We start from the raw sequence: 57,058 nt of genomic DNA, 5'->3' as shown, positions 1-57,058 counted from the left end.
CGCAATGGTCTTCGGAAAGGAACTGGCCGATGCCTGACAGCACCGCCACCGACCGCAACGTTCCCTACGCGATCCGCGCCTATTCGCCCGATCAGCTGATCGAGGCATTGCGAAAAATGTATCTGATCCGCCGTTTCGAGGAAGGCGCCGAGGACAGCTACACGCGCGGCCTGATCCACGGCACCATGCATTTGAGCATCGGACAGGAAGCGTCCGCCGTCGGCGCCTGCATGTCGCTGACCGACGACGACAAGATCACCTCGACCCACAGAGGCCACGGCCACTGCGTCGCCAAGGGCGCCGATCTGGGCAAGATGTTCGCTGAGTTCTTCGGCAAGGAGACCGGCTATTGCCGCGGACGCGGCGGCTCGATGCATATCGCCGATGTCGAAAAGGGCAATCTGGGAGCCAACGGCATCGTCGCCGGCGGCATCCCGATCGCCGTCGGTGCGGCCCTGTCGGCCAAGCGGCTTGGCACCGGCGCGGTCACGGTCTGCTTTTTCGGCGATGGCGCCAACAATGAGGGCGCTTTCCACGAGGCGCTCAACATGGCCTCGATCTGGAAGCTGCCCGTCGTTTTCGTGTGCGAGAACAACCGCTATGGCATGTCCACATCGACCGAACGCTCGACGGCGGTGAAGTCCATCGCCGATCGCGCGGCCGCCTACTCCATGCCGGGCGAACGGGTCGATGGCAACGACTTTTCCGCCGTCACCGAAGCCGTCGATGCGGCCGTGGCGCGCGCACGCAACGGCGATGGCCCGAGCCTGATCGAGAACGTGACCTACCGCTGGCGCGGCCACTCCAAATCCGACCGCAACCGCTACCGGACCAAGGAGGAAATCGCCGAATGGCAGGAGCGCGATCCGATCGCCCGGATGGCGGCCATGCTCAAGGAACACGGCATCACCGACGATGCGGCGGTCGCCTCCATCGAAAAGGATGTCGAGCAGGCCGTCGAGGCGGCCATCGCGTTCGCCAAGGACAGCCCCGCCCCCCGGATCGAAGACGCAACCCGCGATGTATATTCGCCCAAGGTGGCGGCATGAACGCGCAGGCGGGCATCGAAGTGCGCGAGATTTCCTACGCGCAGGCGATTCGCGAAGCGATGGACATCGCGCTGTCGGAAGACGAGCGCGTCATCCTGATGGGCGAGGATATCGGCGTCTATGGCGGCGCCTTTCAGGTGACCGGCGATCTGGTCGACAAGTACGGCACCGACCGGGTGATGGACACGCCGATCTCCGAATTGGGCGGCGCGGGCGTCGCCGTCGGCGCCGCGATGACCGGTCTGCGCCCGATCTTCGAGTTCCAGTTCTCCGATTTCGCCACGCTTGCCATGGAGCAGATCGTCAACCAGGCCGCCAAGGTGCGCTACATGCTCGGCGGCGCCGTCTCCGTGCCCCTCGTCATGCGCTTTCCGGCGGGCTCGGGCACCGGCGCGGCGGCCCAGCATTCGCAGAGCCTTGAAGCGTGGCTCGGCCATGTGCCGGGCCTCAAGGTCGTCCAGCCGGCAACGCCGGAAGACGCCAAGGGACTGCTGCTCGCCGCATTGGACGACCCCGATCCCGTGATGATCTTCGAGCACAAGCTGCTCTACAAGATGAAAGGCCAGGTCCCGTCTGGCCGCTACACCACGCCGATCGGCAAAGCGGCAGTCCGCCGCGAGGGCGGCCACGTCACCATCGTCGCAACGGCGATCATGGTGCACAAGGCGCTCGATGCGGCCAAGGCCCTTGAGGACGAAGGCATCGAGGCCGAAGTGATCGATTTGCGCACCATCCGTCCGCTGGACGGGGACACCGTGCTCGCATCGGTGCGCAAGACCGGCAAACTTCTGTGCGTATACGAAGCGGTGAAGACGCTCGGCATCGGCGCCGAGGTCAGTGCGATGGTCGCCGAAAGCGATGCATTCGACTTTCTCGATGCGCCGATTGTCCGGCTTGGCGGTGCCGAAAGCCCGATCCCCTACAATCCCGAACTGGAAAAGGCCGTCGTGCCGCAAGTGCCCGATATCATCGAAGCGGCGCGCGGATTGGCCGAAGGCCGCACCTGATGCCCACCGAGATCATCATGCCCAAAGTCGACATGGACATGGAGACCGGCAAGATCGCCGCCTGGCATGTCGAAGAGGGCGCGAGGGTCGCCGAGGGCGAGCCGATCTTCGACATCGAAACCGACAAGGCGGCGATGGAAGTTGAGGCACCGGCCAACGGAACGCTGCATCACCTTGTTCCCGAAGGCGCCGAGGTGCCGATCGGCGCGCCGGTGGGCTGGCTCTATGCCGAGGGCGAGGAGGTTGGTGAGCCACCTGTCCGGAAGACGCAGGGTCCCGAACGCGCAAAAGAACCATCGAAGAGCGAGCCCAAGACCGAAACGCCAACGCCGGCACCGGTCACCTCCACAGCCGAGGTTGCCGAAGAAAAGCCCCGCGCGACTCCCAAGGCGCGAAAGCTGGCGCGCGACAACGGCATCGATCTGGCGACGCTTAACGGGTCGGGCCCTCGCGGCCGCATCCAGGCCGCCGATGTGGCCGTGCTCGACGATCGGCAGCACGCGGCTCCGGTGCCGCCCGCATTTAACAACGAGGCCGGACCGCTCTCGGTCATCCGCTCCAGGGGCGGCACGGGCACGCCAATCGTCCTGATCCACGGCTTTGCCAATGAGGCCGCCGCATGGTCGCCCATCGAGTCGCATTTGAGCCGACGCCCACTCATCCGCATCGAACTGCCCTGCCACGGCAAGTCGCCGAAGCGTCGCCTGTCGGGCTTTCCAGAACTCGTGTCCGATGTCCGGCGGGCTTTCGACGATCTCGGCCTCGAAGCCGCGCATCTTGTCGGCCACAGCCTTGGCGGCGCCGTCGCGCTCGCCATCGCCGACACGCGCGGAAACCGCGTCGATGGTCTGACGCTGATTGCGCCGGCCGGCCTTGGCCCCGATATCAACGGCGCGGTGATCGACGGGATCGGCCGTGCGACACGCGCCGAAGGCCTTGGACCGTGGCTCCGGCAACTGGTCGCCGACGACACAATCATCACCGACCGCTATGTCCGCGCGGCGATGATGTCGCGGAAGGACCCGGACCTGCGCGCCGCGCAAATGGCCATGGCCGACGTGCTGTTTCCGGACGGCACGCAGGCCTTCGATCTGCGCCCTGCCATTGGCCGCCTCGCCATGCCCGCGCGGATCGTCTGGGGCAAGCGCGATGCGATCATTGACTGGCGCCACGCGCTCGGCGCGCCGGGCCACATTGCCCTTCACCTGTTCGACGGTCTCGGCCACCTGCCGCACTTGGAGTCCCCCGACGCGATTGGACAACTCATCGCCGCGACCTTATGAGCAAGGAGGACCGGGCAAGGGATCAGGCTGATGCCGGAACACGCAATGGACGAACCGCGCGGCGCCGGTTCACGGCACGCGCGAGACATGCACCGCGACATTCGCATCCGCGCGGCCTGGCTCTATTATGTCGAGGGCCTCAAGCAATCCGATGTGGCCAAGAAGCTCGGCGTGAACCGGGTGATGATCACACGGCTCCTGTCTGAGGCCCGCGCGCGCGGCGAGGTCAACATCCGCATCAAGTCGGACATCGCTCCGGTCGTCGCGCTGCAGCGCGATCTCGAGGAGACGTTCGGGCTGAGCCGGGCGATCGTCGCCCCGTTCCCCGACGCGGGCGGCGACCCGACCCGCGCGATCGCCTCGGCGGCCGGCGCCTATGTCTCGCAACTGATCGAAAACAACATGACCGTCGGCGTCGGCTGGGGCCGCACGCTGCACACCATGCTGCCGTTCATCGAAGGCCGGGCGACCGAGGGCACGCGTGTCGTTTCGCTTCTGGGCGGGATCGCCCAGGCGCGGCGCTTCAACCCGGCCGAATTCGCCTGGCAGTTCGCCGAACTGTTCAACGCCGAGGGCTATCTCATTCCCGCGCCGGCCGTCGTCGATTCGGCGCAGACCAAGCATGCGCTTCTCGAGCATTGCGGCCTCGAACAGATCTTCCAGATGGCCGAAACCTGCGATGTCGCGCTCCTGTCGTGCGGCGGCATCACCTCTCTGACCACCTCCTATCGCGTCGGCCATGTCTCCGAAGCCGACCGCCAGTCGATGATCGAGGCGGGCATCATCGGCGATCTACTCTACAACTTCGTCGACGCGAGCGGTCATCCGGCGGACCATCCGGTTAACAGCCGCGCCATCTCCATGCCGATCGACCGGCTCGCCCGCATCGAAAACAAGCTTCTGATCAGCGGCGGGCCCGAAAAGACCGAGATCATGCTCGCCCTTCTGAAGTCGATGGCGCCAAGCGTCCTGGTCACTGACGAGATCACGGCCGGACGGCTGCTCGACGCGCACTCGCCCAACGCGCCGGCGTCCCGAAACGCCGAAAGACGGGGCCTGCCCGCCTGACGGATCGGGGCGCCGCCGCCACGGCGCAACGCTGCGATGCTGCTGCGCCGCCCTCATTGTCTGTGCTAGCGGGATGCTGATGGCCAACACACCCGATCGAAAGCCCGCTCCACGGCCGACCAAGCCCGGCACGCGCCGCAGCGGAACAAAGACGTGCGAAGCCTGATCCGCCAACGCTACGGACAGGCGGCCACGATCTTCCGCGGTCTCGGCCTGGCCCTGACGATTGCCGCCGCCGCGGCCTTCCTGGGCGCCCATTACGGCGCACCGGCCATGCTGTTCGCGCTTCTGATCGGCATGGCGTTCAACTTTCTGGCACATGAGAGCCACATCAAGCCCGGCGTCGATTTTGCCGCCTCCGCCTGCCTGCGCCTCGGCGTCGCGCTGCTCGGCGTGCGGCTCAGCTGGGCCGATTTCCAGTCACTCGGCCTCTACCCCGTCATCGCCGTCATCGCGCTGGTCGCGCTGACGATCCTCGCCGGCATCGCCCTGTCGCGCCTTCTGGGCCGCGGCGCGCGGCTCGGCATCCTGACAGGCGGATCGGTGGCCATTTGCGGTGCGTCGGCGGCGCTGGCGCTCGCATCCGTCCTGCCCCGCGACGCACGCCTGGAACGCGACACGCTGTTCACGGTCGTTGCTGTCACCACGCTGTCCACGATCGCCATGGTCGCCTATCCGCTTTTGTTTGCCGCGCTCGATGCCACGGACGCGCAGACCGGCATGCTGATCGGCGCGACGATCCACGATGTGGCGCAGGTGGTCGGTGCCGGATATTCGGTCAGCCGGGAAGCGGGCGATACCGCCGTCATGGTCAAGCTGATGCGCGTGGCGCTCTTGCCGGTCGTGCTTCTCGCGGTGATCGTCGCGCTCGCCAACGGCAAGGCCGATGGCGGCAAGATCACCCTGCCCTGGTTTCTGGTCGCCTTCATCGCGCTGGCCGCAATCAACAGCCTGGGTCTGATCCCCGCACCGGTTGCGTCGGCCGCCGAATCCGCCTCGCGCATCCTGCTGATCACCGCCATCGCCGCGCTGGGCGTGAAGACCGCGCTCAAGCAGATGGCCGATCTCGGCGGCGGCTACATCATGCTGGTCGTCGCCGAGACGGCGCTCCTGCTCGCCATGGCCATCGTTTTCGTCAAGCTGTTCGTCGCCTGAACAATTGGCCGTGCGAAGCGCCGTATCGGCTCCCGTGGAACAGAGCGGTCAGTCGGCGACGAAAACGTCCGTGCCCCACTCGCGGCAGCGCGCCTGCAGTCCGTGCGGCAGCGGCTTGTCGATGAAGATGGCGTCCAGTTCGGCGAACGAGGCGATACGCACGGGCGCGGTCCGCTCGAACTTCGAGGCGTCCGTCACCAGATAGACCTTGCGCGCATGGCGAATTATCGATTTCGACACTCGCACCTCGCGCAGGTCGAAATCCAGAAGATCGCCCTCCTCGTCCAGCGCCGACGCGCCGATGATGGCGATATCGACCTTGAACTGCTCGATCATTTGCGTCGCCAGATCGCCGACGAGCCCGCCATCGGAGCGGCGCAGCGTGCCGCCCGACACGATGATCTCGCAGCTTTCGTTGGCCGACAGGATGTTTGCGACATTGATGTCATTGGTCACGACCGTGATGTTCTCATGGTCGAGCAGCGCGTGCGCCACCGCTTCGGTGGTCGTGCCGATGTTGATGAAAAGCGATACGTTCGTGGGCACATGGTCGCTTACCATCTGTGCGATGCGCTCCTTTGCCTCGGCATTGAGCTTGCGGCGTTCTTCATAGACGATGTTGGTGACGCCCTGGCGGATCGTCGCGCCGCCATGCACCCGGTCTATCTTGCCCTCATTGGCAAGTTCGCCCAGATCGCGCCTTATCGTCTGCACCGTAACGTCGAAACGCTCCGCCAGCGCCTCGACGGACGCCTTCCCCTCCGCCCGCATTAACGCGAGAATCTCGTTGCGCCTCAGCCCCGATCCCACCGGCTCTCCTCCGTTTTTGCGAACCGTGCCGCAGACCCGCACAGAAAACAATCACCGGTCTGAACTGGTCCGAACCGGCCCTGACCCACCCGTCCGGCCCGCATATTCGCTGTTTCCGGCGGCCCAAAGCGATTTGGATGCTTGTTTTCCCACATTTTCTATCGAAATGCAAAACGAACATGAAAATGTGAAATTTCGAAAAAAACGCAAAAAAACGAAAATTTCGATTGCGTGCCGCCCTACCTTGTGGTGTGCTTGAACGCGGAGGAACATCATTCATGCCCACGGATCAACGCCGCGACGCCGCGGTGGACATCTTCGTCATTGGCGGCGGCATCAATGGCTGCGGAATCGCGCGCGACGCCGCTGGCCGCGGCCTGTCGGTGACGCTGGCCGAGATGAACGACCTGGCATCGGCAACCTCCTCGGCTTCGACCAAGCTGTTCCATGGCGGCCTGCGCTACCTCGAATATTTCGAGGTCCGCCTGGTCCGCGAGGCGCTGATCGAACGCGAGACGCTGCTCGCGGCGATGCCCCACATTTCATGGCCGATGCGCTTCGTCCTGCCGTTCCACCGCGACATGCGGTTCGAGAGCGAGACACCGACATCCAAGCTTCTGTCGGCGATCATGCCCTGGATGAAGGGCCGCCGCCCGGCATGGCTGATCCGGCTTGGCCTGTTCATCTACGACAATCTGGGCGGGCGGAAGGTGCTGCCTGCCACCCGGACGCTCGATCTGACCAGCGATCCGGCCGGCGCACCGCTTCAGGACCGATTCGCCAAGGCGTTCGAATATTCCGACTGCTGGGTCGAGGATTCGCGGCTTGTCGTCCTCAACGCCCGAGACGCCGAGGACAAGGGCGCCCGGATCATGACGCGCAGCCGCGTCATCTCGGCCGAACGCGACGGCGAGTTGTGGGCGGTCACCACGCGGAACGAACAGGGTGCGACCGAAGTCCATTATGCAAGGGCGCTGGTCAATGCGGGTGGGCCGTGGGTCGAGGACGTGGTCCGCAACACGGTGCGCCTGAACACGTCCGAAGGCGTGCGGCTGGTACGCGGCAGCCACATCGTCACCAAACGGCTCTACGATCACGACAAGTGCTATTTCTTCCAGGGCGAGGATGGCCGGATCATCTTCGCCATCCCCTACGAGACCGACTTCACGCTGATCGGCACCACCGATCAGGAGCATGACGGCGCGCCGCACGATGCGGTCTGCACGCCCGAGGAACAGGATTATCTGACCGCCTTCGCATCGCGCTATTTCAAGAGGCCGGTGACGCGCGACGACATCGTCTGGACCTATTCGGGCGTTCGTCCGCTCTATGATGACGGCGCCAAGTCGGCGACCGCCGCGACCCGCGACTATGTCCTGTCGCTGGACGATTCCGCCGGCGCCCCGCTGCTGAACGTGTTTGGCGGCAAGATCACCACTTACAGGCGCCTGGCCGAAGGTGCGCTAGCCAAGCTCAAGCCGCACCTTTCGCAGATGGGCGAGCCGTGGACGGCACGTGCACCGCTGCCCGGCGGCGACTTTCCCGTCGACGGGTTCGACGACCTGGTCGCGCAGGTGTCGGGTGACTATCCGTTCCTGGACGATAGCTGGGCGCGGCGCCTCGTGCGCGCTTATGGCACCGATGCGCGGAAGCTTCTTGGCGATGCCAGGAGCGACGAGGATCTCGGCTCCGATTTCGGCGCGACGCTGACCGAAGCGGAAATATGCTGGCTGATCGACCGGGAATATGCGCGCACGGCCGACGATGTGGTCTGGCGCAGGTCCAAGCTCGGCCTGCGGCTCGATGCGCAGCAGCAGGCCGCCATCGACGCATTCATGCGGGCCCAGCACGTCATGGGCAACAACAACGCGGCGGCCGAATGATGCCGGCGCGCGGGAGGATCGGACGATGACGCTGCAACTCGATGGCGTCACCAAGCTGGTGAACGGTCAGGTTCACATCCACGAAACGGACCTGACGCTGGAAAAAGGCACGATGAACGTGCTGCTCGGGCCGACGCTTTCGGGCAAGACCTCGCTGATGCGGCTGATGGCCGGCCTCGACCGCCCCGCCGCCGGGCGTGTCCTCTGGCAGGGCGACGATGTTACAGGCGTGCCCGTCCAGCGGCGCGGCGTCGCCATGGTCTACCAGCAGTTCATCAACTATCCGGCGATGACGGTCTACGACAACATCGCTTCGCCCATGCGGCTATTGGGCAAGACCAAAGCGGAAATCGACGCCGCAGTGCACAAGGCGGCAGACCTGATGAAGCTGACGCCGATGCTTCAGCGCAAGCCGCTCGAACTGTCGGGCGGCCAGCAGCAGCGCTGCGCGCTCGCCCGCGCGTTGGTGAAGGATGCGGGCCTTGTGCTTCTCGACGAGCCGCTCGCCAATCTGGACTACAAGCTGCGCGAGGAACTGCGCGTTGAGATCCCGAAGATATTCGAGGAGTCCGGCGCGATCTTCGTCTATGCGACGACCGAACCGGAAGAAGCGCTGCTGCTGGGCGGCAGCACGGCGACACTGTGGGAGGGCCGCATCACCCAGTTCGGCCCGACGCCCGAGGTCTACCGCAATCCGCAGGACGCGACCACCGCGCGCGTTTTCTCCGATCCGCCGATGAACTTCCTGCGCATTTCCAAGGCCGGGCCGAAGCTTCTGTTCGGCGACGGCCAGTCCTGCCCGGCAACGGGCCGGCTCGGCGAACTCGACGATGGCCGCTACCTGGCCGGCTTCCGCCCGAACCATCTCGAACTCGACCAGCACGTGCCCGACGCGCTCGAATTCAACTGCAATCTGGCCGTCACCGAGATCACCGGCTCGGAGACCTTTGTGCATCTCGACCATCATGGAGAGCGCTGGGTCGGTGTCATTCACGGCGTGCGCGACCTGACGATCGGCGATCCGCTGACGGTCCATCTCGACCCGGCCCATGTCTACATCTTCGCCGACGACGGCGCGCTTGTCGCTCCGGCGGCCTATGCGCAGGCGGCGTGAGGAAATCCCATGGCAAAGATCACACTGTCGCATCTCGCCCATTCCTACCTGCCCCATCCGGCATCGGAGGACGATTTCGCGCTCAAGGAAATGAACCATGTCTGGGAGGACGGCGCGGCCTACGCGCTGCTCGGCCCGTCCGGCTGCGGCAAGACCACGCTTTTGAACATCATTTCGGGGCTCTTGCACCCGTCCCAGGGCAGCATCCTTTTCGGCGACACCGACGTGACCGAGGCGCCGACGACAGCGCGCAACATCGCCCAGGTGTTCCAGTTCCCCGTCGTCTACGACACGATGACCGTGCGCGACAATCTCGCCTTCCCGCTCAAGAACCGTGGCGCCGAACCCGCCTACATTGCCAGCCGCGTCGCCCAGATCGCCGAGATGATCGGCATGGAAGACCAGCTTGGCCGGCGCGCGCGCGGGCTGACGGCCGACGCCAAGCAGAAGATTTCGCTTGGCCGCGGCATGGTGCGCGAGGATGTCAACGCGATCCTGTTCGACGAACCGCTGACCGTCATCGATCCGCACATGAAATGGGCCCTGCGCACGCAGCTCAAATCGCTGCACCGCGAGTTCGGCCACACCATGATCTACGTCACCCACGACCAGACCGAGGCGCTGACCTTCGCCGACAAGGTCGTCGTGATGTATGACGGTCGCGTGGTGCAGATCGGCACGCCCGAGGAGCTGTTCGAGGCGCCGGGCCACACCTTCGTCGGCTATTTCATCGGCTCGCCCGGCATGAACGTGCTGGACGCCAACATCGAGGGCGACCGGGCCTACATCAACGGCGCTGAAATCCCGCTGTCGCGCGGCTATGGCGAATTGGGCGGACGCGTGCAGATCGGCGTGCGACCCGAATTCGTGTCGCTGACCGCTGACCGGGACGGCCTACCGGTCAATGTCCGCCGCATCGAGGATGTCGGCCGGCACAGGATCGTGCGCGCCGACTTCTTCGGCACCGACATCTCGATCATCGCCGGCGAGGAAACGCCCGTCAGCGCGGATATGAACCGGGTCACCTTCCGGCCCGACAAGATCGGCGTCTATGTCGATGACTGGCGCGTCACCGGGGGGGCTGCGTGATGGAAAAGACTGTCAACCACAAGGCGTGGTTCCTCGTCCTGCCGGTTCTTGTGCTGGTCGCTTTTTCGGCGGTGATCCCGTTGATGACGGTGGTCAACTATTCGGTGCAGGACTCGTTCGGCAACAACCAGTTCTTCTGGGTGGGTATCGAATGGTTCCAGGAAATTCTGACCTCCGAGCGCATCCACAACGCGCTGGGCCGGCAGCTCATGTTCTCGGCGATCATTCTCGCGATCGAAATCCCGCTCGGCGTCTTCATCGCGCTCAACATGCCCAAGCGCGGCATCTGGGCATCGGTGTGTCTGGTCCTGATGGCGCTGCCGCTGCTCATTCCCTGGAACGTCGTCGGCACCATCTGGCAGGTCTTCGGCCGCGTCGATATCGGGCTTCTGGGCCACACGCTCGCCGCCATGGGCATCGACTACAACTACACCCAGGATGCATTCGACGCCTGGGTCACCGTCATCGTCATGGATGTCTGGCACTGGACATCGCTCGTCGCGCTTCTGGCCTATGCCGGGCTGCAGTCGATCCCGGAAGCCTACTACCAGGCCGCCAAGATCGACCAGGCGAGCCGCTGGGCCGTCTTCCGCTACATCGAACTGCCCAAGATGCAGGGCGTGCTGCTGATCGCCATTCTGCTGCGCTTCATGGACAGCTTCATGATCTACACCGAGCCGTTCGTCGTCACCGGCGGCGGGCCGGGCAACGCGACGACCTTCCTGTCGATCGATCTGGTGAAAATGGCGCTCGGCCAGTTCGATCTCGGCCCCGCCGCCGCGTTCTCGATCATGTACTTCCTGGTCATACTGCTGATTTCGTGGGTGTTCTACACGGTCATGACCAATCTCGACAAAAGGGAGGGCGCGTGATGGCCCATACCGCCGCCACAACCGGCTCCGCCGCGCGAGCCAGAACCATCGCGCTGCCGCGCATCAATGGCCGCGCCCTGGTGATGATCGCCTATCTGACGTTTCTTCTGCTGCCGATCTACTGGCTCCTGAACATGAGCCTGAAGACCAACACCGAAATTCTCAACACCTTCACGCTCTGGCCGAACGACATCACGTTCGACAATTACCGCACGATCCTGACCGACCCGGCGTGGTATATGGGTTACGTCAACTCGCTGATCTATGTGGTCATGAACACGGTGATTTCGCTCGCTGTGGCGCTGCCCGCCGCCTATGCGTTCAGCCGCTACCACTTCATGGGCGACAAGCACCTGTTCTTCTGGCTTCTGACCAACCGGATGGCGCCGCCGGCCGTCTTCGCCCTGCCCTTCTTCCAGCTCTATTCGTCGGTCGGCCTGTTCGACACGCACATCGCGGTCGCGCTCGCGCACTGCCTGTTCAACGTGCCGCTGGCGGTCTGGATCCTCGAAGGCTTCATGCGTGGCGTGCCCAAGGAGATCGACGAAACCGCCTATATCGACGGCTACTCGTTCCCGCGCTTCTTCGTGAAGATCTTCATGCCGCTGATCGCGTCGGGCATCGGCGTCGCCGCCTTCTTCTGCTTCATGTTCTCATGGGTGGAACTTTTGCTGTCGCGCACACTGACCACGGTCGATGCCAAGCCGATCGCGGCGATCATGACCCGCACGCAGGGCGCCGCCGGCATCGACTGGGGCGTGCTGGCGGCCGCCGGCATCCTGACGATCATTCCGGGCGCGCTCGTCATCTATTTCGTCCGCAACTACATCGCCAAGGGCTTTGCCCTGGGCCGGGTTTGAGGGAGCGTCATCATGGACTGGATGGCATGGACGTGGCCGACCGCCCTGTTCTTCGCAACGATCGCGCTGCTGCTCATCGTCTTCACGGTGCTCGCGATCCGCTTTCCCGAAACGCCGCGCGTGGGCGTGCTGCGCATCGAGACGACGCGCGGCGACCGGCTCTTCATCACCCTTCTGGGTTCGGCCTTCATCAACCTGGCCTGGCTCGGATTGGTCAGCGGCCCCCAATGGGGTGCGCTGATCGTCTGCCTTGTCTTTGCCGCAGCGGTCTTCCGCTGGGTCTGACAGGCTTCACCGGACGTTGCAAACGCACCGTCCCCCTGCAGTTTTCTGGGAGGAAAACATGAGAAAATACCTCACGACCACAACGGCCATGGCGCTTGCACTCGGCATGATGTCGACGGCGGCCCATGCCGACATGGAGGCAGCCCGCGCCTTCCTCGACACGGAGATCAATGGCCTGTCGGTCTTGTCCCGTGAAGAGCAGGAAGCGGAGATGCAGTGGTTCATCGACGCCGCCCAGCCGTTTGCCGGCATGGAGATCAAGGTGGTCTCGGAAACCATCACCACCCATGAATATGAAAGCCAGGTGCTGGCGCCGGCCTTCACCGCGATCACCGGCATCCAGGTCACGCACGATCTGATCGGTGAAGGCGACGTCGTCGAAAAGCTGCAGACGCAGATGCAGTCCGGCGAGAACATCTATGACGCCTACATCAACGATTCCGACCTGATCGGCACCCACTGGCGCTATCAGCAGGTGCGCAACCTGACCGACTGGATGGCCGGCGAAGGCGCAGACGTGACGCTGCCGACGCTCGACATCGACGACTTCATCGGCACCTCGTTCACAACAGGTCCCGACGGCAAACTCTACCAGCTTCCCGACCAGCAGTTCGCCAACCTCTACTGGTTCCGCTACGACTGGTTCAACGATGAGAAGAACAAGGCCGATTTCATGGCCGAATATGGCTATGAGCTCGGCGTGCCGGTCAACTGGTCGGCCTATGAGGACATCGCCGAATTCTTCACCGGCCGCGACCTGAGCCATCTGGGCGTCGAAGGCGAAGTCTATGGCAACATGGACTACGGCAAGAAGGATCCGAGCCTCGGCTGGCGCTACACCGATGCCTGGATGTCGATGGCCGGCATGGGCGATGTCGGCGAGCCGAACGGCCTGCCGGTCGACGAATGGGGCATTCGCGTCAACGAGAATTCGCAGCCTGTCGGCTCGTGCGTCGCGCGCGGCGGCGCCACCAATTCGCCGGCGGCCGTCTATGCCGTCACCAAGGCGATCGAATGGCTGCAGAAATACTCGCCGCCCGCAGCCGCCGGCATGACCTTCTCGGAAGCCGGCCCGATCCCGGCCCAGGGCAATGTCGCCCAGCAGATGTTCTGGTACACGGCCTTCACCGCCGCCACGGTCGAGCCCGGCCTGCCGGTGATGAACGAGGACGGCACGCCGAAATGGCGCATGGCGCCCTCCCCGCACGGCGTCTACTGGAAGGAAGGCCAGAAGATCGGCTATCAGGACGCCGGGTCCTGGACGCTGATGCAGTCGACGCCGGTCGACCGCGCCAAGGCGGCTTGGCTTTATGCGCAGTTCGTCGTCTCCAAGACGGTCGATCTGAGAAAGGCCGATGTGGGTCTGACCTTCATCCGCGAGTCGACGATCGACTCCGATCACTTCACCGAGCGCGCGCCGCGTCTTGGCGGCCTGATCGAGTTCTACCGTTCGCCGGCCCGCATCGCCTGGTCGCCGACCGGCACCAACGTGCCCGACTATCCGCGTCTGGCGCAGTTGTGGTGGCAGAACATCGGCGACGCCATGTCCGGTGCGAAGACGCCGCAGGAAGCGCTCGACGCACTGTGCGCCGATCAGGAGAGCGTGCTTGAGCGCCTCGAACGGGCCGGCGTCCAGGGCGATCTCGGCCCGGTGATGAACGAGCCGCGCGATCCGGCCGAGTGGCTGGCCGAGCCCGGTGCACCGTTCCCCAAGCTCGAGAACGAGGATGAGGAGCCGATCACCATCAGCTATGACGAGTTGGTCGCCTCCTGGGGCAACTGAACCGACGACGCGGAGCCGCAAGGCTCCGCTTCACCCATCAGACCGCGCCCGGCATCGCTCGGCGCGGTCTCTTTTTTTGCCGTTCAGGTCCGCGTCTCCAGCACTTGGCCGATCGCGCGCGAGAAAAGACGCACCAAAACCGGGCTCTGCTCGTCGGCCCGCACCATGATGCCGACGGGGCCGGATGTCATCTGCGTGTCGACTTCCAGGCCGATCAGCCGGCCGGCTTCAAGGTCCTGCGCCACGACGCCGGCGGAGATGATCCAGACCGCGTCGGACGACAGAACGAGGCTGCGGCCGAACGATCCGGACACCGACTCGATCGCACGCGGCGGATCGCTGACCCCGCCGGCGATCATCAGCCGGTCGACCAGCGGACGGATTGCCGAATTGGGCGCCGGATAGATGACCGGATAGTCGGCGACGGCGGCCAGGTCGGACGAGCCGGCCAGCGGATGGCCGGGCCGCGCCGCCAACACCACATGTTCGAGATAGAGCTGGGTGAACGACAGGCCGGCCATCGTCTCCGGCGGCCCCAGCCGGCCGGCAACCAGATCCAGTTCGCCGGCCTTGAGGCGATTGACGAGAAACTCGTGCGGCCCCTCCTCCACCATCACCGCCGTGCCTGGCGAAAGAACGGCGAACGCCTGGATCGCATCGGGCAGCAGCCGCGCCGCAACGCTGGGCAGCGCGCCGATCCGCACCCGCCCGGCGTCGCCCGACCGCAACCGGCTCAGGCGATTGACCCCCTGCTGAATCGCGTCGAGCCCCATCTGCGCGAACTGCAGGAAGATCGCACCTTCAGGCGTCAGTGCCACACCGCCGCGATCGCGGACCAACAGCGTCGCCTCGACCATTTGTTCGAGTTCGGCCAGTGTGCGCGAGATGGCCGGCTGGGTGACGTGCAAGGCGGACGCCGCCTTCTTGAAACTGCCAAGCCTGGCGATCTCGCAAAACGTCTTGAGATGCCGAAGCTTGATGCGTTTCTCCAAATTCATACCGTTTCCGTTATTCAAAAAGCTCCAAATATGATTTTACATACCGATTTTGTGCAAACAAGATGGTGGTTCACCAAACGAGGCACCCATGCGCACACAGGTTTGCATCATTGGCGGTGGCCCTTCGGGCCTGTTGCTGTCGCAGCTTCTTCGCACGCGCGGCATCGATTCCATCGTGCTGGAGCGCCAGACGCGCGACTATGTCCTTGGGCGCATACGCGCTGGCGTTCTGGAGGAAGGGCTGCTGCGGCTGCTCGAGGAGGCCGGTGTCGGCCGCCGGATGCGCAAGGAAGGCTTCGAGCATGCCGGCACGCTGATCTCCTACGGCGAGGAGATGTTCCGTATCGATTTTGTCGAGCACACCGGAACGCCCGTCATGGTCTACGGGCAGACAGAGGTCACGCGCGATCTCTATGATGCCCGCGAGGCAAGCGGCGGCGCAGTCGAGTTCAATGTCGGCAATGTCGCCATCCACGATGCCGACCTCGACAACCCCCATGTCACCTACACGGTCGAGGGCATGGAGCGGCGCATCGATTGCGATTTCATCGCCGGATGTGACGGTTTTCACGGCGTCAGCCGCAGATCGATCCCCGAAGAAGCCCGGCGTGAATATGAAAAGGTCTACCCGTTCGGCTGGCTCGGCATCCTGTCGGAGACCCCGCCGGTCAACCACGAGCTGATCTACGCCAACTCCGAACGCGGCTTTGCGCTGTGCTCGATGCGCAACGAGAACCTGTCGCGCTATTATGTGCAGTGTTCGGCGCACGACAAGGTCGAGAACTGGTCGGACGACGAATTCTGGACCGAGCTCAAGCGCCGCATCCCGAGCCATGTCGCCGAGGGGCTGGTCACCGGCCCTTCGATCGAAAAGTCGATTGCGCCGCTGCGCTCGTTCGTCACCGAGCCGATGCGCTGGGGCCGGCTGTTCCTGTGCGGCGATGCCGCCCACATCGTGCCGCCGACCGGCGCCAAGGGGCTCAACACGGCCGCCTCGGACGTCCATTACCTGTTCAGGGGGCTGACGCAGTTCTACGAGTTGAATGATGAAGAGGGGCTCGACAGATATTCGAACCGAGCGCTGGCACGCATCTGGAAGGCCGAGCGCTTCTCCTGGTGGTTTTCGTCGCTCATGCACCGATTTCCCGACCAGTCCGAGTTCGACCACAAGATGCAGGTCGCCGAACTGGAATTCCTGCGCGACAGCAAGGCGGCGCAAAAGGCGATGGCCGAGAACTATGTCGGCCTGCCCTATTGATGGGTGTGCAACGATGACGATGGGAGCCCGATGATGAGCGACCGCATGGACACGGACCGCCTGCAGAACGGCATGAAGATGCGCCGACGCGTCTTGGGCGACGATCATGTCGACCGCGCCGAAGCCGAAAAGACCGAGTTCGACGCGCCCTTCCAGACCATGATCACCGAGACCGCCTGGGGCAATCTGTGGGCGCGCGACACGATCTCGCTGCGCGAGCGGTCCATCCTGACGCTGGCCTTGCTCGCCGCGACCGGCAATTTCGACGAGATCGCCATGCATGTGCGCGCCTGCAAGCGCACCGGCGCCAGCAAGGCCGATGTCATGGAAGCCTTCATGCATGTTGCGGTCTATGCAGGCGTGCCGCGCGCCAACCGCGCGATCAAGATCGCCAAGGAGACCTATCGCGCGATGGAACAGGAGGAGACGGTGACATGAAAAACACGCCCGAACCGCATGCGGGCTACGCCGCGCGCGACCGCGCATGGCATCCGCCGGCGCTCCATCCGCCCTACAAGACCTCGGTCATGCGCGCGCCTTCCGCCCCGCTCCTGTCGCTGCCCACATCGCTTGGCGAGGAGACCGGCCCCGTATTCGGCCACGCCATGCTGGGCGACATGGACCATGACCTGGTGCACAATTTTGCCGAGCCCGGCGAGAGCGCCATCGGCCCGCGCATCATCGTCCATGGGCGCGTCACCGACGAGATGGGGCGTCCCGTCCCGAACGCATTGCTGGAAGTCTGGCAGGCCAATGCCGGCGGCCGCTACCGCCACAAGAAGGAAAGCTATCTGGCGCCGCTCGATCCCAATTTCGGCGGCTGCGGCCGCGTGCTGACCGACGAACAGGGTTTTTACGAGTTTCGCACCATCCAGCCCGGCGCCTACCCATGGCCCAATGGCGGCAACGATTGGCGGCCGGCCCACATTCACTTTTCGCTCTTTGGCACGGCCTTCGCACAGCGCCTGATCACGCAGATGTATTTCGAAGGCGACCCGTTGATCCCGCATTGCCCGATCGTCGGGGCGATCCCGCAAAAGGACGCCGTCGAAAGCCTGATCGCGGAACTCGACATGACCCGCACCGTGCCGATGGACGCCCGCGCCTGGCGCTTCGACATCGTCTTGCGTGGCAAGCGGCAGACCCTGTTCGAGAACCGGCTGGAGGGCCTTTGAGATGACCCGGCGCTATCCGACCCTCAAGGAAACCCCCTCGCAAACCGCAGGCCCCTACGTCCATATCGGCATGAACCCCAACGTCACCGGCATCCATGGCGTCTACGAGACCGATCTCGGCACAACGATGAAGACCGGCGCCGTGCGCGGCGAGGAAATCACTGTCACGGGCACGGTCACCGATGGCATGGGCGGCGTGCTCAAGGACGCGGTCCTGGAAATCTGGCAGGCCGACGCGGACGGGCTCTTCAACGCACCCGGCGAAACCCGTGGCGTGGCGGACCCCGAATTCTCCGGCTGGGGCCGGGCCGCTGCGGATTTGCAGACCGGCGAGTATCGCTTCGACACGGTCAAGCCCGGTCGCGTGCCATGGCGCGACGGGCGCCTGCAGGCGCCGCACATTTCGATGTGGATCGTCGCGCGCGGCATCAATATCGGCTTGCACACGCGGCTTTATTTCGACGACGAGGCCGAGGCCAACTCCGAGGACCCCGTGCTGACCCGGATCGAGCACCAGCACCGCGTTCCGACGCTCCTTGCGGCCAGGACGGCAGACGGCCTATACCGCTTCGACGTTCGGCTCCAGGGCGAGAACGAGACGATTTTCTTCGATATGTGACGGTTCATGACCGAGACGACAAAGCCCTGCATCATCTGCGTCGCCATCACCGGCTCGGTGCCGACGAAAGCCAACAACCCGGCGCTTCCCGTCACGATCGACGAGCAACTCGAATCGACCCACGAAGCCTTCGAGGCGGGCGCATCGATCGTCCACGCCCATGTCCGCAACGCCGACGAAACGCCGACCTCCGATCCCGAAAAGTTCGCGCGGCTGAAGGAAGGGCTGGAAAAGCACTGCCCCGGCATGGTGATCCAGTTTTCCACCGGCGGTCGCTCGGGTGCCGGCACCGAGCGCGGCGGCATGCTGCCGCTGCGGCCGGACATGGCGTCCCTTTCGGTCGGCTCGAACAACTTTCCGACCCGCGTCTACGAAAACCCGCCCGATCTGGTCGACTGGCTCGCCGCGGAAATGCGCAAATACGCCGTCAAGCCCGAGATCGAGGCGTTCGATGCCTCGCATATCTTCCAGGCGGTCGCCATGTGGCGCGACGGCCGCATCCCCGACACGCCCTACATCCAGTTCGTCATGGGCGTCAAAAACGCCATGCCGGTCGACAAGCCGGTGTTCGACTTCTACGTCGAGACGGTCAAGCGCCTCGTTCCCGACGCCGAATGGTGTGCCGCAGGCATCGGCCCCGGCCAGATCACCGTCAATGAATGGTCGGTGGCGGCCGGCGGACATGCCCGCACGGGCCTTGAGGACAATGTGCGCCTCAACAAGGACACGCTGGCGCCATCGAACGCCGCGCTTGTCAGCCGCGTCGTCGAGATCTGCGAGCGCCACGAACGCCCCGTCGCCACATGGCAGCAGGCCCGCCAGATGCTCGGCCTGCGCCAGGCGGCCTGATCAGACGGCGGCACCGATCCGCGTCACCGACCGCAGCAGTTCATCGGCATCGGTCAGCGCCCGTCCGGTGGCCTCGACCATCGGCGGCAGGATCATCCATTCCAGCATCCAGGCGCTGCCGGAACGCTCCTGTTCATGCACCATCGCCTGATGCAACCCGCCGATCTGGACGGCGTTGTAGCGCGCGAGCGTCACCAGCTTTTCGGCAACCACGGGATTATGCTTGTGCGGCATGGCCGAGCTTGTGCCGCCGGACGACAGTTCGATCTCGTCGATTCCCTGCTGGGCCATGAGAGCCACATCCTGGCCGATCTTGCCCACCGCACCGGTGACCATGGACAGCCAGTTGCCGAAGGCGACAAAGGCGCTGCGATCCGTGTGCCAGGGCCGGGCCGGCAGGCGCAGCGCGAGTTCAGCGGCCATCGCGCCGGCGACCGCGGGTCCGGCTTCGCCGAGCGTTTCGGGGCCCAGCCCGACCGGTCCGCCGAACTGCAACTGCGCAGCATCGTCGCGCACGCGCGCGAGCCGGTCGAGACTGCCGCTGACCGGTTTCGACCACGCCGACAGCCGGTCGCCCACGCTGATCGGCAACGCCGCCTGCATGCGCGTCCGGCCCGTCAGCGCATCACCGCCGAAACGCGCATCCAGCGCGCCGATTGCCGACAGAACCGCTTCGACACGCCCGGCAAGCAGAGTGCCTGCGTCGCGCAGCGCCATGGCGGTCGCCGTGTCGATCAGATCCTGGCTGGTCGGGGCGACATGGATCGCCCCGGCGGCATCGCCGGCGGCTGCTTTCAATTGCCTCACATAGGCGGGAACCGGCACGCCGTCGGTTTGCATCGCCCGGCGGATCGCATTGACGTCGGGCTCGAATGATTGCATCGCCGCGATGGCTGTGTCGGCCATGCCCGCATCGACCAGACCATGGGCGCCAAGCGCCCGCGTCAGTGCCATCTCGAATGCGCCGAAGCGCTCGAGTAACGCCTTTTCCGAAAACAGCGCCGCCAACGCGTCGTCGCCGAAAAGCGATGTATGCCAGACAGATGCGGTCGCTGCTTGAATCATGATGGGAATATCCGCGCGCTTGACTTCAAGGGCAAGCCCCGCCGCCAGCCGATCCCGGAAATTCATCGACCGAATTCATTGACTGACCGGTCGGTTTATGGTTTTGTCGGCCTTGGATTGGCGTTCCGACCGGGCGCAAGGGAGGGATCATATGGCGCAGGACGCCACCGTGCTCTGCGAGCTTGATGACAGCGTTTTGCGCGTCACGCTCAACCGGCCCGACAAGCTCAATTCGTTCAACGAGGACATGCATCGCGCCTTCCGCGCGGCGATCCAGCGCGCCCATGACGAGGACGAAGTGCGCTGCGTTCTGATGACCGGCGCCGGCCGCGCTTTTTGCGCCGGTCAGGATCTGGGCGATCGCGACCCGCGCACGATGGACGGCCCGCCCGATCTCGGCCATACGCTCGAAACCTTCTACAACCCGACACTGCGGCTGATCCGGTCGCTTGAGAAGCCGATTGTCGTCGCAGTCAATGGCGTGGCCGCTGGAGCGGGCGCCAACATCGCGCTTGCCTGCGACGTCGTGCTTGCCGGCAAATCCGCCAAATTCATCCAGGCCTTCGCCAAGATCGGCCTGACGCCGGACGCGGGCGGCAGCTTCATGCTGACGCGGCTTCTAGGCGAAGCGCGCGCCAAGGGGCTGGCGCTGACCGGCGAACCGCTGCCCGCCGAGAAAGCCGCCGACTGGGGCCTGATCTGGAAGGCGGTCGATGACGACGCGCTGATGGACGAGACGAACGCCCTCGCCCGCCAGTTCGCCGCCGGCCCGACACGGGGCCTCGGCCTGACGAAACAGTCGATCCAGGCGGCGAGCACGAACAGCTTCGACGCCCAACTCGACCATGAGCGCGACACGCAGCGCGTTGCCGGCCGCACGGCCGACTATGCCGAGGGCGTCACCGCCTTTCTCGACAAGCGCAAACCAGACTTTCGGGGGCAATGATGACGCCGGATGAACTCGCCCGCGCCTGCGCCGACGCCATGTGGGCTGACGACAATGCCAGCCGGCATCTGGGCATGGAGATCGAGCACGTCGCGCCCGGCAAGGCGACCGTTGCGATGACCATCACCCCGCAAATGGTCAATGGCCACGGCACCTGCCATGGCGGTTACATCTTCACCCTCGCCGACAGCGCGTTCGCGTTTGCCTGCAACGGATACAATCAGCGCACGGTCGCCCAGCACACTTCGCTCACCTTCATCCGCCCCGGCAAGCAAGGCGACCGGCTGACCGCCACCGGCCGCGAAGTCTCGCGCACCGGCCGGTCCGGCATATACGACATTTCGGTCACCAATCAGGACGGCGACGTGATCGGCGAATTCCGCGGCCATTCACGCACCATACCCGGCACAATTCTGGAAGACATCTGAGACAGACCATGGAAGACCTTTCCCCCAAGCCCGGCGATCTCGAGCCGATCGAAACCGCATCGCGCGACGAGATAGCTGCGCTTCAGTTCGAGCGCATGAAATGGTCGCTGCGCCATGCCTATGAGAACGCACCGTTCTACCGCAAGCGCTTCGACGAAGCGGGCGTCCACCCGGACGATCTGGAATCCCTCGCCGATCTGGCCAAGTTCCCCTTCACGACCAAGGCGGATTTGCGCGACAATTACCCGTTCGGCATGTTTGCCGTGCCGCGCGAGAAGATCGTGCGCCTGCACGCATCCTCGGGCACGACGGGCAAGCCGACCGTCGTCGGCTACACGGAAAAGGACATCTCCATCTGGTCCGACATGGTGGCCCGTTCGATCCGCGCATCCGGCGGGCGGCCGGGCGATCCGGTGCATGTGGCCTATGGCTATGGCCTGTTCACCGGCGGGTTGGGCGCCCATTATGGCGCGGAGCGGCTCGGCTGCACCGTCATTCCCGTCTCGGGCGGCATGACCGAGCGGCAAGTGATGCTGATCGAGGATTTCAAGCCCCGCGTGATCATGGTCACGCCCTCCTACATGCTGTCGATCCTCGACGAGTTCCGCCGCCAGGGCAAAGATCCGCGCGCCTCGTCGCTCGCGGTCGGCATTTTCGGTGCCGAGCCATGGACGAACGCCATGCGCGGCGAGATCGAACAGGCCTTCGATATGCACGCGGTCGACATTTACGGCCTGTCGGAAGTGATGGGTCCGGGCGTTGCCAATGAGTGCGTCGAGACCAAGGACGGGCTGCACATCTGGGAAGACCATTTCTATCCCGAAATCATCGACCCGGAGACCGGCCAGCCGGTGCCGGACGGCGAGATGGGCGAACTCGTCTTCACCACGCTGACCAAGGAGGGGCTGCCTATCATCCGCTACCGCACGCGCGACCTGACCAGGCTCCTGCCCGGCACGGCGCGGTCGATGCGCCGGATGGACAAGATCACCGGCCGCTCCGACGACATGATCATCCTGCGCGGCGTCAACATCTTCCCGACCCAGGTCGAGGAACAGATCCTCAAATGCGCCGGCCTTGCGCCGCACTTCCAGATCGAACTGGCTCGCAAAGGCCGGATGGACACGATGACCGTGCATCTCGAAGCGCTGGAGAATGCGGCCAGTGAGGAGGCGCGCAAGGCGAGCGCCGACGAGCTTGCCCATCACATCAAATCCGTGATCGGCGTGACCGCCAAGATCAATGTCGGCGAGCCGGGTTCGGCCCCGCGCTCTGAAGGCAAGGCCAAACGCGTCGTCGACAACCGGCCCAAGGGCTAGAAAGAGAGGCCCGATGGCCCGTCCCCGCGCCGCCGATTTCGCCGAAAAGCAGGCACATATTCTCGACAGTGCCGCCGCCGTCTTTGCCGAACTGGGCATGGACAAAGCGTCCATGTCGCAGATCGCGCGCGAATGCGGCGTCTCCAAGGCCTTGCTTTATCACTATTATCCGTCCAAGGACGCGCTGATCTTTGCGATCGTCAACACACATATCAGCCATCTGGACGAGGCGGTGATTGCCGCCGACGATCCTTCGCTCGCGCCCGGAGACCGGCTCGAAAAGCTGGTGCGCGCAGTGCTGGAGACCTATCGCGGCGCCGACAATGCCCACAAGGTGCAGCTCAACGCTTTCGGCGCGCTGTCGGAGGCCCAGCGCGCGCAGCTGCGCGATACCGAAAAGCGCATCGTCGCCCGCTTTGCCAATGTTTTGAAAGAGCTGAACCCCAGGCTCGCCGAGCCCGGCACCCATCTTCTGACGCCGGTGACGATGAGCCTCTTCGGTATGCTCAACTGGGTCTACACCTGGTTCAAGGAAGACGGCCCGGTTACCCGCGAGGACTATGCGCGCATCGCAACGCGCATCATCCTCGACGGCGTCGGCGGCGTTAAGCCATAGCGGTATTGATATCACGATATCATTTTGATATCATGGGTTTTCATGTTTGGAGGCATCCATGGCCCAGATCATAATTCGCCAATTGCCCGACGAGGTGCACCGCGCGCTCAAGGCGCAGGCGCGCGACCATGGCCGCAGTGCGGAGGCCGAAGCCCGCGCCATTCTTGCCAAAAGCCTGAATGGGGACGAGCGGCCCAAGGCCGGCGACATGATCGCCGATATCTGGTCCGGAGCGGACCTGACCGGGGTCGATATAAAGCGCGATCGCACTCCGCATGAGCCGCCCAACCTGGAATGATCCTTCTCGACACCAATGTTGTCTCGGAGGCGATGCGACCCGGCGCGAACAGGCGCGTTGTCGACTGGCTGAATGCGCAGGATTTGCGGACGCTGCACCTTTCGACAATCAGCCTCGCGGAACTCGGTTATGGCATTGCAGCCCTGCCCGACGGGCGGCGGAAAAATGAACTGAAGGCAAGGCTGGAAGAAACCGAGGACCGCGTTTTCGGCGACCGCATTCTGGCCTTCGACCGGACGGCCGCCGCTGAATTTTCCGAACGCATGGCCGCCGCGCGCAAGGCTGGCCGGGGTGTCGGCTTCGCGGACGGCCAGATCGCGGCCATAGCGGCCGCCAAAGGGATGATCGTCGCATCCCGCGACACCGCCCCATTCGAGGCCATGGATGTCGCGTTTACCGATCCATGGGCCGCCTGAGGCGCGTCACCCCTCCGCAGGCAGTGGCCATTGTTTGGCGACCATGGTCAAGACGTCATACTGCGCGACAACATCGGCGTCCTGGTTGGTCACCTGCGCGTCCCAGCGCACCTCGCCATGGTCGGCGGTGGCGCGCGGGTTGATCTCCTTGGCCGTCAGACGGACCTTGAGCTCATCGCCCGGATAGACCGGCGTCATGAAGCGCAGATTGTCGACGCCGTAATTGGCGAGCACCGGCCCCGGCGCCGGATCGACGAACAGGCCCGCCGCGAACGAGACGATCAGATAGCCATGTGCCACCCGTCCGTCGAAGAACGGGTTCGCCTTGGCCGCGTCATCGTCCATATGCGCGTAAAACGTGTCACCGGTGAAATCGGCGAAATGCTCGATATCGGCGAGCGTCACCTCGCGCGGTTTCGTCACCACCTGATCGCCGATTTGCAGATCGGCCAGCGACTTGCGGAACGGGTGGACGGATGTGTCGCCCGCATCTGCGCCCTCCATCCAGCGACCGGTCACCGGCGCCAGAAGGCGCGGCGTGCCCTGAATGGCCGTGCGCTGCATGAAGTGCTTGACGCCGCGAATGCCGCCCAGTTCCTCGCCGCCGCCGGCGCGGCCCGGCCCGCCATGAACAAGCCCCGGCATGGGCGAACCATGGCCGGTCGACGATTTGGCGCTGTCGCGGTTGCCGATCAGGATGCGGCCATGGAACGGCGCCATGCCAATCACGACCTGCTCGGCGAAAGCCGGGTCATTGGTGAAGACTGACGCGGCCAGTGAGCCCTTGCCCTTTTGCGTCAGCGCAACCGCTTCTTCGGCATCGTCATACGGCATGACGGTCGCAACCGGCCCGAACGCTTCCACATCGTGAACGTTTTCGGCGCCGTGCGGATCGGCGCAATGCAGCAGCACCGGGTTGAGGAACGCGCCGGCCTCGGGATTGCCCGAGGCGAGCACCGGATTGTCCGGATCGCCCGCGACGATCTCGCCATCGGCGGCCAGATCGGCGATGCGCGCGCGCACTTCCTCACGCTGGTCCTGACTGGCGAGCGCGCCCATGCGCGTGCCCTCGTCCGCCGGAAGGCCGACGGCGGTCTTTGAAAGCCGCGCGCGCAACGCCTCGATCACCGCATCGACCTGGCCGCGCGGCACGAAGGCGCGGCGGATGGCGGTGCATTTCTGGCCCGCCTTGGCGGTCATCTCGCGCGCCACTTCCTTGACGAACAGGTCGAACTCCGGCGTTCCCGGTTCGGCGTCGGCGCCCAGAACGCATGAGTTGAGGCTGTCGGCCTCCATCGAAAACCGCGTCGAGTTCCCGACGATTGCCTTGTGGGTGCGCAGCATCCGGCCGGTGCTGGCCGAACCGGTGAAGGTGACCACATCCTGGCCTGTCACATGATCGAGCATGTCGCCCGCCGAACCGCTGACCAGTTGCAGCGCGCCATCGGGCAGGATGCCGCTGTCGACGATCTTCCTGACCATCAGTTCGGTCAGATAGGCGGTCTGGCTGGCCGGCTTGACGATGGCCGGCATGCCCGCGAGCAGCGTCGGCGCCAGCTTCTCCAGCATCCCCCAGCAGGGAAAATTGAACGCGTTGATGTGGATGGCAATGCCTTGCAGCGGCGTCATGATGTGCTGCGCGGAGAACGAATTGTCCTTGGACAGAGGCTCGACATCGCCATCGAGCAGCACCCGCGTGTTGGGCAGTTCGCGCCGGCCCTTGGAAGAATAGACGAAGAAGGTGCCGATGCCGCCGTCGATATCGATCATCGAATCCGTCTTCGTCGCCCCGGTGCGATAGCTTTCGGCATAGAACGCATCGCGCTCGCCATTGAGCATCAGCGCGATCGATTTGAGCATCAGCGCGCGCTCGTGAAAGCTCAACGCGCGCAGCGCGGGGCCGCCCTTTTCGCGCCCGTAAGCGAGCGCGCCGGCGAAATCGAGGCCCGACGAACTGATCACCGCCACCGGTTCGCCGGTGCCCGCATCGGTCAGCAGCGCGCCATCGCCGCTGCCGGCAACCCACTGGCCCTTCACATAGCTTTCAAGCCGGCGCGTCGTCGCGGTGGCAACGTTCATCGGATGTCTCCCAATCGGTTCTTGTCGTCAGACGTCGTAGGTGACGCTGATCGTGTCCGTCGTCGGCACCGTCTGGCAGCTCAGCGTAAAGCCGTCGCGGACCTCGTGATCCTCGAGCGCATTGTTCGACAGCATCTCGCCGGCGCCCTCGGTGATCTTGCACATGCATGTCGAACAGACGCCCGCCTTGCACGCATAGGGCACGTTCAGCCCGGCATCGAGCGCGGCGTCGAGCAGCGTCGTGCCATCCTTCGGCACCTCGATCGTGCGCGTCACGCCCTCAAGAAACAGGGTCGCCTTGACGCTGTCGCCGGTTTTGCCCGCCGCATGGCCGTTGGCCTTTTTCGGCAGCCGGCCCGGCTGGGCGCTCTTGAACAGTTCGAACTTGATCCGGTCTTCGGGCAGCCCGCGGGCCTTCAGCCCTTCGGCGATGGTCAGCATCATCGGCTCGGGGCCGCAGATGAAGGCGTAATCGACCGACGCCGCATCGATCCAGTGCGTAAACAGCGCATCGAGCTTGTCCGCATCGACACGGCCGGTGAACAGATCGATCTCCTGCGCATCGTTTTCGAGGATATGCAGGACCGTGAAGCGGCCCAGATAGATGTTCTTGAGGTCTTCGAGCTCCTCGCGGAACATGATCGTGTTCACGGCGCGGTTGGCATAGACCAGCGTGAAGCGCGCGTTCGGCTCACGCGCCAAGACGGTCTTGAGCAGCGACAGGACAGGTGTGATGCCCGAACCGCCGGCAAAGCCAAGATAGTGGCGCTCGGCATCGGGATCGAGCGTCACGAAGAAATTGCCCATCGGCGGCATGGCTTCCATCACATCGCCGGGCTTGATGTTCTCTTTTGCCCAGGACGAGAAGGCGCCGCCATCGACGCGCTTGATGCCGACCCGCAGCACCCCATCATCCTTGCCGGCGCAGATCGAATAGCAGCGGCGCACCTCCGTGCCGTCGAAATCGTGGCGGAAGGTCAGATATTGGCCTTGCGTGAAGTCGAACGCCTCACGATCCGCTTCGCCGGGAGCGAGCGTGACGACAACCGCATCGCGCGTGTCGTGGTTCACATCGGTGACAGTGAGCGAATGAAACTGCGCCATCGGTCGGCCCTCAAATGCATTTGAAATAGTCGAACGGTTCCAGACAATCGTTGCAGCGCCACGCTGCTTTGCAGGGTGTCGAGCCGAAACGGCTGACTTCCGCCGTATTGGCCGAGCCGCAACGCGGACACTCCACCCTGGCGTTGCCCTCGCCAAGCAGCCGCGCCACACGCTTGCCGTCGGCGGCGGTGCCATCGATCGGCGGCGCGATGCCGTATTGGCGCAGCTTCTCGCGCGCCGTTGGCCCGATCCAGTCTGTCGTCCAGGGCGGCGATATCTGGTTTTCCAGCCGGACATTGTCGATGCCGTGCCCGCGGATCGCCGCCTCGATTTCGAACGCGATCACGGACGTTGCGGGACAGCCCGAATAGGTCGGCGTGATGGTGACCACCAGCGTGTCGTCCTCCCACGCCACATCGCGCACAATGCCCAGATCGACGACGGACACGACCGGGATTTCCGGGTCCGGCACGTCGGCGAGCCAGCCCATCACATCGTCGCGGCTCGGAAGCGTCTCACCAGCGTGCATCGGGATAGGCCCGCGGCAAGAACTGCATGGCGGCGAGGATATGGCCCAGATGCTCTGTGTGCTGGCCCTTGCGGCCGCCCTTGTGCACGAAATGATTGTCCGGCACCTCGAGGGTCGCCTCGGCGAGCACATCGCCGACCAGCGCATCCCAGCCCGGCTTCATCGCCGCCGGGTCGGGCGCAACACCGGCGTCGGCCAGTTCGCGATCGACCGCGTCGGCCTCGAACATCTCGCCCGTATAGGTCCAGTGATAGGCAAGTGCGTCCTGCATGCGGCGATGGCTTTCATCCGTGCCGTCACCCAAGCGAATGATGAGATCGGTCGACCGCTCCAGATGATAGGCCGCCTCGCGTTCCGCCTTGCGGGCGATGTCGGCGACGCGCTCATGCTTCGAGTTCTCCGACAGCCATGTCAGCATCGGATGATGCCAGGCATCGAACAGGAACTGGCGCATCAGGGTCTGGCCGAAATCGCCGTTTGGGCGTTCGACCAGCAACAGGTTGCGGAAGTCCCAGACATCGCGCTTGTAGGCCAGATCGTCGGCCGTCCGGCCCTTGCCTTCCAGATCGCCGGCAAGGCCGAGCCACATCTGTGTCTGGCCGATCAGGTCGAGCGCCGTGTTGGCGAGCGCAATGTCCTCTTCAAGCACCGGCGCATGGCCGCACCATTCCGACACGCGGTGGCCGAGCACCAGCGTATTGTCGCCCATGCGCAGCGCAAATTCGACGAGCGCGCTCATCACATGTGCCCCACTTCGTCCGGAATGTCATAGAAGGTCGGGTGGCGGTAGATCTTCGACTTGGAAGGGTCGAACATCGGGCCCTTCTCCGACGGCACGCTGGCCGTGATCTGGTTGGACGGCACCACCCAGATGCTCACGCCCTCATTGCGGCGCGTGTAGACGTCGCGGGCGTGTCTGATCGCCATTTCGGCGTCCGGCGCGTGCAGCGAGCCGACATGGCGATGGTTCAGGCCATGCTGGCCGCGAATGAAGACTTCCCACAGGGGCCATTCAGAAGACATTTTCGATTACTCCGCTGCCATGCGCTGTGCGGCGCGCTTGTTTGCGTGGGCGACGAGACCGTCGCGGTACCAGGCGCCGTCTTCCCAGGCGGTGCGGCGCGCGGCCATCCGGTCGGCATTGCACGGCCCGTTGCCGGCCAGCACATCGTGGAACTCCTGCCAGTCCGGTTCGGAGAAATCGTAGCCGCCCTTCTCCTCGTTCCATTTCAGGTTCTCATCGGGCACGGTCAGGCCGAGATATTCGGCCTGCGGCACCGTCTGGTCGACGAATTTCTGGCGCAACTCGTCATTGGTGCTGACCTTGATCTTCCAGGCCATCGACTGGGCCGAATGCACGCTGTCCTTGTCGGACGGACCGAACATCATCAGCGAAGGATACCAAAGCCGATCCAGCGCATCTTGCGCCATGCGCTTCTGCTCGGGCGTTCCGGACGCCATCTTCATCATGATCGAATAGCCCTGGCGCTGGTGGAAGCTTTCTTCCTTGCAGATGCGCACCATCGCCCGCGAATAGGGGCCGTAGGAGGTGCGCTGCAGCGCCACCTGGTTCATGATCGCCGCGCCATCGACCAGCCAGCCAACCGCGCCGATATCGGCCCAAGTGAGCGTGGGATAGTTGAAGATGGAGGAATACTTCATCTTCCCGTCATGCAGCTTCTCGGTCATCTCGTCGCGGCTGACGCCCAGCGTCTCGGCGGCGCAGTAGAGATAAAGGCCATGGCCCGCCTCGTCCTGCACCTTTGCCAGGAGGATTGCCTTGCGCTCAAGCGTCGGCGCTCGGGTGATCCAGTTACCTTCGGGCAGCTGGCCGACAATTTCCGAATGGGCATGCTGGCCGATCTGGCGGATCAGCGTCTTGCGATAGCCTTCCGGCATCCAGTCCTGCGGCTCGATCTTCTCGCCCGCATCGATACGGTCCTGAAAGGCGCGCTCGCGCTCATCCATTTCCTCACGAGTCTTCATCGTGCCGGTGGATTTCACCATCTGGGCATACATGCGCTGCGCCTCCTCCGCCTCGACCGTCCGGCACGCGCGCCGGAATTAATTAACCGATCGGTCGGTTTATAATACATCCGCGCCGGTTTGAAAAGGGCCGGCATTGCGTTTCACACCGCTAAGGGTTTGGACGATAGTCGCGCAGCGCGATGCCCTGCTGGGCACAGGCCAAAAGCGCCGCGCTCGGTTTCCAGGCGATCGGGTCTTCGGCCTCCAGAGCCCGCAGGTCGGCGACAATGGCATCGACGCCGAGCGTGTCGGCATAGTGCATCAGCCCGCCCCGCCAGCGCGGAAAGCCGTAGCCGAACACCGTCACCAGATCGATGTCGGCCGCCGGCTGCGCGATCCCTTCGGCCAAGATGTCGGCCGCCTCGTTGATCATCGCCAGCACCAGCCGGCGGCGGATTTCATCGTCCGTGAACTCGCGCCGCTCGACCTTGGCGAAATGAGCTTCCTCGCGAACCAGATCCTCGATCAGCGGATCGACGACCTTGCCGCCCCCGCCCGGATAGCGATACCAGCCGACGCCGACCTTCTTGCCAAGGCGCCCTTCGGCAACCATGCGGTCGCCGATCGGAATGTAGCGCCGGTCCGGATCGCGGGTCGCGGCCTGGCGCTGACGGTTGGCATGGGCGATGTCGAGGCCGGACAGGTCCTGCGCTTCATAGGGTCCCATCGCGTAGCCGAATTCGACCATCGCCTCGTCAAGCTCCCAGGGGTTGGTCCCGTCCATCAGGAGCGTGTCGGCCGCCTCGCGATAGCGGGCCAGAATTCGGTTGCCGATGAAGCCGTCGCAGACCCCGGACAGAACGGGCACCTTCCGCAGGCGCTTGGCAAGATCAAAGCCGGTCGCCAGCGCACGATGGCTCGTCGCATCACCCTGCACGATCTCGAGCAGTTTCATGATGTGCGCCGGTGCAAAGAAATGCAGGCCCATCAGCCGCGACGGATCGGCAAGGCCGGCGGCGATCTCGTTGACGTCGAGATAGGATGTGTTGGTGGCGAGCACGGCATCGGCCGGCAGCGCCTTTTCAAGCGCGCCGAACACGGTCTTTTTGACCTCCATGCTCTCGAATGCCGCCTCGATGGCAAGATCCGCCTTGGCCGCCGCACGATAATCGTCCGTGACCGTCAGCGCCGCTTCGATCCCTGCGCGCTTGTCATCTGACAGGAGCCCGCGCCTGCCGCTTGCATCCATAATCCGGCCAATATTGGCCTTGGCGCGCTCGACCCCGTCGGCATCGGTCTCAAGAAGCGTCACACCGATGCCGGCCAGGAGCAGCGCATAAGCGATGCCCGCACCCATCGTGCCGCCGCCGACAACCGCCGCGCGCTCGACCTTCAGCGGTTCGGCGTCAAGCCAGCCTGGCGCCTTCGCCGCCCGCTCGGCAAAGAAGATATGGCGCAGCGCCTTTGCCTGTTCCGTCGACCGCAGCTCGATGAACGTCTGGCGCTCCCGGGCCAGCGCGTCGCGAAATGCTGTAGTGGCCGACAAGGCCACAAGGTCGATCGCCTTTTGCGGTGCGATCTGCCCGCGCATGCGCTTGTGCGCCGTCGCGCGTGCCTTCTGGACGGCGTCATCGTCGGGCGCCGGACCGTCGAGCGCCGACAGGATCGGCCGGTCCTGCACTGAGGTCATATCGAGCGACATCGCATGGGCAACCGGATCGTCGGCCACCGCATCCACCAATCCCATCTCCTGCGCGTCGAGTGCGCCGACCGGCTTGCCGTTGGCGATCATGTCGAGCGCCGTATCAAGACCGACAAGGCGCGGCAGGCGTTGCGTGCCGCCCGCGCCGGGCACCACGCCCAGCGTGACTTCCGGCAGACCGATCTTGGTCTCCGGCGCCGCGATGCGGTAGCGGCAGGCGAGCATCAGCTCCGCACCGCCGCCAAGCGCCACGCCATGGGCCGCGGCGATCCAAGGCACCGTGCTGGCTTCGATGGCATCGAGCACGTCGGGCAGATGCGGCGGAACGGGATCGCCGTCGAACTCGCGCGCATCGCCGCCGGCGGCAAAAGCCCTGCCCTGGCCGGAGACGATGACGCGCGAAAGACCGGGTTCGTTTTCCGCCCATCTGACGGCGTCCAGCAGCCCTTGCCGCACGGCCAGACCCATTGCGTTCACCGGCGGATTGGCGAGTTCGACCAGCCCGGCGTCGCCTTCACGCCTCCACGTCACTGTCATCGGATGTTCCTGAAAAACGTTGTGTTCGAACATGGTCCTGCCCGGCCGGCAGGTCCTACCGCAAAAATCCCCGCTCGCCGATGACGCCGATCAAGTCGTCGAGCGTCTCCTCGAGGCTGCGGCCGCTGGTGTCGACCTGCGACGAGGCACGGCCGTATAACGCCTCTCGGCTGGTCAGGATCGACTTGAGCTGATCCATCGCCTCGGGATTGCCGCCCATCGGCCGCGTGTCGCCCTGCGCCATCACCCGCTCCATATGGTCCTCGGGCTCCGCCTTGAGCCAGACCGTGTGAAAATGCGCCAGCAGCATATTGTAGGTCTGCGGGTCGGCGACGATGCCGCCGGCAACGGCAAGGATCATCGCATCATGGGTGGCGATCACCCGTTCGAGCGCCTGGGCCTCCAGCTTGCGGTAGCCCTCCTGCCCGTAAAAGGCGAGCAGCTCGTTGACCGGCATGCCGCTCTGCTCCTCGATCTCACGATTGAGTTCGACGAACGGCACGCCGAGCCGTTCGCCGGCCATCGCGCCAAGCGTCGATTTGCCGGCGCCGCGCAGCCCGATCAGGCAGATGCGGCTGGCGCGCATGTCCGTCTCGGTGTCTGGCGACAGAAGATCGATCACCTTCTGGCGCGTGTGAAAGCCCGCCCGCCGAAACAAATCGGCCACCCGCATCGTGTCCGATGACCACGGGTCTTCGGCGCCGACAAGCCATTCGATCCGGTAGTCGAGCGCCACCGCCACCTTCTGCAACAGGCCGATCGAAATGTTGCCCTCGCCCGATTCGAGCTGCGCCAGATAACGCGGCGACACGCCGGAAATCTCCGACAGCACGCGGCGCGGAATGCCCTTGAGCTCGCGCGCCTTGCGCACGCGTTCGCCGACCCGCTTGAGCAGCGTCGCCACCATCGCGTCGGACTGGCTCTCGGCGGTGGTCTTTTGCGCCACGCCCTTGAAGTTGGTGATCTCGCTCATGCTGGCCGCCGCAATGTGTACAATAGTGCACAAAATACCCCAGCGCGGGTATTTCTCAATGCCTGCAATCGCGCTGCCTGCGCAGACGGTTACTGCCCGGCCGCAGCATTGGCGCCGGCGCGGATCCGCTCCTCGACAATGGCCCGGATATCGTCGGGCGGCGGGGTCTTCTTCAATTCGATGGGCACGGCGAACACGCACACGAAATCGCCCTCGAACGACAATGTGCCGTCCTGGAATGCCTCGACCCTGAAGGCGATCGACGTTTCGCCCAGCCGCGTCGGCCGGACCTTGCACTTGAGCCGGTGGCGCGGCGTGACCGGCGACCGGAAGTTCAGGCTCATATGGACGAAGGGCGTTCCGACGCCGCGGTCGAGCTCCATCTGGTACCAGCCGCCGCCCAAATGGTGTTCCCACCAGGCTTCGATGGCCTCGAGCGCGAACATGGGCAGCTTGCCGGTATAGGCAATCCGCGCCGGATCGCAGTCGCCCCAGCCCACCCGGATTTCGTGTTCGAAGACCCCGTCATCCATGTCGTCACCCCGCCCGATTCGCCTGTGGCGGCATCTATGGCCTAATAGGTCTCGACATGATAGCGGCCATCGTCGCGCATGGTGTCGCGCACCTCGGTCCAGACGAGCCCGGCACTTCGGGCGATGTCGGACAGGGCCTCCTCGACGCCATGCTCCATCGCCTTGAGCCCGCAAATGTAGATGTAGCCGTCGGGATTGCGCATCAGCGCGGCGACATCGTCCGCGTTCTCGCGCAGCTTGTCCTGCACATAGTTTTTGGGGCTTTCGGGCTGGCGCGAAAAGGCGAAGACCTTCTTCATGAAGCTCTCGGGCACCTTTTTGAGGGGCCCGAAATAGGGAAGATCTTCGGGCGTGCGCGCGCCGAAATAGAGCGACATCGTGTCTTTGAGACGCGGATTTTCGCGCTGCCGGCGCATGGTGAAGGCGCGAAAGGGCGCCGAGCCGGTGCCCGTGCAGATCATCATCAGATGCGCGCCGGAATCGGACGGCAAAAGGAAAGTCGAGCCGAACGGGCCCGTCACCCTGACAGTGTCGCCCGGCTTGAGATCACAGACATGGTTCGAACAGACTCCGTTCGGCTCGCGCTTCACCGTCAGCGAGACATTGTTGTAGTTCGGCCGTTCGCCGTCGCGCGGACTCGATACCGAGTAAAGCCGCGGCAGGTGCGCCTCGCCCTTCTCGTCGGTCCCCGGCGGGATGATGCCGATCGACTGGCCCTCCAGAACGGGAAATGGCGTGGCGCCAAAATCGAGAATGATGTGGCGCACGTCACTGTCGCCATCTTCGCTGGTCAGCCGGAAATTGCCGGTCACGGTCGCCTCGGCCGGCTTGGCGAGGTTGTAGAGGTTGATGGAAGGCTTGGCCGCGCTCGCCGGCGCCCTGGCCTTGCCGCCCGCGCCGCTGTGCGCCTCGGCCAGGAGCGCGGCGATGGCATCGTCGAACGCTTCGATCGAGGTGTCGGCGCCATCGCCGTCGGCCGCGATCTCCTCCTGGGGCGGCAGCTCGGACCAGCCGAACTGCTCGTCCAGCGAATAGGGCTCGTTGACGATCCGCCACTCGTCGATCGACCCGGTCGGACACACCGGAATGCAGTCCATGCAGAAATTGCACCGGGCGGCATCGACCACGACATTGTTGTCGTCATGGGTGATGGCGCCGATCGGGCACGTCATCTCGCATGTGTAGCAACGGATGCAGATTTCCGGGTCGATCAGATGCTGTTTGACCGGCTTGTTCATGCCGCCGCTTCCCGGCCCGGGCTCTCAATGGCGATGCCGCCGTAAAGCTCGGCGAACAGCAGGCACGGTCCCCGACAGTCCTTGCAGCCAAGGCAAATCCTCGGAACGTCGCCGCGCGCGGCGGTGTCCGGCTTTTTGGCGTTTCTGCTGATATCCATCGATGCCTCCCGAATTGAAGAGAGCGGCCGGCGCGGCCCAAAGACGCGCCGGCGATGCTTGACGTGGACCCGTCAGGCCATGTGCAGCTTCACATATTCAAAGTCGCCCGGCTTGTTGTCGATGCCGACCTTGGGCGGCGCGATCCAGCTTGCATACTGGCCGGGCTCGTAGACCGGCACCATCAGGGACTGGATGAAATCCCCATCGGCATGGGTCGGCAGCCAGTCGGGCATGCCCGCATCATACTCGGCGCCGGTCAGAAGCTTGCCGTCCGGGTCGAACAGCTTGTCGGCGAAGACGCCGATCTTCCGGTTGAAGGATTCATGCGGCAGCTTCATCTGGAAATCGATGCCAGTCTTCTCGATGATCTTGTTCCAGCGGCCGACACCGCCCGATGCGTCGCGCGTATAATCATCGCGCAGCCGCATGTTGATCGCCGTCAGCGCCGGCACCTCCTTGCGCACCAGCTTGCCGTCCTCGAAGTCCCAGACCTCGTAGGTGTCGCCATGCAGCTTGTGATCGTCATCGATCCGGCTCTCCATGTAGCGGCCCTTGATGCCGGCATTGAACGCGTTGGCCGCATTGGTCGAAACCTCCTGGCCGAACAGGTCCAGCGACAGCGTGTAGTGCAGGTTGAGCTTCTTCTGGATCGTCGGCAGGTCGATGACGCCAAGCGCGCGGATCGCGTCGGTGTCGTAAGGATCCTCGATGCCGGCCTTCACCATCGCTTCGCATGTGGCCTGGATCGTGCGGCCAACGCCGGTCTCGCCGACGAACATGTGGTGCGCTTCCTCGGTCAGCATGAAGCGGCAGGTGCGCGACAGCGGATCGAAGCCGGACTGGGCGAGCGATTCAAGCTGCATCTTGCCGTCGCGGTCGGTGAAATAGGTGAACATGAAGAAGGACAGCCAGTCCGGCGTTTCCTCGTTGAAGGCGCCCAGCATGCGCGGCGCTTCCTCCGAGCCCGACGAGCGGCGCAGCAGATCGTCGGCCTCCTCGCGGCCGTCGCGGCCGAAATATTTGTGCAGCAGATAGACCATCGCCCAAAGGTGCCGGCCCTCCTCCACATTGACCTGGAACAGGTTGCGCAAGTCGTAAAGCGACGGCGCGGTCTTGCCGAGGAACCGTTGCTGTTCGACCGATGCCGGCTCGGTGTCGCCCTGAATGACGATCAGCCGGCGCAGCATGGCGCGATATTCGCCCGGCACTTCCTGCCAGGCGGCCTCGCCGGCATGCTCGCCGCACGGGATGGTCCGGTCCTCGACCTGCGGCGCCAGCAGCACGCCCCAGCGATATTCGGGCATCTTCACATAGTCGAACTTGGCCCAGCCCTTCGGATCGACGGAGACGGCTGTCCGCAGATAAACGAGCGACTGCTGGAAATTGTCCGGGATCAGGTCGTTCCACCAGTTGATGTATCCCGGATGCCACTTCTCCAGCGCCTTGAGCACGCGCTTGTCCGAACTGAGCCCGACATTGTTCGGGATTTGCGTGTCGTAGCTGACATTGATGAGATCGAGCATTGTCGTCCTTCCTCCGGGTTGCGCCTGGGGCGCCGGTGTTCGCGCGTCAGACGCGCTGCATGTTGTATTGCCCGCGCACGCCGGTTCCGTAGCGTTGCAGGGCGCCGTCCTCACCGACCGCATTGGGCCGCTGGAAGATCCAGTTCTGCCAGGCGGTCAGGCGGCCGAAAATGCGCGTTTCCATGGTCTCGGGGCCGGCAAAGCGCAGATTGGCTTCCATGCCGGTCAGCGCGTCGGGCGAGAAGCTGGCGCGCTCCTCAAGGAAGATGCGCACCTCGTCTTCCCAGTCGACATCGTCGAAGGCGTAGGTGACGAGTCCCAGTTCGTTCGCATCGAACGCTTCGAGGGCCTCACCGATCTGTTCCTTCGCCGCCTCGACCCGTTCGGGCTCGCCCAAAAAGCGCGTTTCGAGCCGGGTCAGATCGTTGGCCATCGGGAACGGGCCGAAATTGGCCTGCGACAGGGTGATCGAGGCGACGGGGCGGTTGTCGCCCTCGAAATCGCCCTCCATCATGTAGGTCCGGTCGACGGCAAACAGCACCTCGGCCAGCATGCCGGCAAAGCAGGAGCCATTCTCGACGAAGGCGACCAGCGAGCGCGACGTCACGTCGATACGCTTCATCACCCGCTTCCAGTATTGAAGGATCTCGTTGGCCAGCCAGTGATCGGCATTGTCGAAGAGAAGCTTTTCTTCAGCCAACACCTTGGCGGCGTCGCCCTGGCTGCGGAAAGCCAGAAGCCCAAGCTCCATCTCGTTGAGGCGCAGATGCAGGATCGCATCGTCCAGTTCGCGCGCCAGCCGCAGGAAATAGCTCCGGTCGCCAAGCGCGGTCAGCGCGGCCGCATCGGCCGGCGCGTCACCGTCCGGTCCATGGAGGGTGATCGTCGCGCGGCGTCCATCGCGTTCGACGGCGACCTCGACCAGCGAATAAGTGACCGAACCGTCCTCGCCGATCGTGCGATTGAGCGGGTCGAGCGCAATCCCCTTTTCGGGGGCGTTCTTGGGCGATGCGGCGGCGAATTCCTTCGCGCGCGCCTGAACGGCGTCGGCAAACTTAGAGTTGGGCACCACCTCGTCGACGAGCCGCCATTCGGTGGCGCGCTTGCCCTTGACGCCCTCCTCGATCGAACAGAACACATCGGCCAGATCGCGGCGTACCTTCCTTTTGTCCGTGACACGCGTCAGCCCGCCCGTACCCGGCAGGACAGCCAGAAGCGGCACTTCGGGCAGCGCCACCGAGGACGATGAATCGTCGGTCAGCATGATGTGGTTGCATGCGAGCGCCAGTTCGTAACCGCCGCCGGCACAGGCACCCTTCACCGCGGCGATGTATTTCTGGCCCGAGTCGGCTTCGGCCGCCTCGAACGTGTTGCGCGTCTCGTTGGTGAACTTGCAGAAATTGACCTTGTGCGCGTGCGCCGCGCCGCCCAGCATGCGGATGTTCGCGCCGGCGCAGAACACATTGTCCTTGCCCGATTGCATGACGACGACCTTCACCTCGGGATGCTCGAAGCGCATGCGCTGCACCACATCGGCCAGTTCGATATCGACACCCAGATCGTAGGAATTGAGCTTGAGCTGATAGCCGTCGAAAAGGCCGCCATCCTCGTCGACATCCATGTAGAGATTGGCGATGTCGCCATCATACTCGACCCGCCAATGGCGGTAGTGCGACGGATCGGTCCGGAAGTCGATGATGTCGGGCACGACATTCTCCCACATGCGTTATGTTGCGTCTTATCGCCCGAGCCGGGCGGTGTAAACCATATTTTGCATCATAATGCAAATATTCTGGCCAAGGTCAATGCATTATATGCATTATAATGCACTTATCGCCAACCTTGCGGCACGATGCCGGCATCGGCCAATCGCGCCCTCCAGCCATGCAACGCCGACGCCGAGCACCTGCTCGCGCCCCCCGCGCGCCGCTTCGGACAGGTGCGCTGCGGCAATCCCGCTCAACCGCTTGGCCGCCTTGGGCTTTTCCATGGNAGGCCATCCACACCGCCTCCCACACCTCGTGCGCCTCCCAGAAGAAGCCGTTCTCGAAGAAATCCATGCCGGCGGTGAAGGCCGGCGAAGCGGCAAGCGCCTCGGCGCTCATGCCCGGTTGGGCGGTCGCCCGCACATCGTCCCACCGCCCCTCATCATGCCGGCAATTCCGGCCAGGAATGTGGGCATGGGGCGGCATCGGGACCGGCGCGTGCATCAGGCGGCCTCGACCTCGGCGGCCTCGATCCGCTCGAGCCGTGCGGCGAATTCCGCGATGGCCGCAAGCGTGTTTGCGGGCTGGTCCTGATGCGGCGCGTGGCGGCAGTCCTCGAGGACTGACACCTCCACCGGCGAATAGGCCCGGCTCTCCATCTCTTCGATCTGGGCCAGCGTGCCATACTGGTCCTGCCGGCCCTGAATCGCGAGCGCCGGAATGCGCCAATAGTCGATGACCTCGGCGACATTCCAGCGCGCAAAGGCAGGATCGAGCCAGGCATCGTTCCAGCCGCGGAACGTATGATCGGGATCGCGATGATGCCTGGCCATCCGGTCACGCAGATTGCCGCCCTCATAGGCCTTCCTGGCGCGCGCGATTTCGTCCAGTCCCATCTGTTCGGTGAAGAAATGCGGCGCCATCAATATGATGCCCCGCACCCGATAGTCCTCGACACTGCCCGCATGGATCGCCGCGATCGTCGCCCCGTCCGAATGGCCCAGCAAAATACCGCGCCGAAAGCCGATCCGATCGAGCACCTCGGGCAGCACATCGACGGCCTCGCGCGTCATATAGTCGAGCGGGCGCGGAAGGTCCGCCGGGTCCGACTGGCCGTAGCCGGCGCGCGAATAAGCGCAGACGCCCATGCCGGTCGCCTCGGCGACCTTTTCGGGAAAATCGCGCCACAGACCCGCACTGCCGAGCCCCTCATGCAGCATCACGATGGTGGGCGCCTCTGACGGTGCCGGTCCGAAGCAGCGATATTCGAGTGTCTTGCCACCGGCTTCCAGTGTGCCTTCAGCCTTCCAGTCAGCCATCACGCCGTCTCCCTGAGCTTGAAGCGCTGGATCTTGCCGGTCGCGGTCTTCGGCAGATCGTCGACGATCTCGACCCAGCGCGGGTACTTCCACTTGCCGATCTTGTCCTGGACGAACGCCTTCAGCGCGTCCGGATCGCCGGCCTGTCCCGATTTGAGCACCAGGAAGGCCTTGGGCTTTTCGAGCCCGTCATCATCGCGCTTGGCGACCACTGCCGCTTCCAGCACCGCCGGATGCGAAACCAGTGCCTGCTCCACCTCGAACGGCGACACCCAGATGCCCGATACCTTGAACATGTCGTCGGTGCGTCCGCAGTAGACGTAGCGGCCGTCCGGCGTCAGTTCATACTTGTCGCCGGTGCGCGTCCAGTGGCCCTCGAAGGTCGAGCGGCTCTTGTCGCGCTGGTTCCAGTAACCGTCGGCCGACGATGCGCCACGCACGAGCAGCTCGCCCACTTCGCCGACACCGACATCGGCGCCTGCCTCGTCGACGAGCCGCACCTCGTAGCCCGGCACGGGCACGCCAGACGTGCCGTAGACCACGTCGCCCGGCCGGTTGGAGAGGAAAATGTGCAGCATCTCGGTCGAGCCGACGCCGTCCATGATGTCGACGCCCCAGATCGCCTGCCATTTTCGGCCGACCTCCTCTGGCAGCGCCTCGCCGGCCGAGATGCAGGTTCTGAGCGGCGCATCGGGATGGGCGCCCTCGCTCTCCCATTTGTGCACCAGCGCCGCATAGAGCGTGGGCACGCCGCAAAAGACGGTCGGCCGATGTTCGGTAAGGATCTGCGAAACGCTGTCGGGCGTGGGCCGGCCATTGTACAAAAGCGTCGTCGCGCCGACCGCCATCGGAAAGGTCATTCCGTTGCCCAGGCCATAGGCGAAGAACAGCTTGGCCACCGAATAGACCGTGTCGTCCTGCCGGACGCCGAGCACCTGTGCTCCATAGGTGTCGGCCGTTGCCTTCAGGCTCGAATGGACGTGGCGCACGCCCTTGGGCTGGCCTGTCGAGCCGGACGAATACAGCCAGAAGGCGACCTCGTCGTCGCAGACCGTCACCGGTTCGGCCGGTTCGGCACCCTCCATGAACGCGTTGAACGTGCGCGCGCCCTCTGGCGCGCTGTCGCCGATGACGATCACTTCGCGGATGAACGGGTTGAGCGGCAGCGCCGGGGCGATGGTCTCGTAGAGTTCACTGGAAACGAACAGCGCCGAGGCGCGGCTGTCATGGAAGATCGCGTCATAGACCGAGGTCGACAGGAGCGTGTTCAGCGGGATCGGCACGATGCCGGCCTTCAGTGCGCCCCAGAAAATGACCGGAAACTCGATCTGGTCGAGCACCAGCATGATGGCGCGCTCTTCGCGCCTCAGGCCGGCGCGGTGGCAGGCGCCGGCGAAACGCGCCGACTGTTCGGCAAGATCGCCATAGCTGATCTCGCGGTTGTCGCCGAACGCTTCACGAAAAGCGATGCCATCGCCCCTGCCCTCGCCGACATGACGATCGACGAACCAGAGCGCCGCATTTCCCCCGATCACGTCATTTTTGGCTGACATCGCGCTTCCTCCTTGCCCGATGATCGTCTTCTTGGCCCGGCTTATGGCTTGCCGGTGAACTCGATGGCGCCGTCGGGCAGCCAGTAGACCACATAGGCGTCGCCGCCGCTGACGGTCGGATGATGATCGGTGCCCGGTGCGTAAACATACCAGCCCGCATCGAAATCATCGAATTTCGGCGCTCCCGCGATCGGCAGGACAGCGCCGATCTCGCCCTGGGTGTGCACATGGTGCGGCCCGCGCACATCTTTCATGCGCACGACATCGACGCTGAACCGGCCCGCATCCGTTCCCGGCTTGACCGCGCGGCCGAACTTGATGCCGCCCGCCTCGCGCGCCATCAGCCAGCCTTCCGCCTCGCCCTCGGCGCACAGTGCGGCCAGACGCTCGAAATCGGGTCCGTCCTTTGGAAAGGTCGCGTTCAGATGGGCGGCAAGACCGTCATCGAGCGGCCGGTCCGCGATCTCCGCCGAAACCTTGCCCACAAGTGCGTTGAACTCCTCCGCCGGCATCGACTCCTCCCCGATCGTCACTGCTGCGCTCGAGGCTATGTTGCATAATAATGCATATAGCCGCAAGCGATTTTTGCATTTTCATGCATAATTTGGCATGTGCCAAACCACCGCCAAACCGGCCTGCGGCCATGCCGTCAACTGATCAGGAAAAGCGTGATCGCCGGGAACGCGGCAAGGACGATGACGCGAACGATGTCCGAGGCAACGAACCACATCACGGCACGGTAGGTTGCCGTGATCGGCGTGCCGCGATCCATCGCGTTGATGATGAAAAGGTTCATCCCGACCGGTGGCGTGATCAGCCCCACCTCGACGACGATCAGGACGAGAATGCCGAACCAGATGGCGACCTGCTCCGGTGTCATGCCGAAATCGAGGCTGGAGATGACCGGAAAAAAGATCGGGATGGTCAGCAGGATCATCGACAGGCTGTCCATCACGCATCCGAAGATCAGATACAGGACCAGGATGATCGCCAGCACCAGCCATGGCGAAAAGCCCTGCTCGACAACGAAGTTCGACAGTTCCTGCGGCACCTGCGTCAGCGCCAGGAACCCGTTATAGAAGCCGGCGCCCAGAACGATGAAGAAAATCATCGCCGTGGACCGGCCCGTCGACAAAAAGCTGCTGACCAGCGATTGCCGCGTCAGCCCGCCATTCCACCAGGCGATGAGGCCCGTGCCGAGCGCGCCGACGGCCGCGCCTTCGGTCGGCGTGAAGATGCCGGCATAAATGCCGCCGACAACGGCCATGAAAACCAGCAGCACCGGCCAGACATTGAACAGCGCCCGGAAGCGCTCGCCATACCCCACCCTTTCGCGAACGCCAGCCGCCTCGGGATTGAGGCGCACATAGATCGAGATGACGAGAACATAGCCGGCCGCCGCCAGAAGGCCGGGAATCACGGCAGCCAGAAACAGCTTGGCGATGTTCTGCTCGGTCAGGATCGCATAGATCACGAGCACGATGGAGGGTGGAATGAGGATGCCCAGCGTACCGCCGGCTGCGAGCGTCGCCGTCGAGAACCCGCCGGCATAGCCGTATTGGCGCAGTTCTGGCAGCGCCACCCGGCCCATCGTCGCCGCCGTTGCCAGAGACGAACCGCAAATCGCGCCAAAACCCGCACAGGCGCCGATCGCCGCCATGGCGATGCCGCCTTTCCTGTGCCCGATCCAGGCTTCGGCCGCCTTGAACAGCGCCTGCGACATGCCGCCGAGCGTCGCAAAGCAGCCCATCAGCAGAAACATCGGCACGATCGACAGCGAGTAGCTGGAAAAGGTGGTGAAGGTCTCGGTCTTCAGGCGCGCCATCGCCATGAAGGCGCTGCCATTGGTCAGCCACAGGCCGACAAAGCCGGTCGTGAACATGGCAAGGCCGATCGGCACGCGCAGGAAGATCAGCAGCAGCAGGGCCGGAAACGAGAGGAGCCCGATCTCGAAATTCGTCAATGTTCGGCTCCCAAATCGTCGGCGATCAGGACCGAGCCGGTGAAGGCCTCAACCGTCCGTACGATCGCCATGTACACCGCAACGCAGGCGGCGACCGCCGCGCCTGCCAGGCTCAGCGCATAGGCCCACCAGATCGGGAACTGCAGCAGGAAGGTCGTCTGGCCGGAGCGGATGCGGCTGTCCATCCCCTCCTTGAGCTGGACGGCAATGACGATGAGCACCACGGCGAACAGGATCTCGATCACCATGCGCAGGAACTGCTGCGGGCGCTCCGGCAGCCAGTCCGTGAAGATGGCGACGGTCGCATGGCCCGACGTGATCTGGCAGTAGGGAAGAAACGCGAAGATGGCAAAGGCGATGCCCGCCTCGACCAGCTCGAAATCGCCATTGACGGGACCGATTCCGATATCGAGCAACCAGTTGGCAAGGCCCGGGACCATTGCCTGCACCATGTCGGCATGCAGAAAACCGTTCAGCGAACGGCCCGCGATCGACACGCAGACCATGACGATCAGCGCCGACAGGATGAAGCCGCCAAAAACCGCCATCAGGCGGGAAAGGCCGAAAAAGAAGCGATACATGAACGATTGCCCCCCTGACGGCAAACGCATTTGCCGCGGCGGGTTTCAGCCCGCCGCGGTCTCGATGCAATTGGCGTCAGTTGCCGCCGTCGTAAGCGTCCATCAGCTCACGGGCCTGGTCGATCAGGGCCTGTCCGTCGATCCCCTTTTCGCTCATTTCGGCGACCCAGGCATCGTAGATGGGCTGGGACCGTTCGCGCCACACGGCGACCTGGTCTTCGGACACGGTCACGATGTTGTTGCCCAGATCGACGGCGATCTGGCGCGACGGACCGTCGGCATCGGATTGCGTGCCGCCGGCAAAGACCGAAAAGTCATGACCGGAATTGGCATCGATCACCGCTTTCAGATCGTCCGGCAGGCTCTCGTAGCGGTCCTTGTTCATCGCCAGAACGAAGGTCACATTGTAGAGGTGCGCCCCTTCGAACTCGGTGTGATTGTCGACAAGCTCCGGCACTTTCAGCGCCGTGGTCACTTCCCAGGGAATGGTCGTACCGTCGATCACGCCCTTGGACAGCGCTTCCGACACGGCCGGAACGGGCATGCCGACCGGCGTCGCACCAAGCTGTTCGAGAAGCGCATTGACCTGACGCGTTGCGCCGCGGATGCGCATGCCCTGCATGTCGTCGGGCGATGTGACTTCCTTGTTGGAATGGATCATGCCCGGACCGTGCACCCACGTGCCCAAAATATGCACATCGGCGAACTCGCCATCCTTCATGTGCTCTTCGAACATCTGCCAGTAGGCGCTCGAGGCGGCGCGCGCATCGGAGACCATGAACGGCAGTTCGAACACTTCGGTCGAGGGGAAGCGGCCCGGCGTATAACCAACCACGGTCCAGACCACGTCGGCGATGCCGTCAATCGCCTGGTCGATCAGTTCCGGCGGCGTGCCGCCAAGCTGCATGGACGGGAAGCGCTCGACCTTGATGCGGCCTTCGGAGGCTTCCTCGACATTGTCGGCCCAAACATCGAGCACCAGCTTGGGCACGTTCGCCTGCGCCGGCAGGAACTGGTGGAGGCGCAGCGTGACCTCCTGCGCCAGCGCCGCAGGCGCCGAAACGGCCAACATCGCCGCCGCCGTCACACCGGCGGCAAGTCCGAGTAGAGTTCTGCGAGTTGTCATGTGGTTCCTCCCTTTCAGACACTCGAGGCGAACGATCGCCTATGGCAATATAGTGCCAATTATGATATATATTGCATCACAGCGCCAGCCCCATTTTGACGCCGGAACCGGATCCCGGCCCGATCACGCTTTGCGTGCGCATCCTCCGGAAACCGATCATCTCGGCAGGCCCACCCGTTCCGCTGGCGCTTCGGAAACGACGGAGCAAGGAACGAAAGCACGATCGCCGGCAAAATGCAATTCATTCACCGACCGGTCGATAAATAAAATATCGCATTCCGGTTCCGACCATGCTAGCCGGATTTCGCCGGCGATACCGGGCCGGCGGCCGGAGCCCGGAAGACCGATCATGCGATCCATGCCATTCACCGATGCTGATGCCGATACCGCCGATTGGGCGGCACTTATCCGCCGTTCTTTTGTAACCATCAACGCAGATCGAAAAGGGTGAGCCGCCCGATGTGATGCCCTATGGGGCACGAAACCGGCCACCGGGGCAAGTCACAAGCGGCTGCGGCGGCCGACGGAACCGCAAGGGGGAGAAGAAAAAACATGGGAACCATTACCGACGCCTTCATCTGCGGCTATGTGCGCACGCCGATCGGCCGCTATGGCGGGGCCTTGTCCTCCGTCCGTGCCGACGATCTGGGCGCCGTGCCGATCAGGGTTCTGATGGCGCGTCACGATGCCGTGGATTGGGGCACCGTCGACGATGTCGTCTATGGCTGCGCCAACCAGGCCGGCGAGGACAATCGCAACGTGGCCCGCATGTCGGCGCTTCTGGCCGGCCTGCCCGAGACCGTGCCCGGCACAACGATGAACCGTCTGTGCGGCTCCGGCATGGATGCGGTGATCGCCGCTGCGCGCGCGATTCGCGCCGGCGAAGGCGAGCTCTACGTGGCCGGCGGCGTCGAATCCATGTCGCGTGCGCCCTTCGTCATGCCCAAGGCCGACGCTGCCTTCTCCCGATCCAATGCGGTCCACGACACGACGATCGGCTGGCGTTTCGTCAACCCCGTGATGAAGGCCCAGTACGGCATCGATTCGATGCCCGAGACCGCCGAGAACGTCGCCGAGGAATTCGGGATCAGCCGCGCCGATCAGGACGCATTCGCCCTCAGGAGCCAGGAGCGCGCCGCCAGGGCCATCAAATCAGGACGGTTTGCGAAGGAAATCACGCCGGTCACCATCCCACAGCGCAAGGGCGATCCGGTCGTTGTCGACACGGACGAACATCCCCGCACGACCACCCTCGAAAAGCTCGGCGCGCTCAAGGCGCCCTTCCGCGAAGGCGGCTCGGTCACCGCCGGCAACGCCTCGGGCGTCAATGATGGGGCAGCGGCGCTGATCATCGCTTCGGAGGACGCCGCCAAACGCCATGGCCTGACACCGATCGCCCGCATTCTGGGCGGCGCGACCGCCGGCGTTCCGCCGCGCATCATGGGCATCGGGCCGGCGCCTGCGACCAGGAAGCTGTGCGCCCGGCTCGGCATGGCGCCTGCCGATTTCGACGTGATCGAGCTCAACGAAGCCTTCGCCGCTCAGGGACTTGCCGTTCTGCGCGAACTCGGCCTTGCCGACGACGCCGACCATGTGAACCCCAATGGCGGCGCGATCGCGCTGGGCCATCCGCTCGGCATGTCGGGCGCGCGCATCACGGGCACCGCCGCGCTGGAACTGGTCGAACGCGGCGCAAGCCGCGCTCTGGCCACCATGTGCATCGGCGTCGGCCAGGGAATCGCCGTCGCGCTTGAACGCGTCTGACACGCTCCAGGCTCCACCGGCAGGCTCCACCGGAAAGCCAAAGCGGCGCAGCAAGGGCAGGATCGGGCTCGCAATGTCGGTTTTTGCCCAGCGGGCGGTATCGGGATCGGCCATTGTGGCCCGAACATCGGGGAGCAGGCCGTGACCGGGCAGATCGACGCCTACTGGCGCAACTATATCGACGGCAAGTGGGCCGATGGCGGTGCCGGACGCATCACCGTTGACGATCCGGCAACGGGCGAGCCGCTGGCCGAGCAGGCTCTGGCCGATGAGGCCGATGTCGATCGCGCCGTCGCGGCGGCGCGCCGCGTCCATGAAAGCGGCGTGCTCACCGCCATGCGCCCGGTCGAGCGCGGTCGCATGGTTCAGGCCATGGGCCGCTTTCTTCTGGACCATCTGGACGAGATCGCACCGGTTCTGACGCGCGAAGCGGGCAAGCCGCTATGGGAAGCCCGGATCGAGGTGGAGGGGGCCGCCCGCTATTTCGAGTATTACGGCAATCAGGCCGAGACCGTGGAAGGCCGCTCCATCCCGCTCGGCGCCGGCTATCTCGATTTCACCCTGCACGAGCCCTATGGCGTCTCTGCCCAGATCATACCCTGGAACTATCCGCTTGAGATGACGGCGCGGTCGCTGTCCGCTGCGCTTGCCACCGGCAATGCCTGCGTGGTCAAGACGCCCGAACTCGACCCGCTCACCAATGCTTGGCTGGCACGCGCCGCCGAGTGGGCAGGCTTTCCGCCCGGCGCGGTCAACATCCTGTGCGGGCTGGGCAGCCAGGCCGGCGCAGCGCTTTGCGCCCACCCCGGCATCGACCAGATCGTTTTTACCGGCTCGGTGCCGACCGGCATCGCCATCGCGACGGCCGCCGCGCGCAACATCGTGCCCTGCATCCTGGAACTCGGCGGCAAATCGGCCGCGATCGTCCACGACGATGCCGATCTCGACGCGTTCATGAACGATGTGCGCTGGGGCATCTGGTTCAATGCCGGCCAGGTCTGTTCGGCGATGAGCCGCGTGATCGTCCACGAAAAGCGCCATGACGAACTGATCGACCGGGTCACCGCCCTCGCCGCCTCCCTGTCCGTTGGTCCCGGCATCGAACGGGGCGAGTTCGGCGCCAACATGGGTGCGATGATCTCGGAAAGGCAGCGTGACCGGGCCGTGTCCATGGTGTCGGGCGCAGAACGCGAGGGCGCGCCGACGGCAGCGGGTGGCCGCAAGCTCAACCGCCCCGGCTGGTTCATGGAACCGACCGTGATGACCGGCGTGACGCCCGATATGACCATCGCACGCGAAGAAGTGTTCGGTCCGGTCCTCTCGGTGATGCCGTTTTCGGGCCACGACGAAGCCATCGCGATCGCCAACGGCACCGATTACGGTTTGGTCGCCGGCGTCTTCACCCGCGATCTCGACCGGGCCACGCGCGCCGCGAGCCGGCTGCGCGCCGGCCAGGTCTTCGTCAATGAATGGTATGCTGGCGGTGTCGAAACGCCGTTTGGCGGCTACGGCAAGTCCGGCTATGGGCGCGAGAAGGGCCGCGAGGCACTGTGGAATTACGTGCAGACGAAAAACGTCGCCATCAAAACGGCTTAACGATGGCGGCGGAATCATCTTCTCAAGCGCCTTTGCACACGCCGTAATTGAACCATGTGGGGAGGAGCCACGCAAAAGGGCGTTCGCGCCAACGCTGCCGCTTGGCTGGCGGTCATCGTGCTGGGCGCGGTGGCGGCCAGCCTTGCCGCACTGCCCGGTCTCGAGCGCACCTTCCTGCTGCGCGCCGGCGAACGCAGCGAAGCGACGCTGCGTCTGGCCGTCCAGGGGCTTGAAGGCGCGCTGCGCCGCTACGAGCCCCTGCCCGCGCTCGTCGCCGAGCGCCCGGTCCTGCGGCAATTGCTGGCCAATCCGAACGACACGGCCCTGCGCGACCGGATCGATGACGAGTTGCAGCAGACCGCCGAAGCGGTCAGCGCATCCGACATCTATCTGATGGACACGACCGGGCTGACGCTGGTCGCCAGCAACCACCACAAGGAGCTCTCCTTCGTCGGCCGCTCCTTCTATTACCGGCCCTATTTCACCGAGGCGATGGACGGAACGATCGGCCGCTACTTCGCACTGGGCACGACATCGGGCGAACGCGGCTATTTCTTCGCCGCCCCGGTCATGGAGGCCGGCGCGCCGATCGGCGTCGTGGCCGTCAAGTTCACGGTCGATGCGTTCGAGGAAGCATGGCGCGCCGGCGACAATGACATCATTGTCAAGGACCAGAACGATGTGGTGTTCATGGCCAGCCGGCCCGAATGGCATTTCCGCGCCCTGTCGCCGCTGTCGGACGAAGCGTTGGGCCGCATCGAAGCCGACCGGCAATATCCGCTCGACCGCGTGATCGAACTGCCCACCACGCGCGAGCCGCTCGCCGGCCGGATCGGTCTGATGACCATCGGCGCGGACGGCGCATCGGAGAGTTTCGTCGCCAGCACGACGCCGATCGCCGAAGCCGGATGGCAGGTGACCATCCTGACGCCCACCGGTCCGGCACGCACCCAGGCGCTCTGGGTGATGGCAATGGTCGTGCTTGTCATCCTCTTTGCCGGCCTGATCGCCGCCATCTTCATCCAGCGCCGCGCCCGGCTCGTCGAGCGGATCGAGGCCCAGCGCGCCACCCAGGAACTGCTCGAGCAGCGCGTCGCCGAACGCACCGCCGATCTGAACACGGCCAACCGCAAGCTCAGGGCCGAAGTGGACGAACGCAAGGCGGCCGAACAGCAATTGCGCAAGACCCAGGCCGATCTCGTGCAGGCGGGCAAGCTGGCCGCGCTCGGCCAGATGTCCGCCGCGCTCAGCCATGAATTCAACCAGCCGCTGGCCGCAGTCAAATCCTATGCCGACAATGCCGCCGCCTTCCTCCAGCGCGGGCGGACGGACGAGGCCCGCGACAATGTCGGCCGGATCTCGCAGATGGCCGACCGCATGGCGTCGATCTCGCGGCACCTGCGCAATTTCGCGCGCCGGCCGCAGCAGAAGATCGGGCCGGTGCCGCTTATGCATGCCGTCGACGATGCGCTTGCGCTGATGGAGGCAAGGCTGAAGTCTTCCGGCGCGAGCGTCTCCTTCGACCGTCCCGAGCGGGACATATGGGTTATGGGCGGCCATGTCCGGCTGCAGCAGGTGATCGTCAACCTGCTCAGCAACGCGCTCGATGCGATGCAGGACCAGAGCGAACCCGTGATCGGGATCGCCGTCGAGGCCGACCGAACCACTTGCCGGCTCGATATCCGCGATCGCGGCACCGGCGTCACCGAAGACATGCTGGGACAGATTTTCGACCCGTTCTTCACCACCAAGGGTCCGGGCAACGGGTTGGGGCTGGGGCTTTCTATCTCCTACAACATCGTCAAGGATTTCGGCGGCACGCTCTCAGCGCGCAACGACCCGGCCGGCGGCGCGGTCTTCACCATCGACCTCAGGGTCGCGGCGGCGCCGGGCAAGACCGCGCCCATGACGCATGAGGTGGCAGCCGAATGACCGGCGAGACCATCCTTTTCGTCGATGACGAGGAGCATCTGCGCCTCGCCGCCGAACAGGCGCTGCAACTTGCCGACCTGCCCGTCACATGCCTTGCTCAGGCCGAAAAGGCGCTGGCCCGGATCAGCCGCAACTTTCCGGGCATTCTGGTCACCGACATTCGCATGCCGGGCATGGACGGCATCCAACTGATGCGCCGGGCGCTGGAAATCGATTCCGAGTTTCCCGTCATTCTGGTGACAGGCCATGGCGACGTGGAACTGGCCGTTCAGTGCATGCGCGAGGGCGCCTACGACTTCCTTGAAAAGCCTTACGCGCCCAGCCGGCTGGTCGAGACGGTGCGCCGCGCGCTCGACAAGCGTCGGCTGACGCTGGAAAACCGGGCCCTGCGCTCGCAGGTGGGCGGCCGCGACGCCATCGAGGCCCGTCTGACCGGCCGCAGCGCGGCCATGGTGGACCTGCGCCACCAGATCCGCGCGATCGCGGCCACCGAGGCCGATGTGCTGATCGTCGGTGCCACCGGCACCGGCAAGGAAGTGGCGGCGCGGGCGCTTCACCGCGCCAGCGCCCGTGGCGACTGGCCGTTCGTGCACATCAATTGCGCCGCCCTGCCCGAGGCGCTGATCGAAAGCGAACTGTTCGGCCACGAAGCCGGCGCCTTCCCCGGCGCAACGCGCGCCCGCTACGGCAAGTTCGAGCACGCACGCGGCGGCACGGTCTTCCTCGACGAGATCGAGAGCATGCCGCAGCCGATGCAGGCCAAGCTGCTGCATGCGATCCAGAACCGCGCGATCACGCGGCTTGGGTCCAACGACCCGGTGGAACTCGATGTCCGGTTCGTCGCGGCGAGCAAGACCGATCTCGAGGCCGAAGCCGCGGCGGGCCGGTTCCGCAGCGATCTTCTCTACCGGCTCAATGTGGTCACGCTCCGCGTGCCGGACCTGACGGAACGCCGCGAGGACATTCCGCGCCTGTTCGTGCAATTGGTCAACGAGGCGGCTGCCCGCTACAAGCGGCCCGCTCCCGACGTGCCAGGCGCGGTCCTCAACGCTGTCTCGGCCCGCACCTGGCCGGGCAATGTGCGCGAACTGCGCAACGCGGCCGACCGGTTCGCGCTCGGCCTCGATCTGGCGATCGGCGACGGTGCGGTTGGCGCAACGCCCGTTGAAGGCAGGGCCAACCTTTCCGACAAGGTCGCCGATTTCGAGCGCGCGCTGATCGCGGCAAGCCTGACCGCCCATGGCGGCAGCCTGAAGGAGACCTATGAGGCGCTCGGCCTGTCGCGCAAGGCGCTCTACGAGAAGATGCAGAAGTACGGGCTCGACCGCGCCGCCTTCATTGAGACCGAAGACGCCATCTGAGTGGCTTTTGCAGCCAATGTGTCGTTTCCGACACACGATCACCGCCCGATTGTCCCCTGTGGCGCCCATCGACCCAATATCGACCGGCCCGGCCCCGCCAATCGGGCTCGCCGCCCTTGCATGGTGACCGCTCAATGCCCGATGCCCCGTCTGCGCCCGCCAGCCGGGCGCTCGGGTGGGGAGGAACCATCGCTTACGGACCGGTCCGCCCGGTGCCGGCTCGCGCAACACCGCGCGAACGGCCGAACGATCCGAACAGGAGGAATTCATGAAACTGTCAATTTTGATGGCCGCCGTTGCGAACGTCGCCGTCACCGCCTCCGGCGCCCTCGCCCAGGACCGCGAAGGCTGGCCGGAAAGCTTCACCGTCGGCACCGCCTCGCAGGGCGGAACCTATTTTGCGTACGGCTCGGGCTGGGCAAACCTGGTGGCCGAGGAACTGGGCATCTCCGGCGGCGGCGAAGTCACCGGCGGCCCGATGCAGAACATGGCGCTGGTGCACACCGGCGAAGCGGCGTTCGGCATGACCACGATGGGGCCGGCCGCCGAATCGATCGGCGGCACCAACCCGATCGCCCCCGGCCTTGAGATGACCAATGCCTGCGCGATGTTTCCGATGTACCAGACGCCCTTCTCGGTGACGGCTTTGTCGTCGTCGGGAATCGAATCGATAGCCGACATCCCCGCCGGCGCAAAAATCGGCTTCGGTCCCGCCGGCTCGACATCCGACACCTACTTCCCGCGCATGATGGAAACGCTCGGCGTCGAATTCGAGCGCCGCAATGGCGGCTGGTCGGATCTGGGCGGCCAGCTTCAGGACGGCCTTCTGGACGTTATCGCGTTCGCAGCCGGCGTTCCGGTCCCCGCGGTCAGCCAGCTTGAAGTGCAGACCGACGTGAACATCATCGAGTTCACCGCCGAAGAGCAGGCCGCCATCATGGAAGCCTTCCCGGTTTCCGAGTTCATGATCGCCGCCGACACCTACACGACGCTTGAAGCCGATGCGCGGTCGGTGTCGATGTGGAACTTCGCCATCGCCAATTGCGATCTGCCGGCAAGCTTCGTTGAAGCGGTGGTCGATGTCGTCATGTCGGACAATGAGCGGATGGTAAACATTCACCGTGCCGCCCGATCGACCCTGCCGGAGAACTGGACCAAGAACACCGTGATGAAATGGCATCCCGGTGCGGCCAAATGGTTCACGGACAATGCCGGCGCGGACATCCCTGCCGACATGATCCATGGCGGCTGACGTCCACATCAATCCAGCGAGCCGGGCCGCCCGAGGGCGGCCCGCTTTGCATGGGCCGCAGCACCTAGCGGTCGATGCTCTTGCCGGCGGGCACGAACCGCTCGATGGCAAGGCGCACCGGCGTCGCCACGCCATCCTCGATCCGCGTGACGGCGAGCAGATAATCGCCCGGTGCGATCCGCGTGGCGATCAGGCTGTCCGTGTTGCCCTGCCCCACATCGTCATTGTGCATGATCGTCCGGCCCAGTTCGTCGAACAGCGTGATCGCCGGATCGATCTCGCCGAGCGCCACCGCCTCGATCACCATCATGCCGCTCGCCGGCACCGAAAAGCGCAGCCAGACCGCGTCCTTGTCGAGCACGACATCCTCGATCAGCCGGCCATCGGCCGCACCGAGCGCCATGACCGGATGATCGCTGCCGGGGGGCGGCGCGGCCTTTCCCGTCGCGTAGAGCCGCGACAGCACGGCCTCCACGCTGTGCGGCACGAGGCTGACGCGCACCGGCGCGTTCTCGTCCGACAAGGCGCGCAGGCCGATGCAGTAATCGCCCGCCGGCAGCGCCGCCGGAAAATCGAGCCGCGCGTTGCGGCCGTCCGCATCGTCGTTCTCGCCAAGGAGCGCGCCGTCGCCGTCGAACAGGTGCAGCACGGGATCGGCGGGCGTGCCCTCGGCATAGATCGTCATCGCCGTCGGCTCGGCCAGCGTGAAACGATAGGCCGGCGTCTGCCGAACCGATGCCGTCGCCGACAGGCCCTCGCCCGAAAGCCCGGCGATCGGACCGTCATGCAGATCGGCCGCTTCGGCGCCGGGCGCGCAGGCCTGGCTGACGGACGTTTCGGTGCCCGGCCTCATCGGCTCATGGCTGGTCAAGCCGACGCGTATGTCGGCGGTCTGGCCGCTGCCGCTGTAGCTCGACGTCACCAGACAATAGGTGCCTGGCGCCAATTCGGTCTCGGCCATCGAGCCCGCCCCCTCGCCGCTGTCATCGTCGGTGAGGATGCGCGCGCCCGCATCGCCGAACAGTTCGATCACCGTGTCGCCGCCATCGGTCGGCTGCGCCTCAAGACGCACCTGCGCCGTTTCGCTGACCGCGAACAGCGTGACGATGTTTTCGCCGCGCGCGCTGACGCCCGACACATCGAACGGCGCACTGGCCGTTGCGATGTCGGACATGTCCGCATCACCGCCCGCCCATGCGCCATCGTCGCCGATGCCGCCGCAGATCTGATCCTGCGCCGCGGCGACCGACGCCAAGCCGAAAATCGCAACCAATGAAATCATCAATCTGAGAACCATGACCGCTCTCCTTCCCGAAAATGCGTTGTTCAAAATGGTGCCGGCGGCCGGAACGATCCGCCGCCCGGCTTCTCTTGTGCAGGGTCAATTTGACCTCAGTACATCAGGGACGGAAAAATGTCGCGGCCAGCGGTCCGCAAGCGGGAGGGCAGCACGGTGACAAGTCAAACCAAGGAACATGACGATGGCGCGGTCATCGCGGACGGCGTCGACGAGGAACCGGTCGAGAGCAACCGGCGCCTTTACGAGGGACGGACCTATCTGCTCGTAAGTCTGGTCGCCACGGTCTATGCCGCCTTCCACATGGCCGCCTTGAACGGGCTGTCGATCTCGGAGCTGACCGGCGGTGCCGTCGTCATCCCCTTCCTGCCCACCTTCCCGATGGAGACCTGGAATTTCCGGATCGTCCATATCGCCGGCGCGCTTGCGCTGGGTTTCCTGCTGTTCAGCGGCACGCGCTTTGCGCCCGACGACCGGCAGGGCGGCGGCGCGCTTTTCACCGGCGCGGCGATGATCCTGATGCTGCCGGCGCTGTTCGCGCTTGGCATGGCGCTGTCCTTTTCGGTCGAGATATCGGGCGGCGTGATGTGGAACGGCATCGATGAACGGATCAGGTTCAACGAGACCTGGCTGTTCGGCGCGCCGCTGATGGCCGCAACCGTCGGCGCCATCGCACTGTCCTGGTTCGACCGGCGCCCTCGCGGCGCCATCAACCCGCTCGATCTGGTGCTGGCGGTCTGTGGCGTTGCCGTCGCCGCTTATCTGATCACGATCTACGGCACCTTGATGCGCAATTCGACCGGCACGCCCTTCGCGCCGATAGGCATTTCGATCGCGGCCGTTGCCGGCGCGCTTCTGATCATGGAACTGACGCGGCGGGTCGCCGGCATGGCGCTGGTGGTCATCTCGCTCGTCTTCCTCGTCTATGTCTTCACCGGCCAGCACCTGCCGGGCTTTCTCAATTCGCCGGCCATTTCCTGGCAGCGCTTCTTCAGCCAGGTCTACACCGACGCCGGCATCCTCGGGCCGACGACGGCGGTCTCGTCCACCTACATCATCCTGTTCATCATCTTCGCCGCCTTCCTGCAGGCGTCCAAGGTCGGTGACTATTTCGTCAACTTCGCGTTCGCGGCCGCCGGGCGCGCGCGCGGCGGGCCGGCCAAGGTCGCCATCTTCGCCTCGGGCCTGATGGGCATGATCAACGGCACCAGCGCGGGCAATGTCGTCGCCACCGGTTCGCTGACGATCCCGCTGATGAAGAAGGTCGGCTATCACAAGAAGACCGCAGGCGCGATCGAGGCAGCCGCCTCGACGGGCGGGCAGATCATGCCGCCCATCATGGGCGCCGGCGCGTTTATCATGGCCGAGATCACCGGCATTCCCTACACCGACATCGCCGTCGCCGCGCTCATTCCGGCAGTTCTCTACTTCGTGTCGATCTATTTCATGGTCGATTTCGAAGCGGCGAAACTGGGCATGCGCGGCATGCGCGAGGACGAACTGCCCAAGTTCCGCGACATGGTGCGGCGCGTCTTCCTGTTCATCCCGATCATCATCCTGATCTATGCGCTGTTCCAGGGCTATTCGGTCATCCGCGCCGGCACGCTCGCCACCGCCGCCGCCGCCGTGGTGAGCTGGTTCACGCCCTACCGGATGGGCCTGCGCTCCATCGTCAAGGCGTTCAACATTGCCGGCGTCATGTCGATCCAGATCATCGCGGTGTGCGCCTGCGCGGGCATCATCGTCGGCGTCATCTCGCTGACCGGCGTCGGCGCCCGCTTCTCCAACCTGCTGCTCGGCCTGGCCGAAGCCTCGCAATTGCTGGCGCTGGTCTTTGCCATGTGCATCGCCATCCTTCTGGGCATGGGGATGCCGACGACCGCCGCTTATGCCGTTGCCGCATCCGTCGTTGCGCCGGGCCTTGTCGAACTGGGCATCCAGCCGCTGGTCGCCCACTTTTTTGTCTTCTACTTCGCGGTCGTCTCGGCGATCACGCCGCCGGTGGCGCTGGCCTCCTATGCGGCGGCGGGCGTTTCGGGCGCCAACCCGATGGAGACCTCGGTCGCCTCGTTCAAGATCGGCATCGCCGCCTTCGTCGTGCCGTTCATGTTCTTCTACAATTCGGCGCTCCTGATGGAGGCGCACACGCTGGAGATCATTCGCGCGTTCCTGACGGCGATGCTCGGCGTGTTCCTGCTCGCCTCAGGCGTGCAGGGTTGGTTCTTCGGCAAGAAGACGGTCTGGTTCCTGCGCGCCGCCTTGATCGGCACCGCCCTGGTCTTGATCGAGGGATCGGTGATCACCGATGTGATCGGCATCGGCATGGCGGTACTGGTCTTCTTCGTCCAGCGCGTCATCAAGCCCAAGGAGGGGCTGTCGATCCGGGTCCGCGGCGCGGACTGACACGATCCATGACCTAAGCCGGCGCGGGAAAGCCGCCGGCCTTCATCACCTGTCCGGGAATCGCGTGGCCGAGCTTTCCTTCGAGCCATTGGGCCGTCTCGATGCAGGCTTGTAGGTCGAGCCCGGTCGCAATGCCGGCGCGGTCGAGCATGTAGACCAGATCCTCGGTGGCGATGTTGCCGGTGGCGGCCGGCGCGAACGGGCAGCCGCCGACGCCGCCAAGGCTTGAATCGAGCGTCGTGGCCCCGGCCTCGATCGCCGCCCAGGCGTTGGCGATACCGGTGTTTCGCGTGTTGTGGAAATGGCAGCGGATCGGCACGTCCGGATAGCGATCCCGCACCGCGCCGACCCGCTCGGCCACATCGCGCGGTGTCGCAACGCCAATCGTGTCGGCCAGAGCGATCTCTCGCGGCAACGTCGCGGCGATAGCCTCGACCAGAGACAGAACGCGATCGAGCGACACCTCACCTTCGAACGGGCAGCCGAACGCGGTGCCGATGGTCACGCCAATCGGGATTTTTCCCTGTGCGTTGTCGGCAATCGTGGTGAGTTGCCGCGCCGTTTCGAAAGCATCGGCGCCCTGGTTGCGGCGGTTGAACGTATCGGACGCCATCA

Annotated in this window: 56 protein-coding genes (2 of these 56 cut by a window edge); 30 read left to right on the top strand and 26 right to left on the bottom strand. The window is 64.7% G+C overall.

The genetic code is table 11. From position 1 onward, the window contains the following. From DEM25_RS17095 to DEM25_RS17070, 6 genes are all read left to right on the top strand, one after another. Nucleotides 1-37, top strand: the 3' end of a protein-coding gene (locus DEM25_RS17095) for an NAD(P)H-dependent oxidoreductase (RefSeq protein ID WP_109767644.1). 1,295 nt of this gene lie to the left of the window's left edge; 37 of the gene's 1,332 nt are visible here — the last part of the coding sequence; its start codon lies beyond the left edge, outside the window; the stop codon is at nt 35-37. Next, on the top strand, nt 30-1,049 hold the full coding sequence (locus DEM25_RS17090) for a thiamine pyrophosphate-dependent dehydrogenase E1 component subunit alpha (protein ID WP_109767645.1): 1,020 nt from the start codon (nt 30-32) through the stop codon (nt 1,047-1,049). Before DEM25_RS17095 ends, DEM25_RS17090 begins: the two co-directional genes overlap by 8 nt. Then, the gene (locus tag DEM25_RS17085) at nt 1,046-2,056 is read left to right on the top strand and encodes an alpha-ketoacid dehydrogenase subunit beta (protein ID WP_109767646.1); all 1,011 of its coding nucleotides are present in this window, start codon (nt 1,046-1,048) and stop codon (nt 2,054-2,056) included. Before DEM25_RS17090 ends, DEM25_RS17085 begins: the two co-directional genes overlap by 4 nt. Continuing rightward, entirely contained in the window at nt 2,056-3,339 is a 1,284-nt protein-coding gene (locus DEM25_RS17080; RefSeq protein ID WP_109767647.1) for an acetoin dehydrogenase dihydrolipoyllysine-residue acetyltransferase subunit, read from the top strand. Before DEM25_RS17085 ends, DEM25_RS17080 begins: the two co-directional genes overlap by 1 nt. A 30-nt stretch (nt 3,340-3,369) precedes the next feature. Next, nucleotides 3,370-4,407 (top strand): sugar-binding transcriptional regulator, encoded by a 1,038-nt coding sequence (locus DEM25_RS17075; RefSeq protein ID WP_342633491.1) that lies wholly within the window; start codon nt 3,370-3,372, stop codon nt 4,405-4,407. A 153-nt stretch (nt 4,408-4,560) separates the two neighbouring features. After that, nucleotides 4,561-5,562, top strand: coding sequence for a YeiH family protein (locus tag DEM25_RS17070; protein ID WP_196780431.1), 1,002 nt, complete (start codon nt 4,561-4,563; stop codon nt 5,560-5,562). Nucleotides 5,563-5,610: 48 nt separating this feature from the next. On the opposite strand, the gene DEM25_RS17065 is transcribed toward DEM25_RS17070, so the two are convergent. After that, entirely contained in the window at nt 5,611-6,372 is a 762-nt protein-coding gene (locus DEM25_RS17065; RefSeq protein ID WP_109767720.1) for a DeoR/GlpR family DNA-binding transcription regulator, read from the bottom strand. Nucleotides 6,373-6,650: 278 nt separating this feature from the next. On the opposite strand from DEM25_RS17065, the gene glpD reads away from it, so the two are divergent. From glpD to DEM25_RS17030, 7 genes are read left to right on the top strand one after another with little or no spacing between them, the layout of a single operon-like run. After that, nucleotides 6,651-8,255, top strand: coding sequence for a glycerol-3-phosphate dehydrogenase (gene glpD / locus DEM25_RS17060; protein WP_109767648.1), 1,605 nt, complete (start codon nt 6,651-6,653; stop codon nt 8,253-8,255). 25 nt (nt 8,256-8,280) lie between these two features. Then, the gene (locus DEM25_RS17055) at nt 8,281-9,369 is read left to right on the top strand and encodes an ABC transporter ATP-binding protein (RefSeq protein ID WP_109767649.1); all 1,089 of its coding nucleotides are present in this window, start codon (nt 8,281-8,283) and stop codon (nt 9,367-9,369) included. A gap of 9 nt (nt 9,370-9,378) precedes the next feature. After that, a complete protein-coding gene (locus DEM25_RS17050; protein WP_109767650.1) occupies nt 9,379-10,458 on the top strand; it encodes an ABC transporter ATP-binding protein in 1,080 nt (359 codons plus the stop codon). Then, complete coding sequence (locus tag DEM25_RS17045; RefSeq protein WP_109767651.1) at nt 10,458-11,330, top strand: carbohydrate ABC transporter permease; 873 nt, start codon at nt 10,458-10,460, stop codon at nt 11,328-11,330. The genes DEM25_RS17050 and DEM25_RS17045 overlap by 1 nt, the downstream gene beginning before the upstream one ends. Beyond that, on the top strand, nt 11,330-12,190 hold the full coding sequence (locus tag DEM25_RS17040) for a carbohydrate ABC transporter permease (protein WP_109767652.1): 861 nt from the start codon (nt 11,330-11,332) through the stop codon (nt 12,188-12,190). The genes DEM25_RS17045 and DEM25_RS17040 overlap by 1 nt, the downstream gene beginning before the upstream one ends. Before the next feature lie 12 nt (nt 12,191-12,202). Further along, a complete protein-coding gene (locus DEM25_RS17035; RefSeq protein WP_109767653.1) occupies nt 12,203-12,475 on the top strand; it encodes a DUF2160 domain-containing protein in 273 nt (90 codons plus the stop codon). Nucleotides 12,476-12,533: 58 nt separating this feature from the next. Then, nucleotides 12,534-14,258, top strand: a complete 1,725-nt coding sequence (locus DEM25_RS17030) for an ABC transporter substrate-binding protein (RefSeq protein ID WP_196780430.1) — start codon at nt 12,534-12,536, stop codon at nt 14,256-14,258. Nucleotides 14,259-14,341: 83 nt separating this feature from the next. Here the strand turns inward: DEM25_RS17030 and pcaQ are convergent, their stop codons facing one another. Further along, entirely contained in the window at nt 14,342-15,256 is a 915-nt protein-coding gene (gene pcaQ / locus DEM25_RS17025; RefSeq protein ID WP_109767654.1) for a pca operon transcription factor PcaQ, read from the bottom strand. Between the two features lie 88 nt (nt 15,257-15,344). Here pcaQ and pobA point away from each other — a divergent pair, with 88 nt between their 5' ends. The 5 genes from pobA to DEM25_RS17000 are packed head-to-tail and all read left to right on the top strand — an operon-like array spanning nt 15,345 to nt 19,157. Further along, entirely contained in the window at nt 15,345-16,514 is a 1,170-nt protein-coding gene (gene pobA, locus DEM25_RS17020; protein ID WP_109767655.1) for a 4-hydroxybenzoate 3-monooxygenase, read from the top strand. 33 nt (nt 16,515-16,547) lie between these two features. Next, nucleotides 16,548-16,952 carry a 4-carboxymuconolactone decarboxylase gene (gene pcaC, locus DEM25_RS17015; RefSeq protein ID WP_109767656.1) on the top strand — a complete coding sequence of 135 codons (405 nt, stop codon included), beginning with the start codon at nt 16,548-16,550 and terminating at the stop codon, nt 16,950-16,952. Continuing rightward, the gene (pcaH, locus tag DEM25_RS17010; protein WP_109767657.1) at nt 16,949-17,689 is read left to right on the top strand and encodes a protocatechuate 3,4-dioxygenase subunit beta; all 741 of its coding nucleotides are present in this window, start codon (nt 16,949-16,951) and stop codon (nt 17,687-17,689) included. The genes pcaC and pcaH overlap by 4 nt, the downstream gene beginning before the upstream one ends. Nucleotide 17,690: 1 nt before the next feature. After that, nucleotides 17,691-18,308 (top strand): protocatechuate 3,4-dioxygenase subunit alpha, encoded by a 618-nt coding sequence (gene pcaG / locus DEM25_RS17005; RefSeq protein ID WP_109767658.1) that lies wholly within the window; start codon nt 17,691-17,693, stop codon nt 18,306-18,308. Between the two features lie 6 nt (nt 18,309-18,314). Beyond that, nucleotides 18,315-19,157: a 3-oxoadipate:acetyl-CoA acetyltransferase gene (locus DEM25_RS17000; protein WP_109767659.1), complete on the top strand. Its 843-nt coding sequence runs from the start codon at nt 18,315-18,317 to the stop codon at nt 19,155-19,157. Here DEM25_RS17000 and DEM25_RS16995 read toward each other — a convergent pair whose 3' ends face one another. Continuing rightward, a complete protein-coding gene (locus DEM25_RS16995; RefSeq protein WP_109767722.1) occupies nt 19,158-20,222 on the bottom strand; it encodes a 3-carboxy-cis,cis-muconate cycloisomerase in 1,065 nt (354 codons plus the stop codon). Nucleotides 20,223-20,373: 151 nt separating this feature from the next. Here DEM25_RS16995 and paaG point away from each other — a divergent pair, with 151 nt between their 5' ends. Genes paaG through DEM25_RS16965 form a run of 6 tightly spaced genes read left to right on the top strand, consistent with a single transcriptional unit; the run spans nt 20,374 to nt 24,245 of the window. Then, on the top strand, nt 20,374-21,168 hold the full coding sequence (gene paaG / locus DEM25_RS16990; RefSeq protein WP_109767660.1) for a 2-(1,2-epoxy-1,2-dihydrophenyl)acetyl-CoA isomerase PaaG: 795 nt from the start codon (nt 20,374-20,376) through the stop codon (nt 21,166-21,168). Then, nucleotides 21,165-21,596: a hydroxyphenylacetyl-CoA thioesterase PaaI gene (gene paaI, locus DEM25_RS16985; protein WP_196780429.1), complete on the top strand. Its 432-nt coding sequence runs from the start codon at nt 21,165-21,167 to the stop codon at nt 21,594-21,596. Before paaG ends, paaI begins: the two co-directional genes overlap by 4 nt. 8 nt (nt 21,597-21,604) lie before the next feature. After that, entirely contained in the window at nt 21,605-22,915 is a 1,311-nt protein-coding gene (paaK, locus tag DEM25_RS16980; protein WP_109767661.1) for a phenylacetate--CoA ligase PaaK, read from the top strand. Between the two features lie 13 nt (nt 22,916-22,928). Then, nucleotides 22,929-23,531, top strand: coding sequence for a TetR/AcrR family transcriptional regulator (locus tag DEM25_RS16975; RefSeq protein ID WP_109767662.1), 603 nt, complete (start codon nt 22,929-22,931; stop codon nt 23,529-23,531). A gap of 58 nt (nt 23,532-23,589) precedes the next feature. Continuing rightward, on the top strand, nt 23,590-23,829 hold the full coding sequence (locus DEM25_RS16970; RefSeq protein WP_109767663.1) for a FitA-like ribbon-helix-helix domain-containing protein: 240 nt from the start codon (nt 23,590-23,592) through the stop codon (nt 23,827-23,829). After that, a complete protein-coding gene (locus DEM25_RS16965; protein ID WP_109767664.1) occupies nt 23,826-24,245 on the top strand; it encodes a type II toxin-antitoxin system VapC family toxin in 420 nt (139 codons plus the stop codon). The genes DEM25_RS16970 and DEM25_RS16965 overlap by 4 nt, the downstream gene beginning before the upstream one ends. Nucleotides 24,246-24,251: 6 nt before the next feature. Here the strand turns inward: DEM25_RS16965 and paaZ are convergent, their stop codons facing one another. The 21 genes from paaZ to DEM25_RS16865 all read right to left on the bottom strand — a co-directional run bounded on the left by paaZ (nt 24,252) and on the right by DEM25_RS16865 (nt 45,198). Further along, complete coding sequence (paaZ, locus tag DEM25_RS16960) at nt 24,252-26,324, bottom strand: phenylacetic acid degradation bifunctional protein PaaZ (protein ID WP_109767665.1); 2,073 nt, start codon at nt 26,322-26,324, stop codon at nt 24,252-24,254. A gap of 27 nt (nt 26,325-26,351) precedes the next feature. After that, complete coding sequence (locus DEM25_RS16955) at nt 26,352-27,428, bottom strand: ferredoxin--NADP reductase (protein ID WP_109767666.1); 1,077 nt, start codon at nt 27,426-27,428, stop codon at nt 26,352-26,354. Between the two features lie 10 nt (nt 27,429-27,438). Beyond that, a complete protein-coding gene (gene paaD / locus DEM25_RS16950) occupies nt 27,439-27,957 on the bottom strand; it encodes a 1,2-phenylacetyl-CoA epoxidase subunit PaaD (protein ID WP_109767667.1) in 519 nt (172 codons plus the stop codon). Next, complete coding sequence (gene paaC, locus DEM25_RS16945; protein WP_109767668.1) at nt 27,944-28,696, bottom strand: 1,2-phenylacetyl-CoA epoxidase subunit PaaC; 753 nt, start codon at nt 28,694-28,696, stop codon at nt 27,944-27,946. The genes paaD and paaC overlap by 14 nt, the downstream gene beginning before the upstream one ends. Then, entirely contained in the window at nt 28,696-28,980 is a 285-nt protein-coding gene (gene paaB, locus DEM25_RS16940) for a 1,2-phenylacetyl-CoA epoxidase subunit PaaB (protein ID WP_109767669.1), read from the bottom strand. The genes paaC and paaB overlap by 1 nt, the downstream gene beginning before the upstream one ends. A 6-nt stretch (nt 28,981-28,986) precedes the next feature. Further along, nucleotides 28,987-29,976: a 1,2-phenylacetyl-CoA epoxidase subunit PaaA gene (gene paaA / locus DEM25_RS16935; protein ID WP_109767670.1), complete on the bottom strand. Its 990-nt coding sequence runs from the start codon at nt 29,974-29,976 to the stop codon at nt 28,987-28,989. Between the two features lie 118 nt (nt 29,977-30,094). Further along, the gene (locus tag DEM25_RS16930; RefSeq protein WP_109767724.1) at nt 30,095-32,164 is read right to left on the bottom strand and encodes a 3-hydroxyacyl-CoA dehydrogenase NAD-binding domain-containing protein; all 2,070 of its coding nucleotides are present in this window, start codon (nt 32,162-32,164) and stop codon (nt 30,095-30,097) included. A 55-nt stretch (nt 32,165-32,219) separates the two neighbouring features. Continuing rightward, the gene (locus tag DEM25_RS16925) at nt 32,220-33,137 is read right to left on the bottom strand and encodes a helix-turn-helix transcriptional regulator (protein ID WP_109767671.1); all 918 of its coding nucleotides are present in this window, start codon (nt 33,135-33,137) and stop codon (nt 32,220-32,222) included. An 89-nt stretch (nt 33,138-33,226) separates the two neighbouring features. Further along, complete coding sequence (locus DEM25_RS16920; protein WP_109767672.1) at nt 33,227-33,670, bottom strand: acyl-CoA thioesterase; 444 nt, start codon at nt 33,668-33,670, stop codon at nt 33,227-33,229. A gap of 41 nt (nt 33,671-33,711) precedes the next feature. Further along, entirely contained in the window at nt 33,712-34,908 is a 1,197-nt protein-coding gene (boxA, locus tag DEM25_RS16915; protein WP_109767673.1) for a benzoyl-CoA 2,3-epoxidase subunit BoxA, read from the bottom strand. After that, nucleotides 34,905-35,066, bottom strand: coding sequence for a hypothetical protein (locus tag DEM25_RS17850; protein ID WP_158585296.1), 162 nt, complete (start codon nt 35,064-35,066; stop codon nt 34,905-34,907). The genes boxA and DEM25_RS17850 overlap by 4 nt, the downstream gene beginning before the upstream one ends. Nucleotides 35,067-35,138: 72 nt before the next feature. Further along, nucleotides 35,139-36,590, bottom strand: coding sequence for a benzoyl-CoA 2,3-epoxidase subunit BoxB (gene boxB / locus DEM25_RS16910; protein WP_109767674.1), 1,452 nt, complete (start codon nt 36,588-36,590; stop codon nt 35,139-35,141). Nucleotides 36,591-36,636: 46 nt separating this feature from the next. Beyond that, a complete protein-coding gene (gene boxC / locus DEM25_RS16905; protein WP_439650708.1) occupies nt 36,637-38,298 on the bottom strand; it encodes a 2,3-epoxybenzoyl-CoA dihydrolase in 1,662 nt (553 codons plus the stop codon). A 94-nt stretch (nt 38,299-38,392) separates the two neighbouring features. After that, on the bottom strand, nt 38,393-38,650 hold the full coding sequence (locus DEM25_RS18455) for a DUF309 domain-containing protein (RefSeq protein ID WP_369406364.1): 258 nt from the start codon (nt 38,648-38,650) through the stop codon (nt 38,393-38,395). 149 nt (nt 38,651-38,799) lie between these two features. After that, on the bottom strand, nt 38,800-39,615 hold the full coding sequence (locus DEM25_RS16895) for an alpha/beta fold hydrolase (RefSeq protein ID WP_109767676.1): 816 nt from the start codon (nt 39,613-39,615) through the stop codon (nt 38,800-38,802). After that, nucleotides 39,615-41,168, bottom strand: coding sequence for a benzoate-CoA ligase family protein (locus tag DEM25_RS16890; protein WP_109767677.1), 1,554 nt, complete (start codon nt 41,166-41,168; stop codon nt 39,615-39,617). Before DEM25_RS16890 ends, DEM25_RS16895 begins: the two co-directional genes overlap by 1 nt. Nucleotides 41,169-41,209: 41 nt before the next feature. Then, the gene (locus DEM25_RS16885; protein WP_109767678.1) at nt 41,210-41,680 is read right to left on the bottom strand and encodes a 4-hydroxylaminobenzoate lyase; all 471 of its coding nucleotides are present in this window, start codon (nt 41,678-41,680) and stop codon (nt 41,210-41,212) included. Between the two features lie 137 nt (nt 41,681-41,817). Beyond that, nucleotides 41,818-43,131, bottom strand: coding sequence for a TRAP transporter large permease (locus DEM25_RS16880; protein WP_109767679.1), 1,314 nt, complete (start codon nt 43,129-43,131; stop codon nt 41,818-41,820). Next, nucleotides 43,128-43,712 carry a TRAP transporter small permease gene (locus tag DEM25_RS16875; RefSeq protein ID WP_109767680.1) on the bottom strand — a complete coding sequence of 195 codons (585 nt, stop codon included), beginning with the start codon at nt 43,710-43,712 and terminating at the stop codon, nt 43,128-43,130. The genes DEM25_RS16880 and DEM25_RS16875 overlap by 4 nt, the downstream gene beginning before the upstream one ends. Before the next feature lie 76 nt (nt 43,713-43,788). After that, the gene (locus DEM25_RS16870; RefSeq protein ID WP_109767681.1) at nt 43,789-44,838 is read right to left on the bottom strand and encodes a TRAP transporter substrate-binding protein; all 1,050 of its coding nucleotides are present in this window, start codon (nt 44,836-44,838) and stop codon (nt 43,789-43,791) included. Between the two features lie 156 nt (nt 44,839-44,994). Continuing rightward, entirely contained in the window at nt 44,995-45,198 is a 204-nt protein-coding gene (locus DEM25_RS16865) for a hypothetical protein (protein WP_109767682.1), read from the bottom strand. Between the two features lie 201 nt (nt 45,199-45,399). Between DEM25_RS16865 and pcaF the strand changes: the two genes are divergently transcribed. From pcaF to DEM25_RS16840, 5 genes are all read left to right on the top strand, one after another. Then, nucleotides 45,400-46,602: a 3-oxoadipyl-CoA thiolase gene (pcaF, locus tag DEM25_RS16860; protein ID WP_109767726.1), complete on the top strand. Its 1,203-nt coding sequence runs from the start codon at nt 45,400-45,402 to the stop codon at nt 46,600-46,602. A 141-nt stretch (nt 46,603-46,743) separates the two neighbouring features. After that, nucleotides 46,744-48,198, top strand: coding sequence for an aldehyde dehydrogenase family protein (locus tag DEM25_RS16855; RefSeq protein WP_109767683.1), 1,455 nt, complete (start codon nt 46,744-46,746; stop codon nt 48,196-48,198). Nucleotides 48,199-48,252: 54 nt separating this feature from the next. Further along, entirely contained in the window at nt 48,253-50,130 is a 1,878-nt protein-coding gene (locus DEM25_RS16850; RefSeq protein ID WP_109767684.1) for a sensor histidine kinase, read from the top strand. After that, a complete protein-coding gene (locus tag DEM25_RS16845; protein ID WP_109767685.1) occupies nt 50,127-51,491 on the top strand; it encodes a sigma-54-dependent transcriptional regulator in 1,365 nt (454 codons plus the stop codon). The genes DEM25_RS16850 and DEM25_RS16845 overlap by 4 nt, the downstream gene beginning before the upstream one ends. Nucleotides 51,492-51,759: 268 nt before the next feature. After that, nucleotides 51,760-52,743, top strand: a complete 984-nt coding sequence (locus tag DEM25_RS16840) for a TAXI family TRAP transporter solute-binding subunit (RefSeq protein WP_109767727.1) — start codon at nt 51,760-51,762, stop codon at nt 52,741-52,743. Nucleotides 52,744-52,807: 64 nt separating this feature from the next. On the opposite strand, the gene DEM25_RS16835 is transcribed toward DEM25_RS16840, so the two are convergent. Further along, a complete protein-coding gene (locus tag DEM25_RS16835) occupies nt 52,808-54,040 on the bottom strand; it encodes a PPC domain-containing protein (protein ID WP_120222792.1) in 1,233 nt (410 codons plus the stop codon). A gap of 117 nt (nt 54,041-54,157) precedes the next feature. On the opposite strand from DEM25_RS16835, the gene DEM25_RS16830 reads away from it, so the two are divergent. Beyond that, entirely contained in the window at nt 54,158-56,443 is a 2,286-nt protein-coding gene (locus DEM25_RS16830) for a TRAP transporter permease (protein WP_109767687.1), read from the top strand. A gap of 13 nt (nt 56,444-56,456) precedes the next feature. Here the strand turns inward: DEM25_RS16830 and DEM25_RS16825 are convergent, their stop codons facing one another. Further along, nucleotides 56,457-57,058, bottom strand: the 3' portion of a protein-coding gene (locus DEM25_RS16825; protein WP_109767728.1) for a hydroxymethylglutaryl-CoA lyase. Its footprint extends 295 nt past the window's final position; 602 of the gene's 897 nt are visible here — the last part of the coding sequence; the start codon falls outside the window, past its right edge; its stop codon occupies nt 56,457-56,459.

The organism is Oceaniradius stylonematis (assembly GCF_003149475.2).
In the GTDB taxonomy this organism is placed as follows: domain Bacteria; phylum Pseudomonadota; class Alphaproteobacteria; order Rhizobiales; family Rhizobiaceae; genus Roseitalea; species Roseitalea stylonematis.
This window is presented reverse-complemented; position numbering and strand designations above follow the sequence as displayed.

Bases quoted from the DNA above. Each gene is read 5' to 3' on its own strand.
- DEM25_RS17090 (WP_109767645.1), top strand. From the start codon at position 30: ATGCCTGACAGCACCGCCACCGACCGCAACGTTCCCTACGCGATCCGC.
- DEM25_RS17085 (WP_109767646.1), top strand. From the start codon at position 1,046: ATGAACGCGCAGGCGGGCATCGAAGTGCGCGAGATTTCCTACGCGCAG.
- DEM25_RS17080 (WP_109767647.1), top strand. From the start codon at position 2,056: ATGCCCACCGAGATCATCATGCCCAAAGTCGACATGGACATGGAGACC.
- DEM25_RS17075 (WP_342633491.1), top strand. From the start codon at position 3,370: ATGCCGGAACACGCAATGGACGAACCGCGCGGCGCCGGTTCACGGCAC.
- glpD (WP_109767648.1), top strand. From the start codon at position 6,651: ATGCCCACGGATCAACGCCGCGACGCCGCGGTGGACATCTTCGTCATT.
- DEM25_RS17055 (WP_109767649.1), top strand. From the start codon at position 8,281: ATGACGCTGCAACTCGATGGCGTCACCAAGCTGGTGAACGGTCAGGTT.
- DEM25_RS17050 (WP_109767650.1), top strand. From the start codon at position 9,379: ATGGCAAAGATCACACTGTCGCATCTCGCCCATTCCTACCTGCCCCAT.
- DEM25_RS17045 (WP_109767651.1), top strand. From the start codon at position 10,458: ATGGAAAAGACTGTCAACCACAAGGCGTGGTTCCTCGTCCTGCCGGTT.
- DEM25_RS17040 (WP_109767652.1), top strand. From the start codon at position 11,330: ATGGCCCATACCGCCGCCACAACCGGCTCCGCCGCGCGAGCCAGAACC.
- DEM25_RS17035 (WP_109767653.1), top strand. From the start codon at position 12,203: ATGGACTGGATGGCATGGACGTGGCCGACCGCCCTGTTCTTCGCAACG.
- DEM25_RS17030 (WP_196780430.1), top strand. From the start codon at position 12,534: ATGAGAAAATACCTCACGACCACAACGGCCATGGCGCTTGCACTCGGC.
- pcaQ (WP_109767654.1), bottom strand. From the start codon at position 15,256: ATGAATTTGGAGAAACGCATCAAGCTTCGGCATCTCAAGACGTTTTGC.
- pobA (WP_109767655.1), top strand. From the start codon at position 15,345: ATGCGCACACAGGTTTGCATCATTGGCGGTGGCCCTTCGGGCCTGTTG.
- pcaC (WP_109767656.1), top strand. From the start codon at position 16,548: ATGAGCGACCGCATGGACACGGACCGCCTGCAGAACGGCATGAAGATG.
- pcaH (WP_109767657.1), top strand. From the start codon at position 16,949: ATGAAAAACACGCCCGAACCGCATGCGGGCTACGCCGCGCGCGACCGC.
- pcaG (WP_109767658.1), top strand. From the start codon at position 17,691: ATGACCCGGCGCTATCCGACCCTCAAGGAAACCCCCTCGCAAACCGCA.
- DEM25_RS17000 (WP_109767659.1), top strand. From the start codon at position 18,315: ATGACCGAGACGACAAAGCCCTGCATCATCTGCGTCGCCATCACCGGC.
- DEM25_RS16995 (WP_109767722.1), bottom strand. From the start codon at position 20,222: ATGATTCAAGCAGCGACCGCATCTGTCTGGCATACATCGCTTTTCGGC.
- paaG (WP_109767660.1), top strand. From the start codon at position 20,374: ATGGCGCAGGACGCCACCGTGCTCTGCGAGCTTGATGACAGCGTTTTG.
- paaI (WP_196780429.1), top strand. From the start codon at position 21,165: ATGATGACGCCGGATGAACTCGCCCGCGCCTGCGCCGACGCCATGTGG.
- paaK (WP_109767661.1), top strand. From the start codon at position 21,605: ATGGAAGACCTTTCCCCCAAGCCCGGCGATCTCGAGCCGATCGAAACC.
- DEM25_RS16975 (WP_109767662.1), top strand. From the start codon at position 22,929: ATGGCCCGTCCCCGCGCCGCCGATTTCGCCGAAAAGCAGGCACATATT.
- DEM25_RS16970 (WP_109767663.1), top strand. From the start codon at position 23,590: ATGGCCCAGATCATAATTCGCCAATTGCCCGACGAGGTGCACCGCGCG.
- DEM25_RS16965 (WP_109767664.1), top strand. From the start codon at position 23,826: ATGATCCTTCTCGACACCAATGTTGTCTCGGAGGCGATGCGACCCGGC.
- paaZ (WP_109767665.1), bottom strand. From the start codon at position 26,324: ATGAACGTTGCCACCGCGACGACGCGCCGGCTTGAAAGCTATGTGAAG.
- DEM25_RS16955 (WP_109767666.1), bottom strand. From the start codon at position 27,428: ATGGCGCAGTTTCATTCGCTCACTGTCACCGATGTGAACCACGACACG.
- paaD (WP_109767667.1), bottom strand. From the start codon at position 27,957: ATGCACGCTGGTGAGACGCTTCCGAGCCGCGACGATGTGATGGGCTGG.
- paaC (WP_109767668.1), bottom strand. From the start codon at position 28,696: ATGAGCGCGCTCGTCGAATTTGCGCTGCGCATGGGCGACAATACGCTG.
- paaB (WP_109767669.1), bottom strand. From the start codon at position 28,980: ATGTCTTCTGAATGGCCCCTGTGGGAAGTCTTCATTCGCGGCCAGCAT.
- paaA (WP_109767670.1), bottom strand. From the start codon at position 29,976: ATGTATGCCCAGATGGTGAAATCCACCGGCACGATGAAGACTCGTGAG.
- DEM25_RS16930 (WP_109767724.1), bottom strand. From the start codon at position 32,164: ATGACAGTGACGTGGAGGCGTGAAGGCGACGCCGGGCTGGTCGAACTC.
- DEM25_RS16925 (WP_109767671.1), bottom strand. From the start codon at position 33,137: ATGAGCGAGATCACCAACTTCAAGGGCGTGGCGCAAAAGACCACCGCC.
- DEM25_RS16920 (WP_109767672.1), bottom strand. From the start codon at position 33,670: ATGGATGACGGGGTCTTCGAACACGAAATCCGGGTGGGCTGGGGCGAC.
- boxA (WP_109767673.1), bottom strand. From the start codon at position 34,908: ATGAACAAGCCGGTCAAACAGCATCTGATCGACCCGGAAATCTGCATC.
- DEM25_RS17850 (WP_158585296.1), bottom strand. From the start codon at position 35,066: ATGGATATCAGCAGAAACGCCAAAAAGCCGGACACCGCCGCGCGCGGC.
- boxB (WP_109767674.1), bottom strand. From the start codon at position 36,590: ATGCTCGATCTCATCAATGTCAGCTACGACACGCAAATCCCGAACAAT.
- DEM25_RS16895 (WP_109767676.1), bottom strand. From the start codon at position 39,615: ATGGCTGACTGGAAGGCTGAAGGCACACTGGAAGCCGGTGGCAAGACA.
- DEM25_RS16890 (WP_109767677.1), bottom strand. From the start codon at position 41,168: ATGTCAGCCAAAAATGACGTGATCGGGGGAAATGCGGCGCTCTGGTTC.
- DEM25_RS16885 (WP_109767678.1), bottom strand. From the start codon at position 41,680: ATGCCGGCGGAGGAGTTCAACGCACTTGTGGGCAAGGTTTCGGCGGAG.
- DEM25_RS16875 (WP_109767680.1), bottom strand. From the start codon at position 43,712: ATGTATCGCTTCTTTTTCGGCCTTTCCCGCCTGATGGCGGTTTTTGGC.
- DEM25_RS16870 (WP_109767681.1), bottom strand. From the start codon at position 44,838: ATGACAACTCGCAGAACTCTACTCGGACTTGCCGCCGGTGTGACGGCG.
- DEM25_RS16865 (WP_109767682.1), bottom strand. From the start codon at position 45,198: ATGGATCGCATGATCGGTCTTCCGGGCTCCGGCCGCCGGCCCGGTATC.
- DEM25_RS16850 (WP_109767684.1), top strand. From the start codon at position 48,253: ATGTGGGGAGGAGCCACGCAAAAGGGCGTTCGCGCCAACGCTGCCGCT.
- DEM25_RS16845 (WP_109767685.1), top strand. From the start codon at position 50,127: ATGACCGGCGAGACCATCCTTTTCGTCGATGACGAGGAGCATCTGCGC.
- DEM25_RS16840 (WP_109767727.1), top strand. From the start codon at position 51,760: ATGAAACTGTCAATTTTGATGGCCGCCGTTGCGAACGTCGCCGTCACC.
- DEM25_RS16835 (WP_120222792.1), bottom strand. From the start codon at position 54,040: ATGGTTCTCAGATTGATGATTTCATTGGTTGCGATTTTCGGCTTGGCG.
- DEM25_RS16830 (WP_109767687.1), top strand. From the start codon at position 54,158: ATGTCGCGGCCAGCGGTCCGCAAGCGGGAGGGCAGCACGGTGACAAGT.